General features: G+C 67.1%; 52 protein-coding genes and 1 pseudogene (1 of these 53 cut by a window edge). 19 read left to right on the plus strand and 34 right to left on the minus strand.

Annotated elements, in window-relative coordinates; translation table 11 throughout:
- Positions 1-151: 151 nt before the first annotated feature.
- Positions 152-1258 carry an LLM class flavin-dependent oxidoreductase gene (locus tag MOQ72_RS18730; protein ID WP_277954312.1) on the minus strand — a complete coding sequence of 369 codons (1107 nt, stop codon included), beginning with the start codon at positions 1256-1258 and terminating at the stop codon, positions 152-154.
- On the opposite strand from MOQ72_RS18730, the gene MOQ72_RS18735 reads away from it, so the two are divergent.
- Together MOQ72_RS18735 and MOQ72_RS18740 are read left to right on the plus strand one after the other, a co-directional pair.
- Positions 1236-2216 (plus strand): ATP-binding protein, encoded by a 981-nt coding sequence (locus MOQ72_RS18735; RefSeq protein WP_242185087.1) that lies wholly within the window; start codon positions 1236-1238, stop codon positions 2214-2216. The two genes, MOQ72_RS18730 and MOQ72_RS18735, sit on opposite strands and share 23 nt — an antisense overlap.
- Positions 2217-2396: 180 nt before the next feature.
- The gene (locus MOQ72_RS18740) at positions 2397-3137 is read left to right on the plus strand and encodes a class I SAM-dependent methyltransferase (RefSeq protein ID WP_242185088.1); all 741 of its coding nucleotides are present in this window, start codon (positions 2397-2399) and stop codon (positions 3135-3137) included.
- A gap of 99 nt (positions 3138-3236) precedes the next feature.
- Here the strand turns inward: MOQ72_RS18740 and MOQ72_RS18745 are convergent, their stop codons facing one another.
- From MOQ72_RS18745 to MOQ72_RS18755, 3 genes are all read right to left on the minus strand, one after another.
- Entirely contained in the window at positions 3237-4004 is a 768-nt protein-coding gene (locus MOQ72_RS18745) for an SDR family oxidoreductase (protein ID WP_242185089.1), read from the minus strand.
- A gap of 82 nt (positions 4005-4086) precedes the next feature.
- Positions 4087-4803 (minus strand): GNAT family N-acetyltransferase, encoded by a 717-nt coding sequence (locus tag MOQ72_RS18750; RefSeq protein ID WP_242185233.1) that lies wholly within the window; start codon positions 4801-4803, stop codon positions 4087-4089.
- Between the two features lie 13 nt (positions 4804-4816).
- Positions 4817-5368, minus strand: a complete 552-nt coding sequence (locus MOQ72_RS18755; RefSeq protein ID WP_242185090.1) for a winged helix-turn-helix transcriptional regulator — start codon at positions 5366-5368, stop codon at positions 4817-4819.
- A 164-nt stretch (positions 5369-5532) separates the two neighbouring features.
- On the opposite strand from MOQ72_RS18755, the gene MOQ72_RS18760 reads away from it, so the two are divergent.
- Entirely contained in the window at positions 5533-6471 is a 939-nt protein-coding gene (locus MOQ72_RS18760; protein ID WP_242185091.1) for an NmrA family NAD(P)-binding protein, read from the plus strand.
- A complete protein-coding gene (locus MOQ72_RS18765) occupies positions 6464-7003 on the plus strand; it encodes a PaaI family thioesterase (protein ID WP_242185092.1) in 540 nt (179 codons plus the stop codon). The genes MOQ72_RS18760 and MOQ72_RS18765 overlap by 8 nt, the downstream gene beginning before the upstream one ends.
- 137 nt (positions 7004-7140) lie before the next feature.
- Here the strand turns inward: MOQ72_RS18765 and MOQ72_RS18770 are convergent, their stop codons facing one another.
- The gene (locus MOQ72_RS18770; protein WP_242185093.1) at positions 7141-7317 is read right to left on the minus strand and encodes a hypothetical protein; all 177 of its coding nucleotides are present in this window, start codon (positions 7315-7317) and stop codon (positions 7141-7143) included.
- An 830-nt stretch (positions 7318-8147) separates the two neighbouring features.
- Complete coding sequence (locus tag MOQ72_RS18775) at positions 8148-9260, minus strand: DNA glycosylase AlkZ-like family protein (RefSeq protein WP_242185094.1); 1113 nt, start codon at positions 9258-9260, stop codon at positions 8148-8150.
- An 83-nt stretch (positions 9261-9343) separates the two neighbouring features.
- Here MOQ72_RS18775 and MOQ72_RS18780 point away from each other — a divergent pair, with 83 nt between their 5' ends.
- Positions 9344-9520, plus strand: coding sequence for a DUF664 domain-containing protein (locus MOQ72_RS18780; protein ID WP_242185095.1), 177 nt, complete (start codon positions 9344-9346; stop codon positions 9518-9520).
- A 4-nt stretch (positions 9521-9524) separates the two neighbouring features.
- Here the strand turns inward: MOQ72_RS18780 and MOQ72_RS18785 are convergent, their stop codons facing one another.
- The 14 genes from MOQ72_RS18785 to MOQ72_RS18850 all read right to left on the minus strand — a co-directional run bounded on the left by MOQ72_RS18785 (position 9525) and on the right by MOQ72_RS18850 (position 26018).
- Complete coding sequence (locus tag MOQ72_RS18785; protein ID WP_242185096.1) at positions 9525-9863, minus strand: 4Fe-4S dicluster domain-containing protein; 339 nt, start codon at positions 9861-9863, stop codon at positions 9525-9527.
- Positions 9860-11521, minus strand: coding sequence for an FAD-dependent oxidoreductase (locus MOQ72_RS18790; RefSeq protein WP_242185097.1), 1662 nt, complete (start codon positions 11519-11521; stop codon positions 9860-9862). The genes MOQ72_RS18785 and MOQ72_RS18790 overlap by 4 nt, the downstream gene beginning before the upstream one ends.
- Positions 11518-12252, minus strand: coding sequence for an ABC transporter ATP-binding protein (locus MOQ72_RS18795; RefSeq protein ID WP_242185098.1), 735 nt, complete (start codon positions 12250-12252; stop codon positions 11518-11520). The genes MOQ72_RS18790 and MOQ72_RS18795 overlap by 4 nt, the downstream gene beginning before the upstream one ends.
- A 2-nt stretch (positions 12253-12254) precedes the next feature.
- A complete protein-coding gene (locus MOQ72_RS18800; RefSeq protein ID WP_242185099.1) occupies positions 12255-13130 on the minus strand; it encodes an ABC transporter permease in 876 nt (291 codons plus the stop codon).
- Positions 13127-14104, minus strand: coding sequence for an ABC transporter substrate-binding protein (locus MOQ72_RS18805; RefSeq protein ID WP_242185100.1), 978 nt, complete (start codon positions 14102-14104; stop codon positions 13127-13129). The genes MOQ72_RS18800 and MOQ72_RS18805 overlap by 4 nt, the downstream gene beginning before the upstream one ends.
- A gap of 257 nt (positions 14105-14361) precedes the next feature.
- The gene (locus MOQ72_RS18810; protein ID WP_242185101.1) at positions 14362-14562 is read right to left on the minus strand and encodes a hypothetical protein; all 201 of its coding nucleotides are present in this window, start codon (positions 14560-14562) and stop codon (positions 14362-14364) included.
- Positions 14563-14936: 374 nt separating this feature from the next.
- Positions 14937-15578 (minus strand): hypothetical protein, encoded by a 642-nt coding sequence (locus tag MOQ72_RS18815; RefSeq protein ID WP_242185102.1) that lies wholly within the window; start codon positions 15576-15578, stop codon positions 14937-14939.
- Entirely contained in the window at positions 15575-15937 is a 363-nt protein-coding gene (locus MOQ72_RS18820; protein WP_242185103.1) for a YbaB/EbfC family nucleoid-associated protein, read from the minus strand. The genes MOQ72_RS18815 and MOQ72_RS18820 overlap by 4 nt, the downstream gene beginning before the upstream one ends.
- 29 nt (positions 15938-15966) lie before the next feature.
- The gene (locus MOQ72_RS18825) at positions 15967-16611 is read right to left on the minus strand and encodes a WXG100 family type VII secretion target (protein WP_242185104.1); all 645 of its coding nucleotides are present in this window, start codon (positions 16609-16611) and stop codon (positions 15967-15969) included.
- Between the two features lie 25 nt (positions 16612-16636).
- Positions 16637-17026 (minus strand): hypothetical protein, encoded by a 390-nt coding sequence (locus MOQ72_RS18830; protein WP_242185105.1) that lies wholly within the window; start codon positions 17024-17026, stop codon positions 16637-16639.
- 600 nt (positions 17027-17626) lie between these two features.
- Positions 17627-20572: a family 78 glycoside hydrolase catalytic domain gene (locus MOQ72_RS18835; RefSeq protein ID WP_242185106.1), complete on the minus strand. Its 2946-nt coding sequence runs from the start codon at positions 20570-20572 to the stop codon at positions 17627-17629.
- A gap of 87 nt (positions 20573-20659) precedes the next feature.
- Entirely contained in the window at positions 20660-23470 is a 2811-nt protein-coding gene (locus MOQ72_RS18840; RefSeq protein ID WP_277954313.1) for a family 78 glycoside hydrolase catalytic domain, read from the minus strand.
- Positions 23470-24780 carry an MFS transporter gene (locus tag MOQ72_RS18845; RefSeq protein WP_242185108.1) on the minus strand — a complete coding sequence of 437 codons (1311 nt, stop codon included), beginning with the start codon at positions 24778-24780 and terminating at the stop codon, positions 23470-23472. The genes MOQ72_RS18840 and MOQ72_RS18845 overlap by 1 nt, the downstream gene beginning before the upstream one ends.
- A 155-nt stretch (positions 24781-24935) precedes the next feature.
- The gene (locus tag MOQ72_RS18850; protein ID WP_277954314.1) at positions 24936-26018 is read right to left on the minus strand and encodes a LacI family DNA-binding transcriptional regulator; all 1083 of its coding nucleotides are present in this window, start codon (positions 26016-26018) and stop codon (positions 24936-24938) included.
- Positions 26019-26598: 580 nt separating this feature from the next.
- Between MOQ72_RS18850 and MOQ72_RS18855 the strand changes: the two genes are divergently transcribed.
- On the plus strand, positions 26599-28497 hold the full coding sequence (locus MOQ72_RS18855) for an alpha-L-rhamnosidase-related protein (protein WP_242185110.1): 1899 nt from the start codon (positions 26599-26601) through the stop codon (positions 28495-28497).
- A 191-nt stretch (positions 28498-28688) separates the two neighbouring features.
- On the opposite strand, the gene MOQ72_RS18860 is transcribed toward MOQ72_RS18855, so the two are convergent.
- Both MOQ72_RS18860 and MOQ72_RS18865 read right to left on the minus strand, forming a co-directional pair.
- Positions 28689-30029: an MFS transporter gene (locus tag MOQ72_RS18860; protein WP_242185111.1), complete on the minus strand. Its 1341-nt coding sequence runs from the start codon at positions 30027-30029 to the stop codon at positions 28689-28691.
- Positions 29986-30825 carry a MurR/RpiR family transcriptional regulator gene (locus MOQ72_RS18865; RefSeq protein WP_242185112.1) on the minus strand — a complete coding sequence of 280 codons (840 nt, stop codon included), beginning with the start codon at positions 30823-30825 and terminating at the stop codon, positions 29986-29988. The genes MOQ72_RS18860 and MOQ72_RS18865 overlap by 44 nt, the downstream gene beginning before the upstream one ends.
- Positions 30826-30898: 73 nt before the next feature.
- On the opposite strand from MOQ72_RS18865, the gene MOQ72_RS18870 reads away from it, so the two are divergent.
- Positions 30899-32350, plus strand: a complete 1452-nt coding sequence (locus tag MOQ72_RS18870; RefSeq protein WP_242185113.1) for an aromatic amino acid ammonia-lyase — start codon at positions 30899-30901, stop codon at positions 32348-32350.
- 85 nt (positions 32351-32435) lie between these two features.
- Here the strand turns inward: MOQ72_RS18870 and MOQ72_RS18875 are convergent, their stop codons facing one another.
- Together MOQ72_RS18875 and MOQ72_RS18880 are read right to left on the minus strand one after the other, a co-directional pair.
- Positions 32436-32714, minus strand: coding sequence for a hypothetical protein (locus MOQ72_RS18875; protein WP_242185114.1), 279 nt, complete (start codon positions 32712-32714; stop codon positions 32436-32438).
- Positions 32715-33106: 392 nt separating this feature from the next.
- The gene (locus MOQ72_RS18880) at positions 33107-34465 is read right to left on the minus strand and encodes an NAD-dependent succinate-semialdehyde dehydrogenase (RefSeq protein ID WP_242185115.1); all 1359 of its coding nucleotides are present in this window, start codon (positions 34463-34465) and stop codon (positions 33107-33109) included.
- Between the two features lie 291 nt (positions 34466-34756).
- On the opposite strand from MOQ72_RS18880, the gene MOQ72_RS18885 reads away from it, so the two are divergent.
- Together MOQ72_RS18885 and MOQ72_RS18890 are read left to right on the plus strand one after the other, a co-directional pair.
- Positions 34757-35998 carry an NUDIX hydrolase gene (locus tag MOQ72_RS18885; protein ID WP_242185116.1) on the plus strand — a complete coding sequence of 414 codons (1242 nt, stop codon included), beginning with the start codon at positions 34757-34759 and terminating at the stop codon, positions 35996-35998.
- Positions 35999-36212: 214 nt separating this feature from the next.
- Positions 36213-36647 carry a VOC family protein gene (locus MOQ72_RS18890; RefSeq protein WP_242185117.1) on the plus strand — a complete coding sequence of 145 codons (435 nt, stop codon included), beginning with the start codon at positions 36213-36215 and terminating at the stop codon, positions 36645-36647.
- A 130-nt stretch (positions 36648-36777) separates the two neighbouring features.
- On the opposite strand, the gene MOQ72_RS18895 is transcribed toward MOQ72_RS18890, so the two are convergent.
- A complete protein-coding gene (locus MOQ72_RS18895; protein ID WP_242185118.1) occupies positions 36778-37626 on the minus strand; it encodes a helix-turn-helix domain-containing GNAT family N-acetyltransferase in 849 nt (282 codons plus the stop codon).
- 290 nt (positions 37627-37916) lie between these two features.
- Between MOQ72_RS18895 and MOQ72_RS18900 the strand changes: the two genes are divergently transcribed.
- The gene (locus MOQ72_RS18900) at positions 37917-38660 is read left to right on the plus strand and encodes a MerR family transcriptional regulator (RefSeq protein WP_242185119.1); all 744 of its coding nucleotides are present in this window, start codon (positions 37917-37919) and stop codon (positions 38658-38660) included.
- 122 nt (positions 38661-38782) lie between these two features.
- On the opposite strand, the gene MOQ72_RS45620 is transcribed toward MOQ72_RS18900, so the two are convergent.
- On the minus strand, positions 38783-38965 hold the full coding sequence (locus MOQ72_RS45620) for a helix-turn-helix domain-containing protein (RefSeq protein WP_372495458.1): 183 nt from the start codon (positions 38963-38965) through the stop codon (positions 38783-38785).
- Positions 38966-39227: 262 nt separating this feature from the next.
- A pseudogene (locus tag MOQ72_RS45625) lies at positions 39228-39722 on the minus strand (cupin domain-containing protein); the annotation flags it as partial.
- Between the two features lie 73 nt (positions 39723-39795).
- On the opposite strand from MOQ72_RS45625, the gene MOQ72_RS18910 reads away from it, so the two are divergent.
- The 3 genes from MOQ72_RS18910 to MOQ72_RS18920 all read left to right on the plus strand — a co-directional run bounded on the left by MOQ72_RS18910 (position 39796) and on the right by MOQ72_RS18920 (position 42214).
- The gene (locus MOQ72_RS18910; protein ID WP_242185121.1) at positions 39796-40827 is read left to right on the plus strand and encodes an SDR family NAD(P)-dependent oxidoreductase; all 1032 of its coding nucleotides are present in this window, start codon (positions 39796-39798) and stop codon (positions 40825-40827) included.
- 230 nt (positions 40828-41057) lie between these two features.
- A complete protein-coding gene (locus MOQ72_RS18915) occupies positions 41058-41459 on the plus strand; it encodes a cupin domain-containing protein (RefSeq protein ID WP_242185122.1) in 402 nt (133 codons plus the stop codon).
- A 428-nt stretch (positions 41460-41887) separates the two neighbouring features.
- The gene (locus MOQ72_RS18920; protein WP_242185123.1) at positions 41888-42214 is read left to right on the plus strand and encodes an L-rhamnose mutarotase; all 327 of its coding nucleotides are present in this window, start codon (positions 41888-41890) and stop codon (positions 42212-42214) included.
- Between the two features lie 144 nt (positions 42215-42358).
- Here the strand turns inward: MOQ72_RS18920 and MOQ72_RS18925 are convergent, their stop codons facing one another.
- Positions 42359-43852, minus strand: a complete 1494-nt coding sequence (locus tag MOQ72_RS18925) for an FGGY family carbohydrate kinase (RefSeq protein WP_242185124.1) — start codon at positions 43850-43852, stop codon at positions 42359-42361.
- 284 nt (positions 43853-44136) lie between these two features.
- On the opposite strand from MOQ72_RS18925, the gene MOQ72_RS18930 reads away from it, so the two are divergent.
- Positions 44137-44904, plus strand: a complete 768-nt coding sequence (locus MOQ72_RS18930) for a dioxygenase family protein (protein ID WP_242185234.1) — start codon at positions 44137-44139, stop codon at positions 44902-44904.
- A 48-nt stretch (positions 44905-44952) separates the two neighbouring features.
- On the opposite strand, the gene corA is transcribed toward MOQ72_RS18930, so the two are convergent.
- Together corA and MOQ72_RS18940 are read right to left on the minus strand one after the other, a co-directional pair.
- A complete protein-coding gene (gene corA / locus MOQ72_RS18935) occupies positions 44953-46011 on the minus strand; it encodes a magnesium/cobalt transporter CorA (RefSeq protein ID WP_242185125.1) in 1059 nt (352 codons plus the stop codon).
- Positions 46012-46361: 350 nt separating this feature from the next.
- Positions 46362-46826, minus strand: a complete 465-nt coding sequence (locus MOQ72_RS18940) for a DUF2867 domain-containing protein (RefSeq protein WP_242185126.1) — start codon at positions 46824-46826, stop codon at positions 46362-46364.
- A gap of 284 nt (positions 46827-47110) precedes the next feature.
- Between MOQ72_RS18940 and MOQ72_RS18945 the strand changes: the two genes are divergently transcribed.
- From MOQ72_RS18945 to MOQ72_RS18955, 3 genes are read left to right on the plus strand one after another with little or no spacing between them, the layout of a single operon-like run.
- Positions 47111-47350, plus strand: coding sequence for a hypothetical protein (locus MOQ72_RS18945; protein ID WP_242185127.1), 240 nt, complete (start codon positions 47111-47113; stop codon positions 47348-47350).
- Positions 47347-47745 carry a hypothetical protein gene (locus tag MOQ72_RS18950; protein WP_242185128.1) on the plus strand — a complete coding sequence of 133 codons (399 nt, stop codon included), beginning with the start codon at positions 47347-47349 and terminating at the stop codon, positions 47743-47745. The genes MOQ72_RS18945 and MOQ72_RS18950 overlap by 4 nt, the downstream gene beginning before the upstream one ends.
- Positions 47742-49700, plus strand: a complete 1959-nt coding sequence (locus tag MOQ72_RS18955; protein WP_242185130.1) for a glycoside hydrolase family 84 protein — start codon at positions 47742-47744, stop codon at positions 49698-49700. Before MOQ72_RS18950 ends, MOQ72_RS18955 begins: the two co-directional genes overlap by 4 nt.
- Before the next feature lie 87 nt (positions 49701-49787).
- On the opposite strand, the gene MOQ72_RS18960 is transcribed toward MOQ72_RS18955, so the two are convergent.
- Positions 49788-50417 (minus strand): hypothetical protein, encoded by a 630-nt coding sequence (locus MOQ72_RS18960; RefSeq protein ID WP_242185132.1) that lies wholly within the window; start codon positions 50415-50417, stop codon positions 49788-49790.
- Positions 50418-51032: 615 nt separating this feature from the next.
- Between MOQ72_RS18960 and MOQ72_RS18965 the strand changes: the two genes are divergently transcribed.
- A complete protein-coding gene (locus tag MOQ72_RS18965) occupies positions 51033-53939 on the plus strand; it encodes a glycosyl hydrolase (protein WP_242185133.1) in 2907 nt (968 codons plus the stop codon).
- Between the two features lie 35 nt (positions 53940-53974).
- On the opposite strand, the gene MOQ72_RS18970 is transcribed toward MOQ72_RS18965, so the two are convergent.
- Positions 53975-54820, minus strand: a complete 846-nt coding sequence (locus tag MOQ72_RS18970; protein WP_242185142.1) for an SDR family NAD(P)-dependent oxidoreductase — start codon at positions 54818-54820, stop codon at positions 53975-53977.
- A gap of 102 nt (positions 54821-54922) precedes the next feature.
- Here MOQ72_RS18970 and MOQ72_RS18975 point away from each other — a divergent pair, with 102 nt between their 5' ends.
- Positions 54923-55495, plus strand: coding sequence for a CGNR zinc finger domain-containing protein (locus MOQ72_RS18975; protein ID WP_242185144.1), 573 nt, complete (start codon positions 54923-54925; stop codon positions 55493-55495).
- A 74-nt stretch (positions 55496-55569) separates the two neighbouring features.
- Here the strand turns inward: MOQ72_RS18975 and MOQ72_RS18980 are convergent, their stop codons facing one another.
- Both MOQ72_RS18980 and MOQ72_RS18985 read right to left on the minus strand, forming a co-directional pair.
- The gene (locus MOQ72_RS18980; RefSeq protein ID WP_242185146.1) at positions 55570-56313 is read right to left on the minus strand and encodes a C39 family peptidase; all 744 of its coding nucleotides are present in this window, start codon (positions 56311-56313) and stop codon (positions 55570-55572) included.
- Positions 56314-57064: 751 nt separating this feature from the next.
- Positions 57065-57451 carry the end of an LLM class flavin-dependent oxidoreductase gene (locus MOQ72_RS18985; protein WP_242185147.1) on the minus strand. Its footprint extends 474 nt past the window's final position, so only the last 387 of its 861 coding nucleotides appear in the window; the start codon falls outside the window, past its right edge; the stop codon is at positions 57065-57067.

A 57451-nucleotide genomic window follows, 5' to 3' on the forward strand; every position in this document is an offset into this window, starting at 1 on the left:
CGCCCCCCCCCCCCCCCCCCCCCCCACACCCCCCCCCCCCCCCCCCCCCCCCCCCCCGCCCCCCCCCCCCCGGGGGGGGGGGGGGGGGGGGGCCCCCCCCCCCCCCCCCCCCCCCCCCCCCCCCCCCCCCCCCCCACCCCGGCTTTCGCACCTACCGCAGCCGCGGGAGGACTTCGACGCCAAGGCGCGCGATGTTCTCCTGGGTTCGCCGCGCGGTGCCGCCCCCTTCGACCATCATGATCACGTGATTGATGCCAGTACGTTCAGCACTGGCAAGCAACCGATCCACGCATTCGTCCGGGCTGCCGACCGGATGCAGCGAGCACAACAGCTCGGTGTAGGCCACGGGGTCGCGCATCGACCGGAGCCGCCCGTCGATCGGCGTGTGGGCGGCGAGCCCTGCCGCAAGCCACCCCGGCATCGCCTCGTGCAATTCGCGCACCGCCTGTGCGCGGTCGTCCGCGACATGCCCGAGCACAGCCGAGACATGCTGCACGGACCCCGGATCACGTCCCGCGACAACGGCCTTTTCCGCGTATCGCGCGACCATTTCCGCCTTCTCCTGATCGCCGATGTGCATGCCCAGCAACATGGGCAACCCTCGAACCGCAGCTTCGTCCACAGTGGATCGCGAGGTGCATGCGACGGTCACGGGAGGCCCGGGGCGGGACAGCTGGGGGACGATCGGCACCTCGCGGAACGAGAACTGGTCGCCGTCGGCGCTCACGCGGCCCTCGGACAAACCGCGCAGGAGAAGATCAAGGCTTTCACCGAAGCCGCGCTCGTAGCGGTCCAGGCCGGTGCCGAAGACCTCCAGGTCGACCCACGGCCCGCCGCGGCCGACCCCGAGGCGCAACCGCCCGTCGGACATTTCGTGGACCAGCGCTGCCTGCTCGGCCAGCGCGACGGGATGCGCGGTGGACAGCACGCTGACCGCGGTCCCGAGCACGATGCGGCTCGTCTGCCCCAATGCCTGGGCCGCGAAGGTGATCGCCGACGGGCACACGCCATAGGGCATGAAATGGTGCTCGGCGATCCAGGCGTCGTCGAAACCCGCTGCCTCCGCATCCCGCACCGCCGCCATCGCCCGGTGGAGCGCTTCCCCATCACCCTGCCCCGGAAATCGGCCTGCCAGCAAGAACACCCCGAACCGCACCACAACCCCCTCGCGCACCCGCGGATCATGTTTGCAATGATTGTCAATGCCATTAAATGCCGTGCGCGAGGAGCCCATCGTGAAGATCGCCTTCGTCGGCAAGGGCGGTAGCGGCAAGACGACTCTCTCGTCGCTGTTCGCCCGCTCGCTTGCCGCCACCGGAAGTCCCGTCCTGGCCTTCGATGCCGACATCAACCAGCACCTGGGTGTCGCGCTCGGACTGTCCGAAGAAGAATGCGCGCGGATGCCGCCGCTGGGCGGACATCTGCCGCTGATCAAGGATTACCTGCGTGGCCGCAATCCCCGCATCCCGGACAGCGACGCCATGGTCAAGACGACGCCACCGGGCGCCGGGTCCCGGCTGCTGCGCGCGGTCGAGGACAACCCGATCTACGAGCGCTGCGTACGCGAAGTCGACGGTGTCCGGCTGGCGGTGACCGGGCCGTTCACCGACGTCGATCTCGGCGTGGCCTGCTACCACTCCAAGGTCGGCGCGGCGGAGCTGCTGCTCAACCACCTCGTCGACGGTCCGGGCGAATACGTCGTCGTCGACATGACCGCTGGTGCGGACGCATTCGCCTCGGGCCTGTTCACCCGGTTCGACGTGACGTTCCTGGTCTGCGAGCCCACCGTGCGCAGCATCGGCGTCTACCGGCAATACCTGGAGTACGCCAAGGACTTCGACGTCCGCATCGCCGCGGTGGGCAACAAGATCAGCGACGACGACGATCGGGACTTCCTGCGCACCCAACTCGGCAGCGACCTGCTGACCTGCCTGAGCACGTCACGCCACGTCCGCGCGGCCGAGCGCGGCGAGGTCCGACCGATCAGCGCGCTCGAAGACGACAACACCGCCGCGCTGACCGCGATGCGCGACGTCGTCGACGGCGCCGAGAAGGACTGGGCGAAGTTCCAGCGCCAAGCAGTGGAGTTCCACCTGCGCAACGCCGCCGCCTGGGCCAGCGACCGCGCCGGGCACGACCTGTCCGACCAAGTCGACCCCGACTTCCAACACGGCCCCGCTGCACTCCCCTTCTCCGGAGCAGCACCAGTGTCCTGAGATGCGAGGAGCACCCGACAACGCCGTCCCGGATTGGCCACCGAAAACGAGATTTCCCAGCTCGAACTCGCAGGCAGATCGACGAGATGGCGCCGCAAGGGTGGGAGCCGATCGGTTGATCGCGCACACCTTCCATCATAATATGATTGTCGTTTTCATTATCATGTTCGAGGAGAGCGTGTGGCTGGAGAGACGGCGAGCGCGAAGTTCTACGACCAGACCGCCGAGCACGTGGCAGTGCTGATCAACGCCGCGTGGGACGGACTTGGTCCTGCGCTCAGCAGCGCGATGACCGGACTGGACACCACCACCGGCCCGATCGTCGATGTCGGAGCGGGGACCGGCGCTGGTACAGCCGTGCTCGCGCAAGCACTACCCGGCGCCGAAATCCTCGCCGTGGAACCGCATCCCGCCCTGCGCACCGCACTCCTGGCCAGGATCGCCGCGAACAGCGACCTGACCGCCCGGGTCACCGTGCTGGACACCGACGTGCTCTCCGCCGCACTGCCCGAACGGATCGCCGCACTCGTCGCGATGAACGTCATCGGCCACCTCCCACCCCCGGACCGGCGAACTCTGTGGGCGGTGCTGGCTGACAAGCTCGCGCCCAGCGGCCGCGCCGTGCTCAATCTCTACCCGCCGACGAAGCCGGAAACCGTGCCCGCCGCGCCCATGGCCGAGGTGCGCGTCGGCCGACGGCACTACCTCGGCACGGCCGCCGCAGAACCTGCCGGTGTAGATGCGATCACCTGGCGGATGACCTACCAGGTCCGCGAGGACGATCAGACCGTCACCGAGTTCACCGCCGCCGACCACTGGTACGTGTTCACCCCCGAACAGCTCGTCGCCGAACTCGCCGAACACGGACTCCGGTGCACCGCGGGCGACCCCACTCAGGGGTTGCAGATCATCACCCGCTGACCCGCGAGGAGACGACGAGAACGGATCAGCACAGCTACCCTCCGCAGTGCCAAACGAGAAGTGGCTGAGCGGCGCCTGGACGTCTGTTTTCGTCGGGCCCTACCAATCGAGCTCGGCCAGCACGAACGGTTCGCTCTCGGGCGCTTCCTTGCGCGCCATCAGGGCTCGTTCGGCGGGGGCGCCAGCGGGCACGCGCAGCGGAGGATCAGGCTGCTCGATCGTGTCGGCTACGACGGCGGCCACCTCCTCGGCGGTGATGACCTCGCCGCGCAGCGCTCGGAGTTGCTGGTACAGCGGGGCATACGGGTCATCCTCGGTGAAGAACACCTTGGCTTGCTCGGCACCGTTCGTGGACACCGCGCCCGGCTGCACGATGCTCACCTTGATGCCGAAGTGGCGCGTCTCAATGGCCAGTGTCTCCGCAATCGCCTCCAGCGCCCACTTGCTTGCGCCGTACGGGCCAATGATCGGCAGCACCAGTCGTCCTTGGGTGCTGGAGACGAAGAGAAGGCGGCCCGATCCTCGTTCCCGCATCGCCGGCAGCACCCCCTGCGCGACTCGCAGCGCGCCCAGGGTGTTGAGCTGGTAGAGCCGTTCGACCTCCGCGAGCGGGACGCTCTCCAGCGGCGCGCGCACCGTCGCACCGGCGTTGCTGACCAAGACGTCGATCTCCCCGGCGTCAACGATGGCCTGGTCGACGCTGTCCTGATCGGTGACGTCGAGGCGCAGCCGCTGGTCCACGGGGAGGTCGGCCAAGGTTTCCGGCCGACGGGCGGTGGCGATCACCCGATGGCCACGGTTCGCCAGTTCGACGGCGATGGCGCGGCCGATTCCTTTGGACGCGCCGGTGATGAGCACGGACGACATGGCGGTTCTCCTCTCGACAACGCGGAACTGGCTCGGGTAGCCGCTGGTCTGGACGCGAAACGGGCCGCCTTCGTGGAAAAGCTCACCGGCGCTTCCGCTTGATGAGCGGCGGGATGCCGTCGACGGACGAGCGGGTGAGGACAAGGATCGTGGTGCGGAGGCGAAGTCGGAAGCCGAGGGACTCGTACAGGCGGACGGCGTTCGTATTGGACGCGAGCACATGCAGGAACGGCGTCTCGCCGCGTTCCCGGATGCTGGCTGCGACAGCCAGCAGCAGACGTGTCCCCAGACCCCGTCCGCGCTGTCCGGGATCGGTGCAGACGCCGCTGATTTCCGTCCAACCTGGAATGCGCAGTCGTTCACCGGCCATCGCGACCAGGCGATCGCCGCGGCGGATGCCCAGGTAGGTACCCATCTCGATGGTGCGCTTCAGGAATGGGCCCGGCTTGGTCAGTTCCGCCAGAGCGAGCATCTCCGGAACGTCCGCCCAGGTGAGGCGAACGGCCTCCTCGTCCGGGGCGGCGGCGATCCCGTCGTCGACGAACTGCAGCAGTGGGATGCGCGTCTCGACCTGCCAGCCCTCCGGCGGCTTGAGCGTCGAACCGGTCAGCGTGATCTCCGCACCGGGACCGGCGAGTGCTGCGATGTCCGCCCAGTCGGCTTCGCCAGGGGCGTCCGGCAGCGCCATGAACGGCGACATGTCGGCCGGGTAGCGCAGTGCGTTGCCGCGTCGCTGCGCGAAGTGGGCGTGCGGCCCCGTCAGCGCCGAGTAGATCGCGTTGTCCAACGGATGTGCCAGCAAAGCGGTGTCCTCACTTGCTTTCGTCGGCCTGGGGTGCACGCGAGGCCGGGAGCGGTTCGAGAAGCCGCCGCGGTGTGTTGAGCATGGCGGACACGGGATCGGGGTTGGAGTTCGTCGGCTCGAACCCAGGGCCGGGTTCGATGCGGATCTCCGGGACCGCGACGACCGAACCGCACTGCTCGCAACGTCCCTCGTGATCGAGCAGGCCTCCGTCCTCGTCGTGGCGCAGGGCGCGTTTGACTCCGGTCGGCGAATAGAACGCGTCGCCCCAGTTGATGAGCGAGCGCACGATCGGCCACAGTGCGAGGCCCTTGGTGGTGAGCTGGTACTCGACGGTTCCTGCGCCGCCGTCGTCGCGAGTGAGCACGCCTTCCCGAACGAGAAGCTTCAGCCGGTTGGTCAGGACGGCGCGGGGGATGCCGAGTTGGGTGGCGAAGTCCCCGAACCGACGTACCCCGTAGAACGCGTCGCGGATGATGAGCAGCGTCCACCGCTCTCCGACGACTTCCAACGCTCGCGCCAACGAGCAGTTGCGGTCCGCGTAGGTGCTGGGAAGGGACATGCTCACATCCTACCCCGTCAGTTCGCTCACTGAACTAGCCTTGTGCTAAAGTCGAGGTAGTTCACTGACTGAACCGCCCCACGATGAGCCAGGCTAGTCAGGCTGGCAGAGGGTTGAATTTCCTGAACTGTGCTCAGGAACTAGAACTGCCGAAAGGTATTCAGATGTCCCACGATGACAGGCTGTTCCTGGTCACCGGCGCGACCGGCAAGACCGGAGGCGGCGCGATCAAACTGCTCCTTGAGCGCGGTCACCGTGCTCGGGCGATGGTGCACCGCGAGGACGAACGCTCGCGTGCGCTGGCCGAGGCCGGTGCCGAGGTCGTAGTCGCGGATTTGCACGACCTCGACGGCATGACCACCGCCCTGCAGGGCGTCACCGGCGCCTACTTCTGCCACCCGATCCTCCCGGGACTGGTGGAGTCGACCGTCATCTTCGCCCAAGCCGCGACCGAGGCCGGTGTCCGGTCAGTGGTCAACATGTCGCAGATCTCCGCCCGCCGCGAGGCAGGCAGCAACGCCGCCCGACAGCACTGGCTGTGCGAGCGGCTGCTGGACCGGACCGACCTGCTCACCGTGCACATCCGTCCGACGTTCTTCACCGAGTGGCTGAAGACGTGGTGGGAACGGCGGGGCAGCGAGGGATACATCCGGCTCCCGTTCGGCGAGGGCCGACACGCCCCGATCGGCTCGGCCGACCAGGCCCGCGTGATCGCCGCCCTGCTGGCCGACCCCGAACCGCACGACCGCGCCGCCTACACCCTGCACGGCCCGGTCGAGCACAACCACCACGACATCGCCCGAGTCATGTCCAGCACGCTCGGCATCCCGGTGCACTACGAGCCGATCAGCGTCGAGGAGTTCGCCTCGGCCATGACCGAACGCGGCCTGCCCGCGCACCTCGTCCAGCACCTGAGCAACGTCGCCGTCGACTACCAGAACGGCGTCTTCGCCGGGACCAACGACAACGTCGAGAAGATCGGCGGGCGCCCCCCGCTGTCCGTCGAACAGTTCGTCACCGAGAACCGCTCCTACTTCGACACCAGCGGCCCCAACTTCGTCCCCGCCCCTGGCTCGCACACGCAGAGGACCGCACATGAGTGAATCGCCCGACGCGATGCCGAACACGCACACCCCACCCGCGCCGGATCCAGCGCGGATGCGGGTGGTGAGCTGGGACGACCCTGAGGCGACCGCGACCATGGCGGGTGAACGCGACGGTCTGGAGTTCATCCAGGCGCTCGCCGCCGGTGATGTACCACCCCCGCCCATCGTGCAGCTGATCGGTGCGCGGCTGGAATCCGCCGTGCAGGGGGAGGTGGTGTTCGCCCTGGAACCAGCGGAGTTTCACTACAACCCGATCGGTTCGGTGCACGGCGGCATCTACGCGACGCTGCTGGACTCGGCAGCGGGCTGTGCCGTGCACACGATGCTTCCGGCTGGGACCGGATACACCAGCCTGGATTTGTCCGTCCGGTTTCTCCGTCCAATGCGCATCGCCACCGGGACGGTCACCTGTACCGGGACGGTCACCCATCTCGGACGCTGGATCGCGCTCGCCGAAGCGCGCCTCGAAGACGGCGCGGGCAGGCTGCTGGCCACCGCAACCAGCAACTGCCTGTTGATTCACGCATGAATCGCATCGTTGCGGCGCGGGCTCGCTCGAAGGGACAGAAATGACCACCTCGTCACCAGCGCCACGGCGGCACCGGCGCTCCTCTCGTGCCGGATCGAGACGCGCTAACGTCGTGCCGAGCACGCGCGCAGGCGGTGTCAGCGGATGTCGATTCCGCGGCGGAGTGCACGTGTGATACCTGCGGCGACGGTGGTGGCCAGTACCCAGCCAGCGATGATGAGGATGACGGTCGCCCACTTCGATGCGCCGTGGGCTTGCCACATGACCTCGTGGCCGAGGTTGATGATGGGCATCAGCTGGTCCACTGTGTTCACGCAGGCGCCGATGGTCGGTGGCGTTTAACGGCGGGACGAGCTTGGCGTACGACAGGCCGTCGATATCGACGCCGCCAGTAGCAGCCCACATCTGTTGGGAATCGCTGAGGTACTCGCATTGGCCTTGCATGAGCAGGATCCGGCCATGTGGGGCGCTGTCGGGCTTTAGCGTGAGCTCCTGGGTAACCAGTCCGATCGCGTTGAGGGCGTTGTCGCTGCCACCGAGTCGGCAGTCGCCGGAGAAAAGAGTTTGGCGACGGACCTCGGCTCGCCTCAGTTGCATCTCGCCCTCGGCGACGAACGGACGCTCACCAGAGGAGCACACCAGGTCGCGGGCAACGCGCGCGCCGCGCAAGTCCACAGACGGCTTGTAGGTCCCCTGGTGGCGATGCCATGCGGGTTTGGTCAGCTGCGCCGAACGCAGGTCGACGCTGGCACCAATCTGCGCTTCCTGCAGATGCAGCGAACCAACCATATCCGAATCCCGGCATTCGAAGCTGCCCCCACGACTATACGGGCGGCCAGCACGACATCCGCGTGTGGAGCAATCACCGTGGCCTGTCCGAGGTTGCAGCGGCGAGCGAATTCTGGCCACCTGGCTCGCCCAGCCGCTCACCCCGCTTTCCGCCCTCCCGTCCGCAAAGCACGGAACGGGTCGTTCGCCGGCCTGGCCCAGCACTCGGTCTGGACGCCTCCGAGACGGTGCGGGCGCTCGGATCAGGTGCGGAGGCCGAGGCCGTCCGCGCGGCAGCTGCGAAAGTCCGTGCGTGCACGCAAGCGAGCTCGTGCCCGCACGTGCGGCTGTCCCAGTTCGAGCTCTGAGCCCGCCGTTATCCGAACCGCACCTTCGGAGCGTTGATCCCGGCGGCTTGAGCGACCTGCGCCGCCTCGGCCGCCACGTCCTTCAGCGACGGCTTCTTGACCCCTTGGAACAACGACACGACCAGTTCCGCGCCGGAGAGCTCCCACACACCGACGATCCGGCCACCCACGACCACGATCGGCGAGATCCACCCGGCGGACCTGCTCACCTTCGCACGGTGCTCCTGCGGAAGCAGCTGCGCGTCCTTGGTGCCCGGACCGAGGACGTACTGGTCGAAGGCTCCGAGGAGCCGCACGTCGCGGTTCGGCTCGGCGGCGGCCAACTCGTCGGCGTGTTCAGCCAGGATCACGGCTTTCTGGCCTTCGACGTCGACCTCGGTCAGCTTGTCCCCGAGGTCCGCGAACCACTTGCGCAGCGTCGTCTTCCGCAGACTGTTGCGGGACAGCCAGGCGTCGAACACCTCGGGCGTCGCCGGACCGTAGGCGCCCAGGTAGGCCGTGATCGCGACCGGCGCGGCCTCGTCCGGTGCTGGCAGTCCCTTCCAGTCGGAGATCAGGTTCGCGGGTCGGGTGAACATGATCTTGCCCGCGTCGCTCGGCCCGTGGCACAACGTGCCCTGCCACGCCAGCGGTTTGAGCAGCGTGCCCCAGCCCGAGCGCAGCTGCTCCGCCATACCGCGGAAGCGCTTGTCGACCACGATCTCCGCGACGAGTTCGTCCCGAGTCAGCACCGAGCCGTCCAGGATCGACGAGACCGCCTCGGCCAGCTCGGCGATCTCCTTCGGCGACGCGCCGAACGCGCGCTGCCACGAAGGCTTCTCCCAGGTCCGAGCCGAGGCCATCAACGACAGGTAGGCGCCGACCTCGGAGGAGTGGAACACGTGCAGTGTGCCGCGCATGCCCCAGGTCTTGATCAACAAGTGCCGGGACAGGCCACGCCGCACCCCGTCCGTCTTCGGCTTGGCCTGCCGGATCCCCACCGCCATCTCGGCGGCCGACGCCACCTGCGCCTGGATCCCGCACAACCTGCTGGCGACCTCACCCGCGCTCACATCCCGCCGCAGGGCGACGAACTGCCGCCGCAACCGCCACGCGAAGACCTGGTCCCAGGTGATCTTCACACCCGCCTCTTTCCCCCGACACCCGAAAAGGGCACGTGGTCCGCAGTTTCGACCAAACTACATCGTCGGCAACACGACATCCGGTGACACCGTCCGAGACCCACCGGCACACCGGGCATTCCGACATCGTCCGGGAGCTCATCGACGGAACCGTCGGGATGCGGGCGGACATCGACAACATGGCACCAGGTGACCAGGTATGGTGGCAGAGCTATCGGACCAGGCTGGGGCAGGTGGCACGAGAAGGCGACCACCGCTGAGTGGTCACAAGCGTTGGCGGAACAGGTGGTTCTCGTCGCGGCGGCTGCCCGGCGTGCGGCCGCGTCCCCAGCCCACCACCTCGCGGTAGGCGCCGAAGGCGCCTCCGGCCAGCAACGCCTGCTCGTCCGCGTGCGGGCTGCCCTCGGGTGCCGGGCCCGCCAGCGGGGAGACGTACAGCGCGTCGGTCGGGCAGTAGACCTCGCACATGAAGCAGGTCTGGCAGTCGGTCTGCCGGGCGATCACCGGAACCCCGTCGGCGCCGCGCTCGAAGACGTCGGTCGGGCAGACCTTGATGCACACATCGCAGGCCACACAACGATCCTTGCTCACCACTTCGATCACGACGCCAGCTCCTCGGTGGAGTCGTCCGACAACAGCGGCCCGACCGGGTCTGGACGGGTCCGGATCTCCGCCAACCCTCCGACCAGCAGCCGATGCGCCAAACTCGGATCGGCCGTCGGCCGGTCGCTGCGCCGGTGCATGCCACGGGTTTCGGTCCTGGCCAGCGCGGCGGCGGTGATCCAGCGGGCACAGGCCAGCAGCGCGGCGGCCTGCCTGGAGCGCAGCAGATCCCGTCCGCTTCCGTGCAGGTGCCGTCCAGCGTCTTGCCAGGCGTCTTGCAGCGCCGCGGCGCTGGCCTGCAACTGCTCACCGGTGCGCACGAAGGTCCGCTGCGGCGGCAAGACGTGCTGCTGGGCAACGTCGATCACCTCCGGAGCCAAGCCGGGCCGGACCGCACCGGAGGGGCGAATGCCCACTCGCCCGCGCGGTGCCAACGACGCCGCGACCGCGCCACGGCGTGGCAGCGCGAACCGCGCGGCGCCCCGGCCTGCGTAGGTGCCCGAGGAGATCGCCCAGGCTCCGTTGTGGCTGCCGCCGCCGCTGATCGCGCCGGTGATCAGTTCGCGGGTCGCGGCGTCTCCGGCCGCGAACAACCCAGGGGCGGTGGTGGCGCAGGCGTGGTCGACGACGCGCAACCCGCCGGTGCCCCGAACCGTTCCCTCGTAGACCATCCGGATCGGGTACATGTCGGAGAAGACGTTCACCCCCGCCTTCTCAAGTGGCAGGAAGAAGTTGGGTTGGCTGTTGCGCATCGACTCGCGCAAGTGCGGGGGCGCCTTGTCGAGCCTGGCCAACACCCGCCGACCCTCGGCCAGCAACTGCGCGGCCGCGAACCTCGGCGGCACACCGTCGGCCAACCGCAGCGGGGTACCGCTCTCGTCGTAGTAGGTGGCGAACTGCATCATCAGGCCCTTGGTGTGCACGCCCCACTCCGGGGAGAGGGCATAGGCGGTGGAGAACTCCATCCCGGACAGTTCCGCGCCCACCTCCGCGGCCATCAACAGCCCGTCCCCGGTGTCGACGTTGGTGCCGAACCCACCCGAAAGCAGTGCACAACCACCGGTCGCCACCACCACCGCACCGGCGCGCACCTCCCAACGGCGCTGGCCCTGCTGGCGCGCGATGCCCGCCGCACCCGAGACCACCCCGTCGCCATCCACCAGCAGCTCAACGGCGGGATGGTGATCGAGGATGCGCACTCCGGACCGGTGGACCCGCCGCCGCATCCGCCGCATGTACTCCGGGCCCTGCAGACTCGCGCGCAACTGGGTTGCATCGCGGTCCAGGGGGAACGGATACCCCCACTCGGCGAGCAGATTGACCTTCTCCCAGGTGGTTTCGAGCACCCGCCGCATCCAGGTCACGTCGGTCAACCCGCCCGCCTGGGCCTGCCGAGCGCGGATGGAGCGCTCCCGCACCGGACCGTCGGGCAGGTACCACAGGTTGTTGCCGCCCGAGGCGGTTGCCCCGCTGCTGCCGCAGAACCCCTTGTCCGCCAACACGACCGAGACTCCCGCCGCAGCGGCGGCCAAGGCCGCCCAGGTGCCCGCCGGGCCGCCACCGAGCACCAGCACGTCCGCTTCGTAACGCACCGCGTCGTTCACCCGTGCACCATCCTCGTGTCGATCGCAGCCGAGGTGCCGATCGGGGCTGTTCATGTCGGCTCCTGGGCGGTATCGATCTGCTCGTCGACTCCGAGTTCGGCCAGCAACCGCCGCCGCAGCCGGGAGAACTCGGCGCTATCGCGGGAACGGGGCGCGGGAAGTTCGATCGGCAGCTCAAGCGAGATGCTCCCGCTGGAGAGCACCAACACCCGGTCGGCCAGCAGCACCGCCTCGTCCACGTCGTGGGTCACGTGCAGCACGGTGGGCCGGTGCCGCCGCCACAACTGCCGCAACAACTCGTACATCCGCAGCCTGGTCAACGCGTCCAGCGCGCCGAAGGGCTCGTCCAGCAGCAGCAGTTCGGGTTCGCGCACCAGCGCTCGGGCCAGCGACACCCGTTGCGCCTCACCACCGGAAAGTGTCAACGGCCAGGCCCGCTGCTTGTCCGCCAGACCGACCTCGGCCAAGGCCGCCTCGGCCCGTGCGATGCGGCCCGCGCCGCGCAGCGCGAAGGTGACGTTGGCCAGGACCCGTTTCCACGGCAACAACCGCGGGTTCTGGAACACCATCGCCCTGGCACCGGGCACCCGCAGGCTGCCCTCGATGTGCGCGTCCAACCCGGCCAGGCCGCGCAGCAGCGTGCTCTTGCCCGAACCGCTGTGGCCCAGCAGCGCCACGAACTCGCCGCGTCGGATGGTCAGGTCCACCCCGGCCAGCACCTGTTGATCGCCGAAGGCCCGGCGCACCTCGCGGGCCGCCACCGCCGTGGCTTGCGTTCCGGTCATCGTCAGACCCCCTGGAAACCGCGTCGCCACACCAGAAGCCGCCGCTCCAGGAACCGCACCAGGGCGTAGCTGAGCAGACCGGCCACCGCGTAGATGATGATGATCAGGATCGAGACGTCGAACTGCAGCAAGGTCTGCGCGCGCGACATCAGGAAACCGATGCCCTGCGTGGTGTTGATGGTCTCGGCGAAGATCAGGCTCAACCAGGCGCTGGACAGTCCCAGCCGCAGCCCGACCAGGAAACCCGGCGTGGCACCCGGCAGGATCACGTGCCAGATCAGCTCACCCCGCCGTGCCCCGAGGGTTTGCGCGACCTCGACCAGTTGCCCGTCCACACTCCGAATGCCGCTGTAGGTGTTGATGTAGATGGCGATGGCGACGCCCATGGTGATCAGCAAGACCTTGGGGCCTTCCCCGATGCCCATCCAGATGATCAGCAGCGGGGTCAGCGCGAAGTTGGGGACCGCTTTGAACACCTGCATCGTGGAGTCCAGCAGGTCCTCGCCGAAGCGGGTCAGCCCGGCGAGCACGGCGATGACCAGGCCGGCCACGATGCCCAGCACGGTGCCCTGCAGCACGCGCAGCACCGATCGCCCGACATGGGTGGACAGCTGCCCGCTGGACAGCAGTTCCCACGCCGAGGCCAGTACCTGCGCCGGTGGCGGGAACAGCTGCGGGTTGAGCCAGCCCAGCTGCGAGCACACCGCCCAGGCGAGCAGCAGCGCGAGCGGTCCCACTGAACGCCGCAACCAACGCGGCACCCGCTGGCGCCGGGCGGCGGAGGTCAGCGGCTTCGCGGCGACGTCGATCAGTTCCCCGCCGGTCCTGGCCGGGGTTGCCGAGGGCGGTCGTGCGGTAGCGGTTCGGGGTGCCGTCATGACCGCCTCGCCCATGCCGCCACGTCGAAGCCGACCGGGAAAGCCCTGTCGGCGAGCAGGAAGTCGTGCGCCTGCCGCAGTTGCGCGAGGCCCTGCTCGGGGAACGGTTCGGTGTTGAAAGTGTTGGCCTTGGTCGCCTCGCGCACCAGGTCGACTGCGATGCCGTCGGTCTGGGCGACCCATTCGGTGTAGGCATCCAGGTTGTTCACGATGTGCCGGTTGGTGTTGCCGATCGCCGCCTGCCACGCCTGCAGGAAGCCGGGATGCTCGGCCACGAACGAGTTCAGCGCAACGGTGGTCCCGACGCTGCCCTGGCCGTGGTTGGAAGTCTTGTCGATGACCGGGAATCCGCGCCGTTGCAGCTCGACGGCGCTGGCCTCGGTGACGATGGTGGCATCGATCTGACCGGAGGACAGGCCCGCGATGGACTCCGGGGTGGGCACGTCCTTGACCTCGATCTTGCCGGTAAGTCCGGCCGTCTCGATGAGCTGCCGCGCCGCGCGGTCGCGGATCGTGCCTTGCGGAGCGGTGACGGTCTTGCCGACGAGTCCGTCGATGGACGTCGGGCCGCCCTGGGCGCCGATCAGCCACGAATCGCCGTTGATGGAATCCAGCGCCAGCAAGGCGATATCCGCACCGTTTCCCCTGGCGGTCAAGGACGGGTTGTCGCCGACGGCGGCCACATCGATCGCTCCGCTGAGCAGGGCCGCGACCACGTCCTTGCCCGACTGGAAGAACGAGTACTCGATCCCGGTGACACCAGCGGGTGCGAGGTTTTCCAGCAGGATTCCCTGCTTGTCGCCCCAGCCCAGGCTGCCCGCTGGCGTTCCGGTGACTGAAGTGGCGCCGACGCGCAGCACGAACTCGCCGGACCCGGCCTGGGACCTGTCGGCACAGCCGGTGGCCGGTAACAACAAGAGGAATACGGCCAGCGCGGCAAGGAGTTTCAACGTCGAGCGGACGCGGAAGGGCACGGTTGCTCCGAGGAGTCAGCGCACCACGAGCACCTCGACAACAGCGGAAACGTGGCGCGAAAGAGTAAGGGAGAGTCCAGAAAAAAGCGGCGCGTTGCTTTCGAGGGATAGTCGCTCGACTCAACGACAGCGCGCCGCACACATCGACATGTGATCGATGTAGCGGCGGGAAACCAACGCGGTCCCGGTACTCATAACCCCACTATCACGTAGTTCACCATGCTGTGGAAGAGCATTTCGGTATGTGGACGGCAGGATCACGACGCGACCGCCTGCGGCGCTCCGGACGCCATGGCACGCAGTTCGGCGACCGCGTCCACCAGCAGCGCGACTCCGTTTGACTCCAGCAACCACCTGTCGTACATGAAACATCCGGGTAGCACCGTGCCCGCCGCCCCGGCCGGGACGCCGACACAAGCCACCGTGGACGCGGCAGCGCCGATCACGGCTGTCCGCAACAGGGTTCGCCGGTCAGTCGGTGAGACACACGTGCTCCTTCGTCAGTGACGGATTGCTTCGTGCAGCACCACCGGGCACGCGCGGTCACACCGGCGAGCACGTATGCCGTCGAGCGAAAAGGGAACGGCCGGGCCAGCTCAGACCAACGGCCGCGGGTGGCGCGTCAACAGATCGCGCTGCACACCCGCAACAGATCGATGTGGTTGCGCACCACGAGATCGATCAGACTCCGCATGCGGTGCATCTTGACAGCGGAATCCCGCGCTGTAAATGATCGCCATCCGCCATCTCAACCACTGGGCACCTGGACCCGACCGTGTTTCTACCAGCAGCGAGGACCGAACCTTTGCGCAGTGGGATGCGCACCATCCGGTTACCTCGGCTCGCCGAGATTGGCCGCAGCCTGCCGCGCGAGGTTCCGGGTAGTCGCCTCGTGCTCGGCTTGTGGAAGGTAGTCGTTGCTGAAGCCGCGACTTCCCCATCCGCGGTATTCGACTGTGATGTGGGCGTTCGCACGGCGGAAATCGACGGTGGCGACCTGGCTACCGGATGCCGGGTCCGGTCTGCCCGGTCGGAAGCCGTGCCGGGACTCATCACCGATCACATCCGACGGCTCGTCTGAAACATCGTCGGCGTGCCTCTTCGTCCGGTACCCGTCCTCCGCGCCGTGGATGTCCGGGTCGCCGTCCTCGCTCACCGACACGAGGACGGTCACGCGGATCAACGCGTTCGCCGGAGGACTTCCCCATCGGGGCGGGTGGAACGACTCCCATTCGCAGGTGCTGGACCGGGTCGTGTCCGTGTCGCCTGTCTTGGCGGTGTTCGGAAACTGGACGGCCTCCGGACCGAGCTGCTCGACGATGCTGTGCTCCGGCAGCAGCGAGCAGGCACCCGGGTCTTCGCGGTATCCCTTCGCAGGCGGCGAGCACGACGCGAGGAGCACGGCCATCCCCGCGAACAGCACGCCGAACCGGATGCCGCGCCGACCGACTGCGGGTGCCCTCAGCGTGCTCATCGGAGCCATGTCAGGGGCCCGTCGCCCGCGTCGTCCTCGTCCGGAAAGCCGCGCCGGGCAGCGCCGTGTTCGCGGTGGTCTTCCGACTCGTCCTCGAATTCCAGGTTCTCGGCCTTCCGACGCGCCTTCCTGGTCGCCTCCTGGAACGCCTGGATCAACTGCGCCTCGTCGCCTTCCAGAACACTGCCGGGCGTGATCCGGCAGCGTTCCGTCCTCCCGAGCGCATCCACCCACACCGTGACGTTCCGCGACGTCCCGGAATAGCTGCCCTGCAACACGGCTTCCGGATTGCGACGAGCCTTTTCGATGTTGCTGTCCAGCTGCCGCATCGCCTGGGCGACCCGATCTTCGATATCCATTGCCGTGACCCTCAACTCAAGTAGCACCGTCAGTTCTTGATCGTCCGCATGACGACCGTGCACTCGTTGACGACTGCCTCAGCAGCCTTCTGGCGATCCTCGACCGCTTTGATCTGCGCTCCGGCGTAAGCCACCAAGGCCACCAGCGCACCGACGATTGCGACGATGATGCCGATCACTTTTGTCACAACCGGCTCCGGAGCGACGAGCAACGCGGTCAAGATTCCACCGATCGCGGTAAGAATCCCACCTATCCCGGCAATCGTGGTCATCACATCGCCAACGGACTGCTCGAACTTGTCCGCCATGTCCGTCAGCGCTTTGCTGAGCTCGGCCAACGGTTCAGAGACGTCGTCCAAGGCGTTCTTCGCCTTGTCCGCCGCCGAGTTGAAGGCGATGAACGCTTCACCTTTCCAGCCGTTTTCGATGTAGCTCTTCGCATCGGCGACGCTGCTGTGGCTGGTAGCTATGTCGGTGCGCACCCCTCCCGTGGTCTCAGACTCTCCCCACACGTTCTTCGCGACGTCCTTGATCTTTCCGGTGTCGACCTTCCCGATCAGCTCGAACTGAGGTAACAGCTTCCGTACCTTGACACCGGTCTCGTCCACGATCTTGTCGAAGTTCCTGACCGCTTCCCAGAATCCCGGCGTGGCCATCTCCATCGGATTCGCCATGGCGCCCCTCTCCCCGCTGGATGACTTAGCGGGGGTGATCCACGTTCGGCATCCCGGACGCAGCCTGCTCGTCCCGCATGCGGTACTCCCGAATGGAGTCGGACATGTCGCGCGAGAGTTGGTCCAACTGCCGATGAGTCTCCTCGAGGAAACCGTCGACCGCATCGACCGTCGCCTTGTAGGCAACCCGGACGGCCTGCGCGATCACCGTTTCGATCTGGTCGATGTCCGGTCCCATGAGCCCGGGTGTCGGGACCAGAATCTTGTCACCGGAAAGGGACGGGATCGCACTGTCCAGTGCCGCACGGTCTCGAAAATCCGAAAGGTGCGCCCCTAGCGAATCCCTGGCATCTGCTATCTTGTTCCCGGCGATCTTCATGGTCCCGTAGTCGCCGTAGAACCCCGGCTCGGTCATGGTCCTCCCCGGTATCCCATGCCCCCGCAGGACGATCATCCTGCCAGCAGCAAGAACGTGGCTGTATCCACTTCTCGGAAATCACCGCTATGGAGCAACGTTTTTCCACGCGACTACACCACCCGGTGGATTCACTGACGTCCCGTTGTCCCACCCGACGAGGCTGCCCGCGCAGTTTGATCCGGCTCCCGGACCGATCGCAATCGAGCTTCGCCGCACAATGACCGCAGCCGGTCGCACCGTGATCCCTACCGCGATCCGCACGGGTTTCCCGACACCAGTGCGGGCCTAGCGCTACAGAACACGAACGCCCTCGCAGCGAAAAGGTCCTGAGATCATAGGTTCACGTCGAGAACAGAACACTGCCCACTCTGAACCTGCTTTCTTCTTCACAAACCTGTCCATTGGCCGTCGTGCAGCTCGTGGTCGAGAATCTCGCTCTCGCGCCGTCGTCCATTGTTGGTCGGTGCCGATTACGTCGCGAGAGCCGTCCAAATAGGTCACTTGCAGCTGAGCCAACAAAGCCAGCATCACGTCGAGCTCATGCCAGCGGGCGCTCCGATTCGATCTGCTCCAGCGACACGGGTTCACCTGCAACGATCATTCTTGTGCCGTGCCCGCCCCCGGCGACGTGTTTGGGATCTTGTCGAAGACATGGCGTCCGCTCGGTAGGCGGATCATGGCGGCACCCGGCAGCCGGAGCGCTGCGGTGGCTCCGTTCGGAACTTCCACGTCGATGTCCCAGACCGCACCACTGCGCCGCCACTCGACAGCCGCCCTTCCCCGGACCGTGGTGTGGGCGATTCTGGCCCACCTGACGCGGTCATCGACGATTGGCGCGATGTCGATGGATTCCCACCCCGGACTGGTCGCCCGGAGGCCGCCGACAGTCTGGTGGATCCAGGCTGACACGGATCCGAGGAAGTAGTGGTTGCGCGAGCGGGCCGACTCATCCCATGACTCGCGCAGTGTCGAGGCACCCTTCTGCCGCCACACGCCCCAGCTCGGCCGATCGCTTCGGGTAGCCACCGTGACGGCCAAATCGCTGCGTCCGTTGTCGGACAAGACCGGCAGAAGGTGCTTCACCGCGACTGCGCCGCAATCGAGATGCCCCCTCGTACGGTGCTCTATGTCGCTGAACAGGCCAGCCGCGACTTCTCCGACATGGCCACGCGGTACCGCACCGAACGCGAGGGGGAGGACATTCATCGCCTGGCGGTACCCGATGTGCGAAGCACGGTACGTGCCGGTGACCGCGTCGAAGAACTTTCGGTGGTACGCGGTGGCGATGGCCCGCGCCGCTTCGTCGTAGCGTTCGTGTTCTCCGCCCAGGCCGAGTTCCCGGCAGATGTCGGCGGTGCGCGTGATGACCCGGTAGAGCATCATCGTCGCGGTCGGCATCGGCCCTTCCGGCGCGAACTTGTGGCCGGGCGCGAGCCAGTCCCCCCAGCTGTGCTGCGGCCACAGGCCGTCTTCGGTGAGCTCAAGGAGCCGATCCGCATAGGCCCGGATCGCATCCGCGTAACGTTCGAGGATGGCCCGCTCGCCGTACTCCCAGTACAGGTTCCACGGGATCAGCACCATCGAGGCGCTCCAAGCCGGATCGGCCGCCCTCCCCCAGTCCGGCGTCGGAACGATCTGCGGAACCATGCCGTGGTCGTCACGTGCGTCGACGTGGTCGTCCAGCCATTTCCCGAATGTCGTGCGGAGATCGAAGTGGTGCAGCACGGCCTCCGTCGCGAGATGAGCGTCGGCCGTCCACCCGTTCTTCTCGTAGACGGGAGTATCGGTCGGAATGCCGTGCAGGTTGTTGAGGAAAGTCCCGCCTGTCGCGGCGTCGATCCAAGTGATCGTCTCGTCGTCGCACTCGAACTCGCCCACGGTGTCGACGGCCGCTTGCAGGCGGACCGCGTTGACCTCCGTCACGCTCGCACGACCGGAGATCTGCACGCTCACGTATTGGAATCCTTTGTAGCTGAACTTCGGCTCCCAGCTCCTTTCCCCCTGGGAGTCCGTGATCACGAGTCGGTCGACCTGCGCTTCGCCCGCGGTGAGGGGGTTGTCGCACAAGACAGATCCATCCTGCGCGAGCTGCTCTCCGTACCGGATGACGATTTCGGCGCCTGTCTCCCCGGCGACGGTGCAGCGGACTCGGCCAGCGAGCACGGTGCCGAAGTCGTAGACAGTGGTGTCCAGTCCCAACTGATGTGTCGCGACCGGTGCGATGAGCTCGCGGCGACGGATCGGCGGAGCTTCCGCGGGGACCAGACGGCCTCCGGGCGGGGCGACGAGCGCGGCGGGTTCCCAGTGCTCACCAGCCTGCCCTGTCGTTTCGCCGGTGTAGAGGAGATCGCTCGTTACGGCGCTGTCAGCCGTCTCCCAGCCGTTCCCCGTCCCGACGACCTGACGCCGCCCGTCGCCGTCGAGGTACTCAAGCTGGGCGATGAGGACCGGCTCGCGATGCCACGGCGCGAGATTCCACGCCCAGGTGTTCGCGCCGCGCGCCGCGAAGAAGCCGCGTCCGAGTTCGGCTACCAGTGTGTTCTTCCCTGGACGAAGCAGGTGCGCAACGTCGTAGGTGCGATGGAGAATCGTGCGGCCGTAGTTCGTCTGTGGTGGCTCCAGAACGTCGCTCGTCACCGGTTGCCCGTTGATGCTGAACTCGCCATACCCAAGACCGACGGCGTACAGCCTCGCCTCTCGCGCGGCGTCCACAGTGAACTCTGCGCGGAACATCGGGTTGGGCGCGGGGATGGTCTCGATACCAACGGCCCGCACTCCCGGCACTTCGACACCGTCCCGCAGGGCCTGTCCGCGCACCGGTAGCGGGGAGATCCCGTCGTCGACGACCGGCTGCTCGGGCGTGGAGAGCGTCCGCCAGCCGATACGACCTTTTTGGACGCTGACCCGCACGAGGTACTCACCGGCAGCCGTTCCTGCTGGCGCTTCGAGGAAATGGGCGAACCGGTCCCAGCGGAAGGCGCCTTTTTCGACCACCTGGGAAGCGAGCACATCTCCGCGGAGAGTGCACAATTCGAGCCGACCGGCGACCGCGTCGCCCGGCGCACTGGTCAGATCCACGCTCACCGCGGTGATTTCGCCCGCGATGGCAACGGTCTGCCCGAGCCACTGACCCGGCTCGATCCACGCAACGTGGTCCGTACCGAGGGAGCGCACGACGCGCCGTGCCGGATCCGTCCGGCGGCCGATCCAGGAGGCGGACCAGTCGCCTGGGTCGAGCAGGCCCGTCTCCCACCGCGCCCAGTCGCTCCACTCCGAAACCCGGCCGTCCTCCCCCGTGACCCGCACGCGCCACCGGCTGACCGCCCGGCTCCGCTGCGCCGGACCGTCGAATCGCATCCGCGGCAGCGATGTCGTGACCATTCCGGAGTCCCAGATGACGTCCCCTGCACCGTCGGCGACCTGGACCTGCGCGGCACGCTGCGCACTCGGTCGCCAGGTGAGGACGGGATTGCTTCCGGTGCCGATCGGGTCATGTCGGCCGTCTGTCAGGAGGTCCTGGGGACGCTGGGCTTCCGGGGTCACGTCGTCTCCGTTCAGAAAGGTCCGGCACCGTGAAGTCACGGCATCTGGCTGTCACAGCACGTCAGGGTTGCACGGTAGACACCGTCCCTAGTGGACCTCCACCTCTCGAACAGGAAGGGCCACCAGTGCCTTTTCGATCGCATCGATCACTTCGAGCGGGGTGTGGCTGAGCGGGTCGCGCAACTCGCGGCCGGGGGTCCACCGGGTGGTGCGGCGGAAGGCAGCGGCTCGTGCGGGATCGATCGAGCTCATCGCTGCCATCACGGCCTGGTACGCCTCGACGTCGTCGACGATGGTGGCGAGATCGCTTCCGAGGCCCAGTTCGGTGCGGGTGCGGCGTCGCCGGGGGTGGCGCTCGGTCCAGATGTGGGTTCCACTGCCCACCTCGTGTTCCACCCCGGAGGGCAACCGCACCAGCGCACGGGTGTTGGGCGGCACCTCGACGTGGAACCGCACCAGGTCGTTGTCCCGCGACCACCCGGACGAAGCCCGCCCGTACGGTGTCTCGTGCCAGGCCGACGCGTCGTCCAGCGCGTCGAGCAGCGTCGGGACGACACGGATGCGACGGTAGCCCGCTTCCAGCGGCGCGAGACCAGCGACGGCCCGGTGCAGCCAGTCCGCGACCGCGCCGAGCGCGTAGTGGTTGAACGACGTCATCTGACCGGGGTTGATCGAGCCGTCCTCCAGCATCGAGTCCCACCGTTCCCAGACGGTGGTAGCGCCCATCGTCACGGGGTAGAGCCACGAGGGGCACTCGGTCTGGACCAGCAATCGCGACGCCGCATCTGCATGTCCGGTCGCCGTCAGCGCTTCACAGATGATCGGAGTGCCGACGAAACCGGTGGCGATGTGGTAGCCATAGGCCCGGACTAGGTGTCGCAGCCGCTCCCCCATCGCCTCCTGCTGGTCGCCCGCCACGAGACCGAAGACGATCGCGAGGGCATAAGCCGTCGGTGCGTCCGACATCATGCGGCCCCGGGCCGTGATGTACGTGCTGCGGAACGCATCGGCGATCTTCGCCGCGAGATCGCCGTACCGAAGCGCCTCGTCCTCGCGGCCCAGCAACCTCGCGGCCTTCGCGGTGAGGTCGGCAGAGCGGTAGTAGTAAGCCGTCGCAACCAGCCCGGCGTCCGCTTTGGCCTGACCGGGCTGGTCAGGGGGAGCGTCCGGGTCGAGCCAGTCGCCGAACTGGAAGCCGCCCTCCCAAAGCGAGCTGCCACCCGTCCGATCGGTCACCGTGTCCACCCACGCCGCCATGGCCTCGAAACAGGCTGGTAGCGCATCCCGGTCGCCGAAGCGTTCGCGCAGCACGGTGGGTACCACGGTGATCGCATCGCCCCAGGCCGCGACCGGCTGGAGCTGTCCCGGCACCTGAGGGATGACCGCCGGAACCACCATCGGGACGACCCCGTTCGCCGCTCGCTGCTCGGCAACGACGTCCTCCAACCACGAGCGAAGGAATGCGTCGCAGTCGTACAGGAACGAAGCGGTTGGCGCGAACACCTGGATGTCGCCGGTCCATCCGAGGCGCTCGTCGCGCTGCGGGCAGTCCGTCGGGATCGACAGGAAGTTCCCGCGCATCCCCCAAACGACGTTGTCGTGAAAACGCTGCAGCAACGCGTGCGAGGTGGAAAAGCCTCCGGTACGCGGCATGTCCGTGTGGACGACCGCGGCCGAAACAGCCGACGGCGAGAAATCGCCTGGCCAGTTCTGGATTTCGACGTACCGGAAGCCGTGAAACGTCCAACGCGGCTCCCACGTCTCCTCCCCAGCACCGCTGAGGATGTAGTGGTCCGTGGCGGCGGCGTTGCGCAGCGGACGCGTTCCCAGTTCGCCGTCCTCCAGCACCTCGGCGTGGCGCAACGTGATCTTGTGCCCGCGTGGCCCCGAGACGGTAAATCTGACCCAGCCGACCAAGTTCTGCCCGAAGTCGAGCACGGTCTTGCCGGACGGTGTCGTGAGCACCTGTGCCACCGCTCGACGTTCGATCACGCGAACAGGTGGGGCCGAACGGGGCTCGGGCCGCACGTCCGGGACATCGACGAGCACCGCTGGGCGCCAGGTGTCCTCGCCTGGACGCGCCCAGTCCGGATCGTGCAGCCGCGCGTCGTAGGTCTCGCCCTGGTAGATGCTTGCCGCCACGACAGGCCCGCGCGCCCAGCGCCAATCCTCGCCAGTGGCCACTGTGGCTGTGGTGCCGTCGTCGTACTCGATCACCAGCTGCGCCGCAGCTGCCGGGCTGCCCTCGTAGAACCTCCGCGCACGGTCGCGAAACCCGAACGCCTCGGTGTACCAGCCACCGGCCAGCTCGATCCCAATGGTGTTGGTCCCCTGCCTGAGGTGCTTGGTCACGTCGTTGACGTCGAGCAGGAGCCGCCACTGATAGCTCGTCCAGCCGGGCTTCAGCACCGCCTCATCGAAGGCATCGCCGTTGAGGCGAACGTCGTAGGCTCCGAACGCGGTCGCGTACAGGAAAGCCCGACGGACACCACCGCGCACCTCGAACGCAGTGCGCAGCAGGTGCGGTTCGGCCGAACCGGACCCGACGAACCGCGCGCACCACTCCGACTCGTCGAGGAAACCTGCCGTCACCTCGGACGGTTCACTCCACGGCGAGAGCGATCCGTCCGTTCCATGGACCCGCACCCGGACGGTGGCTGTCTCCCGTGGTCGCAGCGGACGGAACGGCCACTCGACGGAAACCGATTCATCCCCATCGATCGACACGGTCGTGCGCGTATTCGCAGTGACGAGCTCGACCTCGGCCCTCGCTTGAAGCCAGGCATCCCTGCGCGACAACGTCTTCCACGACAGCCTCGGACACGAGGTCGGCACGAATGGTTCATCGGACAAACCGACGCGCGGGGGATGGACGGTGACGAGGGGGGCGCTCGTCATCAGAGAACCTCCTTTGTGGCCGCAGCAGCGGCCTTGGGCGAGCTCGCGGGCACGCGATCGGAGCCCGCGCGCAGTCGGCGGATGATCATCATGCCGACGAACCCGGACACCACTGCGAATACTGTCAGCAGGTAGTAGAGGCCAGCCGGACTCCACGCGATCAGCGCGGGCGTGACGAGGGCGAAGGCGGCGGCGATGAACCGGGCGACGGCGATCGTGAAGCCCTGCACCGTCGCGCGAGCGTTCACCGGGAACGACTCCTGGGTCCAGATCTTGTACAGCGCCTCGCCGACGAAGGGAAAGGCGATGTTGTAGAGAACCAGGGCGGCGATCATCACCGGAAGCAGGACACCGCCTGTGATGGCGATGAGCAGATGGCAGAACGCGAAGATCAGCACTCCGGCCGCGAAGAACCGGCTGCGCCACTTCGTGTCCGCGATGCGGGTGAAGACGATCGTGCCTGCCAGACCGATCAGAGTGGTTCCGAACGACAGCCCCGTCGCCACGGTCTGCGTCGTGCCGCCGACCGTGACGAGGAAGTAGGTCTTGAACGAACCGAACGTGTTGGCCACGAGCGTGAAGAACAGGTAGAAGAGCGCGGTGAGCACGATCAGGAGGAGCGAAGTCCGGTTCCGCAGCAGAGCCCCGAGCGGCAACGCCTTGGCCGGATCCACTCCGGCCGTCGTGTACCGGGCCATCGCCTCGTTCTCAAGCTGGTGGAATGGCGGGTAGAAGGCGCGGAAGAAGAACGTCGCGACCGCGAGCACTGCCAGCAGACCGAAGATCAGGCTGATACCGGACACGCCCATCCCCGAGACCACGAATCCCAGCAGCGTCGCCAGCACCACGCCGACGGTCCACATCACGTGCGTGAAGGCAACGAGTCGCCCCTGCGTCCCCTCCGGAGCACGTTCGGACAGCACCGCGATCGAGGTCGGCAGATCGGCTCCGGCGGCAACGCCGAGCACGATCACACCGGCCACCAACACCGGCGCGCCAGGAGCCAGGGCAACTGCCACGGCCGCTGCCGCGAACAGCAAGATCGTCAGCGAGAACATCCGCCCCCGGCCGAGCAGATCGGCCAACCGGCCACCGGTCAGCGATCCGACCGCGATGAACAGCGTCAGGGCCGATCCGAGGACCCCGATCGTCCACACGTCGAGGTCATATGCCTCCTTCCACACCGCCAGGCCCAAGCCCACGGAGATGATCGCGCCAGCATCCAGCAGCGACGCCATCCCCGCGGCGACTGCGAGGATCCAGTGCCTGGGTTCAAGCCCAGCAGGTGCCTCGGCGGTGTTCTCGGCCATGAGGTCTCCTTCTTCGTCGAAGCAGCTCGGTGACACGTTTTACCTCGGTTGCGGAAGGCATCACACCATGCGACCTCACTAGACCGTCAAGAGAGCGATGCGAAATTGGTAAAACGTTTCAATACGAGCCAACCTAGCGCACTCCGCAGCAAGTGTCACTGCTGGACTGAGGACGCCCGCACGACCAGTTCCGGAGAGAACTCGATCTGCGGGCGTGACAGACCGCTGCCGTCGTGGACGCCACCCGCGGTGAGCGCGTCGATCTCGGTGAAGAGCAGGTCCGCGACGGCGGTGCCCAGCTCGGCATGGGGAGTCCGGACGGTGGTCAGGGGCACGATCGTGGACCGGGCGAACTCGATGTCGTCGTAACCGACGATGGCGATGTCGGCAGGCACGCGTATGACGTTGGCCGACACGAACGCCTGGATGACACCGATGGCCAGCAGGTCGTTGGCGCAGAACAACGCGTCAGGACGCTCGGTCGACGGTCGGTGCGCCAGCGCGTCCGCACAGGCGACACCTGCCTCGACGGTGCGCTCGGGCACCGGAAGGACCTCGAGTTTGACACCGGGAGCCGAGTGGACCGCCGACAGGGCGCCGTTGAGCCGGTCGGCCACCTGTTTCAGCTGTAGCGACGAGGAGACGAAGCCGATGTGCTTTCGCCCCTGCTCGATGAGGTGTTCCGCCGCCAGCTTGCCACCGGCGACGTGGTCGATCGACACGGACGCCTGTGCGGGCGACTCGGCGCGCCGGGCGCTGAGCACGCTCGCGATGCCGAAAGCCCGCATGCGGGCCAGCTCGTCCTCGACGTTGCCGACCGGAGCGATGATGACGCCGCTGACCTGCTGCTTGGCGAACAGCTGCAGATAGGTTCGTTCCCGCTGCTCAGACCCGGTGTCATTGGCCATCAGCATGTACATGCCCTCGGCGGACACCCGCTTCTCGATCGCCGCGGCGATCTCGGGAGTAGTGGCACCTGCGAGCTCGAAGGCGATGTAGCCGATGACCGGATTCACTCCGGTTCGGAGGGTTCGCGCAGCATCGTTGGGCACGAACCCGAGCGTGTCCACCGCCTGCTGGATCCGCTGCCTCGTCTCCTCGGACAACTTCCGCGGCTTGTGGAAGTAGTTCGACACCGACGCCGGGGAGACCCTCGCCAACTCTGCGACGTCGCGAATGGTGACCCTGTTCAGCCGACTCTTCCTCTCACCACACGTGCCGCTGCCCTCCACTTCCATCCTAGTGCAGAGATCGCGAACCACGGTCCGCTCATCGAGCGCGACCGCAGCCGCGCACGCTTCCGGTTTTGGACAAACGCTTGCCCTTCGGCCCAGCGTGTCCCTTAAGATCTCGCTTCTGCCGCCACGGCACAGCTCGCCCGCGCGATTCCGGGCACCCCCGACAGCAGACCTCCGCTCAAAGTAGAGAGAGGCCGCAAAATTGAAACGATTTACTCATGCGAGAGCCCCTTGGCTCCGCCGCTGGGCAACGGTCGCGGTTCTCGCGGCCATCACCCCGACGATCGCCGCTACGCCTGGTCAGGCGTTCACGCACCCGATCAGTGCGCCGGGCCTGGACACGTCAGCCTGGAAGTCCTACGTTCTCGGACCGTCGACGCCCGACGTGCACCCGGTCCGAGCGGAAGGACGAGGCGACGTCACGCACCCCCAGTCCCTGACGGGGACCCCTGGTCCGGCAACGACCCTCACGACCACAGCGGGTGGCACGCCAGCGTCCGTCCTCCTCGACTTCGGCCAGGAGATCGGAGGTACGCCGTACCTCGATCTCAGCCGGGTCACCGGCTCCCCGACCCTCACGTTGGTCACCGCCGAAGCGCGGCAGTACATCCGCACGCCCGCCTCGACGACGAGCTCTGCCGCGGCGCCGGCCGGTTCGACGCAAATCCCGCTGACGTCCACGGAGAACATCGAGGCCGGTAATACGATCACGTTCACGCCCGAAGCGGACGAACCAGTCACTCGGACCATCACAGGCTTCGACGCGTCAGCGCGGACCGTGACTGTCCAGCCCGCGCTGACGTCCGATCTCGCCGCGGGCACGATGGTTTCGACGTCGCCGGGGGCACCGAGTTCGGATGAGTCTCGTGGCCTGGCTGGCGTCGGCGGGCCCGATACCTTCCAGCCGTCCGGCCCAGGACGGCAGACCGGCGGATTCCACGGCGGTTTCAGATTCGCACTGCTCACCGTCTCGTCCCCCGGAAGCATCACGCTGTCCTCGGCAGGCGTGAACTTCCAGGCATTCCGCGCGACGTCGGCCGACTACCGCGGTTGGTTCCTCTCCAGCGACGACCAGCTCAACCGGATGTGGTACTCCGGCGCCTACACGGTGCAGATGAATCTCAAGGCGCCCGGCCTCAACGGTCTCCCTGACTCGCGCATCTACGACGGCGCCAAACGCGACCGCAGCATCTGGACCGGCGACCTGCTCGTCCAGATCCCCACACTCCTCACCAGCCTCGGGGATGCCGGGGCACCGTACGTGAAATCGTCACTGGACGCGTTGCTGGCGACCCAACGGGCAGACGGCGCGTTCCCCGGGTCACCGGACTTCTCAAAACGCACCTCCCCCACCGGTTCTCCCCTGTTCTATTCGAACAACTACTCCGGGTACGGGGCTCGTGCGTTCATCGACTACTTCCGCTACACCGGGGACAGGGCCTACATCACCGCCGCACTTCCCGCGCTGCGCAAGGAACTGGCGTACAACGACAGCTTCCTCAACGCCGACAACCTCGTGGTCTCCAACGACCGCGACTACTGGCAGTCGACGCAGACCGGTGAAGTCACCAAGTACAGCATCGACTACTACATTCTCCTGCGAGAGATGTCCTGGCTTGAACGCACCGTCGGCTCCAGCACCCTGGCCGATGGCTACGACGCCAAGGCCGACTCCATCAAAGCCGCGGTCACCAGCAAACTCTGGAACCCGAAGCTGGGAGCCTACGGGCAAAGCAGCACCAACCCGGACGTCCTCGTCGAGGACGCGAACTCCCTGGCGCTCCAGTACGGTTTCGTGCCACCCGAGAAGCAAGCGAGTGTCCTCGCAGCACTGGAGAAGCTTTGGAATCCGCACGGCGCCATCATGGGCCCCGGTCTGCAGGACCCCACCGGTCACACCATCGAGCCCTTCGCCAACGGAATGGAGACAGCCAGCCGTTTCTCCGCCGGTGACACCAATGGCGCGCTGGATCTCATGCGACGCACCTGGGGGCCGATGATCGACGAGAAGAACCCGCTCTACACGGGCACTTTCTGGGAATTCAAGAACAGCACCGGCGGCGTCAACCGCGCGACAGCCAGCCTCGCGCACGGGTGGTCGGCCGCTCCGAGCGTGCAGCTGACCGAGCAGCTTCTCGGAATTGCACCCGTCGGCCCCGGCTACCAGTCCTGGAGCATCACGCCGCGGCCCGGCGCTGTTCGCTGGACAGCCGGTGCCGTCCCGACCGCCTATGGAACCATCAAGGCGCAGTGGACTTCCGACCCGCGATCCGGACAGTTCACGCTCACCGCGCAGACACCCGCGCACACCACAGGAACGATCGCGGTCCCGGCTGACCGCGATTCGACGATCACCGTCAACGGTCACACCGAATGGCAAGGCGGCAAGGCGCTCGGATCCCGAGCGAAATCGTCCGATGACTACGTGATCCTGACCGTGCCCGGCGGCACATATGAGATCACTGCAACCCAGCGCTGACGCAGAACCCCCTCTCCAAAACGATGTGGGCCGCTGCCGACAACACCTTCCGCGACGGCCCACATCGCAAGCGTCGCCCCAGCATTCCGCTCGACCTCACCGGTGGTGCCGCGGGTTCCGTCACACCCCAATCGTCGCTTGGCGGACCGTTTTTCCGACGGGTGAACTCCGGCTTTTCCTCGGCCGCCAGCTCAGTCGAGGGCGAGTCCGCTGGTTTCCGGTGCCCAGGCCAGTGACACGACCGCGCCCACGGCCAGGATCGCGGTCAGGGCCACCATCGTGGGAGAGAAGCCGAGGGAATCGAAGCTGATGGGCAGCAGGAAGGTGCCGATCGCGGAGCCGATCCGGCTCAGCCCGTTGAGCAACCCGACGCCGGAACTGCGCAGTTCGGTGGGGAACAACTCGGGCGGGTACACCTGGTCGAGGTTGGACGACGCCGACATCGTGAAGGTGAACACGAGGAACAGCGGGAACAAGAGCGCAGTAGGTGCGTCCGGCCAGATGCCGATCGGCGCCAGGGACAACGCCATCACGACAAACGAGCCGATGGTCAGTCCGCGCCGGGAGAGCTTCGCGACGAGCCACAGCCCACCGATGCCGCCCAGCAGCAGGAAGAGGTTGAGCAGCGCATCGCCCAGGAACTCGTCGCCGTCCAGGTTGATCTTCGCCAGCACCAGCGGCAGGAACGTGTAGATCGCGAAGTACGGGATGACCTGGCAGTTGTAGAACAGGACACCGAAGGCGGTGTTGCGCCAATGGCGCGAACCGAACAGCTCCCGGTAGCTCTCGCGGCGCTCGTGCACGTGCTGAGCGGCGAACGCGTCGAAGTCGACCTGCGCTCCGATGAAGCGGGTTACCACGGCCCTGGCCTCGTGCAGCCGCCCCTTGCTGACCAACCAGCGCGGCGACTCGGGAGTGCCGATCCGCACCAGCAGGACCACGATCGCGGGTAGCGCGCTGCTCAGCAGCAGCCACCGCCAGGCGTCGCCGCCGAACCCGGCGAGGTAGTTACCGAAGAAGAAGGCCGCGATGTAACCGACCGTCCACATCGCCGTGAGCGAGGCCAGCAGCCCACCGCGATACCGGCGCGGCACGAACTCGGCGACCAGCGTTGGGCCGAGCGCGTAGTCGGCACCGATCCCGAATCCGATCAGCAGCCGCAGCACGAACAACTCCATCGCCCCGGTGACGAAGAACTGCAGCACCGATGCGACGGCGATGAGCAGGAAGTCCAGCATGTAGAGGCGCTGGCGGCCCATCCGGTCCGCCGCCCAACCGACCGCCGTGCTGCCGAGGAAGATGCCGATCAGTGCGGAGGCGCCGAGCAGGCCCTGCCAGGCCGAGCCCAGGGCGAGTTGCGGGGCGATCAGGGTCAGCGCGATCCCGATGATCCCCAACTGGTAGCCGTCGGAGAAGTTCGCGCCGAAGGTCAACGCGGTGATCTTGAGGTGGAAGCGGTTCAGCGCGACGTCGTCGAACGCCGCTGCCTCAGTCGTCGAGGAAGAGTTGCTGGTCTGCCGCGTACTGCTCAAAGTTCTCCAATCGTCGCCGCGCGGAGGCTCCCGCGGCATCGGCCATCGCTTCGAGCAATGAGGTCGACAGCGACATCACTGCCGCGTGCGAATCGAAGACGAGTCCCTCCCCCACTGCGGCGGCGAGCACGTCATCGGCATCGGGGGTCAGCGCGGAGACGGTCTTGTCCGTCACCAGCACGGTGCGCAGCCCCAAGTCGCGGGCCTGCACCATGGCGCGTTGCGTCTCACGCGGATACCTCGGCATCGCGAACACGATCGCGGCATCGGCACCGCACTGGCGCGCATGGCGCAGTTGGTCGCCGATGATGCTCCCGCCCGAGGTCAGCAGGCGCACATCGGGATGGATCTTCGCGGCGAGGTAGCCGAACAGAGCAGCCAGCGGGGCGGAGACCCGCAAACCCAGCACCACCAAGGGAGTGGACGCCGCCAGCAACGCGCCAGCCGCGCGCAGGCCGCTCTCGTCGGCGAGTTCGGCGCGCAACCTGGCGAGGTTGTTCACGTCCTCGTCGATGCCCGACTGGAGCTTGGAGCCCCGCACGTGTTGGTCCGCGGCGGGCTCGGAGCCCGCTTGGCGCAGGTACCGCCGGAAGTGCCCGTAACCGTCGAAGCCGAGCAGCGCGACGAACCTCGTCACGGACGGCTGGCTCACCGCCGCGGCTTCGGCGAGCTCGACGCTGGTCAGGTAGGCGGCGGTCGCAGCGTTCGCCAACAGGTACGCGGCGATTCGGCGCTGGGCCGGGGTCAGCCGGTGCTCGGTGAACAGCTCTTGCAGCCGACCGTGCAATCCGGGCACCGCCCTTGCCAACGCGATGAATGGGGAGTTTCATGCAGCATCAGATCTGAATGAATGATTGTCAAGAGGGGCCATGTCAGATACCAGCAGGGTTCGCATCGACGGCGAGGGGTTGCGCTGCGCGGACGTCGTGCGGGTAGCTCGACGCAGCGCATCGGTGAAGTTGAACCCGGACGCCGTGCGCCGCGCCGAGAGCACCTACCGCCTCGCGCTGGACATCGGAGCCAAGCGGGCGGTCTACGGGAGGACCACCGGCGTCGGTGCCAACCGGCACGCCATCGTCGACGCCGACTCCGCCGACGAACACGGGCTCCGATTGCTTCGCAGCCACGCCGGAGGTACCGGAGAACAGCTTCCCGACGCGATCGTGCGCGCCACGCTGGTGATCCGGCTCAACCAGCTCGCCGCGGCTGGCAGCGGCGTGCACCCGCGGCTGCTGCGCGCGCTGGAGACCGCGCTGCGCGTCGGTGCCGTGCCGCTGGTGCACTCCCGTGGCGCTATCGGGACCGGCGACCTCAGCGCGCTCGCCGAGATCGGGTTGACCATCGCTGGCCAACGCCCGTGGCACGTCGGATCGCTCGACCCGGTGCCGATCAGTCCCGGTGACGCACTCGCTTTCATCTCCAGCAATGCCGCGACGCTGGCCGAATCGGTACTCGCCTGGCACGACCTGAGACGACTGCTGCACGCCAGCCACGTGATCGCCGCGTTGTCCTTCTGCGCCCTCGGCGGCTCCCCGGAAGCGTTCTCCGAGCAGGTGCACGAGGCGCGACCACATCCGGGCTCGGTGCGCTGCGCGTCCGAGGTGCGTCGAATCCTGGGCCTGGACGTGGATCCGCCGGAAGGACGGCGGTTGCAGGATCCGTTCGGGCTGCGCGCCTACCCGCAAGTGCACGGTCCAGCACTGGACGCCGCGGATGCCCTTGACCGGGTGCTGTCCATCGATCTCAACGCCGCCGCCGAGAACCCGCTCATCCACGTCGACAGCGAGCGGGTGTACCACCACGGCCAGTTCTCCACCGCATACCTGGCGCTGTCGCTGGACAGCCTGCGCGCCGCGCTGCACCACGTCGCCGAGCTGTCCGCGGCGCGGTTGAGCGACCTCGTGGAACCGGAACTAACCGGCCTCACGCCGTTCCTGTCCTCCGGCCCGCCGGGCAGCTCGGGGATCATGATCCTGGAGTACGTCGCGCACGACGCGCTCGGCCAACTCCGCCACGCGGCAGCTCCGGTGACGCTGGGGACCGCGGTGATCTCGCGCGGGCTCGAAGACCACGCGAGCTTTTCCACCCAAGCCGCACGCAGCACCTCGGCGGCCATCACCGCCTATCGCACGGTGCTCGGCTGCGAACTGCTCGGGGCTGTTCGCGCGTTGCGGCTCGCTGGCACCGAGTTGCCGGACGCCCCGGTCGCCCGAGCCTTCGCGCGCGCGTCCCGCCAACTACCCATGATCGAGGAGGACCACCCGCTGAGCGGCGAAATCGCGCAGGCGGAGCAGATCATCGACGAATTCGCCGACTACTGACCGGAATTCAGCGCCGCAGCGCCGCACCCGCCAGCGCGATCGCGGCGGTGCGCAACCGGCCTCGGTCGCGCCGGGCTGGCTGACGTCAGTTGAGCACTTGATCAACGAAGCTGTGCAAGGCTTGGAAGAAGACGATAGGCGCATGCAGGACAGCCTTGGCCCCGTCGTCGAGAGCGGAAAGAACCCCGTTGACCCCGTTGGCGGCACGGGACGGGTCCTGCGCGATGACCACCGCGACCACGACCACGGCGACGAGGAACGCAGCGAACACCAACCCGACTACGCGCAGCCAGAAACGCAACCGCTTGACGAGCTTCTTCGCTCTAGCTTGAACGTTCTTCGCGGTATCTTGAACCTTCGCCATGAGACCTCCCGCTCAGTACGTGCTCACTGTCGGCTTCGCGATCCAGAAGGTTGGGCCAGCTAGTCGTCAAGTTGACCACTCCGCGGGAAGCTGTCGCCGGGACCAGGCACGCATTCCGAATGGAAGGACTCATTGCCACGCAACGAACATCCAGCTTGTTCTGCTGCCGGAAGGCAATGCGATATGCAAGTGTGCCCGGAGGGGTGCGCCTCGATACTCCTGCACCAGGAGCTCCGGCGCCGCACGGCGCCGGAGCTACCCGACCGAGTTGCGCTACTACGCGGTGCCGCATTCCACTGGCAACTCAGCCATTCGAAAGCCCGGCTACATGATCAACGTAGCTTGACGATCCACCAGTGCACACCATCCGCAGCAGACCTCGTCGAGGCTGACTACAAGCGGATGGCTTTCTTGTTCATGAATTCTTCGATGCCGAGCGGACCGAGTTCCCGGCCCATACCGGAGCGCTTGATGCCTCCGAACGGCAGGTCGGCCACGGATCCACCTGACTTGTTCAGGTACACCATGCCCGCCTCGATCCGGTCGGCGACGCGGCGCCCCCGGTCCGGGTCGGTGCCGAACACGCTGGCGCCCAACCCGAACGGCGAATCGTTGGCGATCGCGATCGCCTCATCCTCGGTCTCCGCGCGGAAAACCATGACGACCGGACCGAAGATCTCCTCGTAGTAGGCGTTCATCTCCGGTGTCACATCGGTCAGGACGGTGGCTTCCAGGTAGGCGCCAGGCCCGATTCGGTTTCCACCGGTGCGCAGCGTCGCGCCCTGCCGCACCGCGGTCTCGACTTGAGCGGCTACCTCGTCGGCCGCTGCGATGGACGCCAGCGGCGGCAACGTCGTCGCGGGGTCCGCAGGGTCGCCGGGCACGTAGTACTCCGCGACGCGTTTGGTCAGCCGATCGACGAATTCCTCGTAGATGTCGGCCATCACGATCATCCGCTTCGGCGCGTTGCACGACTGGCCGCAGTTGCGCATCCGGGCCGTGGCGGTGGCCTTGACGGTCTCATCCATGTCGTCGGTGTCCAGCACGATCAGCGGGTCGGATCCGCCCAACTCCAGGACACATCTCTTCAGGTTCTTCCCCGCCTCGGCGGCGACGGAGATGCCTGCTTGCTCGCTGCCGGTCAGCGACACACCCTTGATGCGCGGGTCCGCGAGCACCCACGGGATTTGCTTGCTGGACGCGAAGACGTTCACGTACGCGTCCTCGGGCACTCCAGCGTCGTGCAGTATCTCCTCGATCGCGGCCGCCGACCGCGGGCAGATCGAGGCGTGCTTGAGCAGGATCGTGTTGCCGAGCACGAGGTTCGGCGCCACGAATCTGGCGACCTGGTAGCACGGGAAGTTCCACGGCATGACGCCGAGCAGCGCGCCGATCGGCTCCTTGGCGATGGCCGCCTTGCCGCTCTTGAGCGCCAGTGGCTCGTCCGCCAGCAGCGCCGGACCGTTGTTCGCGTAGTACTCGAAGATGTCGACGACGACGCCGACCTCGCCGAGGCCTTCGTTGATCCGCTTGCCCATCTCCAACGTCATGATCGCGGCAAGGTCTTCAGCCCGTTCGGAGAACAACTCCGCCGCGCGCAACACGATCTCCGCGCGTTCAGCGACCGGCCGACGCCGCCACGATGAGTACCCGCGGTGGACGCGATCGATCGCTGCCCGAACCTCCTCGTCGGTCGTGTTCGCCAGCTCCTCGATCAGTTCACCCGTGGCTGGGTCAGTGACTGAGTACATGAGTGCGTGAGCCTCCGTCCCTTCGGTACGGCGCCTGAGGCAACACCATCAGCCGCGAGTGTATACTGCATACACTCGCCGCGTCGAGATCAAGCACCAGCCCGACCGGCAACCGCACGAGACCGGAAGTCGCAGCGAGCCCGGCACCTCAATGGTCTGGACCACAAAGAACGCTGGCGGCGAAGGTCTCGTAGCGCTGCGAGCAGGACGATTCCGCTCGAACCAGTCCGCGATGAGCGCGGCTGTCGTACTGTGGTCGGCGTTCCGAAAATCGATCTTCGGGAGCGGTGGTTGCGCAAGCTGATACGCCGGGCGCGATCCAGGGCCGACTACACGTGGTTCATGGCCGTCCGCGAATGGCCCGTTCTGGTGTCGGCCCTCGGCGTACTGCTCGGCGCGATCACCATCCTGCCCAGCGCCGTGGGCATCGTGGTGTCGATCATCGCCTTGGTGCTCGGCACCGCCACCTTCATACGTGACCTGCACAACCTGCGGAAGCGGTGGTCCTCCTACGAGTTCTCGCTGATCGCCGCGCCGTTCCCGCACCAGGAGATCCCCGCTCCAGCCGCCTACCCAAAGGCGGAGTACAGCTACCTGCCCAACCGCGGCACCGCGCTGCACGGCGACGAGATCGACCGGACCTTGCAGGAGCGGACCTTCACCGTGCGGCTGGCCGACGAGCCCTACCGGTTACCGCCGGTCCTGCGCGCCACCGCCCCGCACGTACTTCCCATCCGCGCTCGGGGACGGCTGCTGTTCAACGGCCCCGTGGTGGGCATGCACTCCGACCCGCTGCCCGGCGTCGGAAGCGCCGAGATCCATCTGCACCGCACCCGTTTCTTCGACTTCCAGTGCTCCAACGAGCTGTGCGCGATGCGCATCACCAACCGCGAGACAGGTGAGGACTTCGACCCGCGTCGGCGGCTCCTAGCCGACGCCTCCGGCCGGATCCGCACCCTGGCCGCCAGCGAACTCGCAGATGTGGTGGGAATTTCCACGTTGGCGATCACGACCGATGGTCGGCTGTTGCTGGTGAGCCAGTCCGATCGCAACACGGCCAGCCCGCTGCTGCTGGCGCCGTCCGGAAGCGGCTCGCTGGAACCGCGCGACCTCGTTCAGCCCAGCGGTGGCGTTCGCAGCACGCTGGACGACGTCCTGCGAACGGGCATGGAACGCGAACTTCGCGAGGAAACCGGTCTGAGCCCGGATTCCGTTGCGGGCACCAGGATAACGGGGTTCGCACGCTGGCTGGAGCGCGGCGCCAAACCGGAGTTCTTCGGTCTGACCGCGCTTTCGGTGTCGAGCGACGAAGCCCGCCACACGGCACCACGAGGCGCGGAACGCCTGTACAGCTCCGATGTCACCGCTCTGGAAATTGACTTCAGTGCGCTGGGCGGAGAACTCCGCGCCGGTGCCCACATCCTCGACGCCCCGAGCCTCCCGGACACGGCACGAGACGTCGGTTCGCTCCCGCTCATGCTCGCCATCCGCGCCGCAGCGCTCCACCAACTCCACGAATCACCTGCGACCTAACTCGCGTTGCGTTAGGGCGTGTCTCCCACATCGGGTAGGCCACGCGGTGTCCCGTCTCATCGAAGGCGGCGCAGCCTCACTGAATCTGGCGAGATTCAACGACCGGATGCGAACCGGCCCAGCGCGTCACCAACTCATGTCACGCGAGACCTCGACCCGCGCGGCGATGACATCCGGGGTCTCGGTGAACAGCACGCGCCACTATGGTGGACCGATGGCGTCGGTCAAGCAGTTCCAAGTCACCTTCGACTGCGCAGAACCTGAGCGCGTCGCTCGTTTCTGGTGCGAGGTGTTGGGGTACGTCGTACCGCCGCCACCGGAGGGGTTTGCTACTTGGGACGATTTCGATCGCTCGCTGCCGCCTGAGCGTCAGGGTTCAGCGTTCGCCTGCATTGATCCCTCAGGTGTGGGCCCGCGACTGTTCTTCCAGCGCGTCCCCGAAGGCAAGGGCGTCAAGAATCGGCTGCATCTTGACGTGCGGGTCGGCACCGGGCTCGTGGGTGAACAGCGCCTCGCCACACTCGAGGCCGAGTGCGCACGACTGGTCGCGCTCGGCGCGGTACGCGTGCGACTACTGCGTGCCGATGGGGTCAACGAGTCGTGCATCGTGATGCAGGACATCGAAGGCAACGAGTTCTGCCTCGACTGAGGGGCCGCGAACGTGTCTTCGTTCTGTCCCCATGGACCAGGACGAAGAACCGCCCCCGACCTGTCAGGGCGCTGTGGCGCAGACGCCGGATCACGCAGCGCGCCTCACCGCGCACATGGGAGGATACGCCCTAGTTGTCGTCGCGGGCGCGGCGGCGTTCCAGGAAGACTGTGTCGCGCCAGGCGCTTTGGTGTTGGGCGATGCGTTCGCGGAGGCCGACGGTGCGGTATCCGGCGGAGTAGTGCAGGGCGAGGCTGGCGCGGTTCTCCGGGAAAATCGAGGTTTGCAGGGTCCACAGACCGCCGGTGTCAGCCGCGGTGACCTGCTTGTGCAGCAGCGCTTTGCCCACGCCGCGGCCGCGGAAGCCTTCGCCGACGTAGACCGAGGTTTCGCCGACTCCGGCGTAGCATTCCCGGTTGGACACCGGGGCGACGGCGGCCCAACCGGCGATCTCGCCGTCGATTTCGGCGACCCAGCGGTGCTTCGGAATCCACTTGGCTTCCAGGCTTTTCCGGGTTGGTACCTCGGTTTCGAAGGTGGCGTTGCCGGTGGCGATGCCCTCGGCGTAGATCCGCCGCACCGCAGACCAGTCCTCGGAGCGCAGTGCGCGGACGGTGACGTCATCGGGCAGGTCGGTCGGGCAGCGGGGGCGGGCCAACATGCCCATCACGGCCTCCGCGGCGTGCGGCAGCCCGGTGCAGCAGGCGGTGTTCACCGAGACTCTGGTGGCGGTTCCCCGCTTGGACAGCACCATGAACCCGACGTCGGCGAGCTTGCGCAGGTGGTGGGAGCAGGTGGACTGGCTGATGCCCAACTGCTCGGTCAAGGCCCCCACGGTGGTCGAGCCCGCGGCGGCCACGGCGTGCAGGAGTCGGACGCGCATGGGTTCGGCGAGGCAGGCGAACCATTCGGCGTAGGTCGCCGCGGTCTCGGCCGACAGCAGCTGCGTTTCGGGCGTCTCGGGAGCCGTCGTCGTCATGCCACGAGTATCGACACGAATCGATGGTTGCGTCAATCGATCCGCGTCGATACATTCACGTCGTCTTGATCGAGCCTCATCGAAGCCGAGGTCATCCGGTCATGACCGCGGCCCACACCCGGCGCCGATACCAAGCAGGTCTCCTCAGAGGGCGCAGCAGGTGTTTTCGGGTGGGGTGTGCAGGTTGGTCAGGGTGATCCACACCACTTTCGCGGCTGCTGGCGCGACTGCGCTTGACCATGCCGCTGCGGCACAGTTTCGACTGGTATCCATCGACGGAGGTGACGGTTGTGGCGTGGAGTACTCGTGAGATCGCCGAGCTCGCTGGCACGAGCCTGCGGGCGGTGCGGCACTACCACGAGGTCGGGCTGCTCGACGAGCCCGAGCGGCGCGCCAACGGCTACAAGCAGTACGGGGTCGCCCACCTCGTCCGCCTGCTGCGCATCAAGCGCCTGACCGACCTCGGGTTCTCCCTGTCCCAGATCGCCGCCATGGGCGACGCCGACGACCACCCGGAGGAAGCCCTGCGCACCCTCGACGCCGAACTCGCCGCCACCATCGAACGACTTCAACGGGTCCGCGTCGAACTCGGCCTCATCCTGCGCCAATCCGCGCCAACCGACCTCCCACCCGAATTCGCCCCAGCCGCCGCCAAAGCGGAACTGTCCGACGCCGACCGCTCATTCGTCGTCGTCCTGACCAGAGTCCTCGGCCCCCGAGGACTGCAGGCATACGCCGACATGCTGCAGAACTTCCCCGCCCACCCCGCGGCGTCCGAGTTCGACGACCTGCCCGCCGACGCCGACGAACAGACCCGCCAGGACGTGGCCGAGCGCTTGGCCGACTACGTCCGCGCGCTCTACGCACAGCACCCCGGGCTGCGGGACATCGACGCCGACGCTCCGGGAGGCTCGCACTTCGCCTCGCGAACGCTCAGCAAGGCCCTCCAGGACCTCTACAGCCCCGCCCAGATCGACGTCCTGCGCCGCCTGCCGCCACTCCTCCGCGAAACACCACGCGCCAACCCCGCCTGACCGCAAGGAAACGACATGAATCAACCACTGCCGCCAGCGCCTCGCACGCCGACGCGGACGGCTTCCTCGACATGGCTGCCATTGCGCGCAGCGTGCGACGTCAGCCTTCATGAGCAGGGAGGTCAGACCCCGACCCGGAAGCTTCGTTGTTCCTCGCGCACCCGGTATCGGTAGCGCAACGGGGACTCTCCCACCTCGCGTTTGAACGCATTGCTGAAAGCACTTTCCGAGGAGTACCCCAGTTCCACCGCAAGTGATCCGACGCCCACGTCGCCGTCCCGGAGAGCGCGCTGCGCCAGCAGCATCCGCCAGGTTGAGGTAGGCCAGCGGCGGCATGCCTGCCACCATCCGGAAGCGTTCGGCGAACGACGTCCGCGACATCGCCGCGGCACGCGCCAACTCCTCCAGCCGCCAGGCTCTTCCCGGTTCGGTGTGCATCAGGGTCAGCGCCGGACGCAGTCGTTCGTCGGTCAGCACCCGTAGCCATCCCGAGGGCAGTTGTGCCTGCTCGACATAGGCCCGCAGCACTTCGAGCAGCAGGAGCTGGCCATGCTGCCGGATCGCGAACGCCGAGCCGATCCGGTTACCGGCCACCTCGTCTAACAGCCGGTCAAGACTGCCGCGCAGGTTGGTCGCGGTGGCGGCCGAGGCCCGGACGTGTCCGACCGGCGGGAGCGCCTGCAGCAGCAGTGCCTGACCGGCCGGGTTGAGGTCGACGCGGCCGCCGATGACGACGTCGTCGGTACCGCTGTCGGCTCCGATGAGGCGAGTGGCGGGATCGTTCTCCTCGGGGATGATCTCGCGGGGCGGGCCGTCGCCGGTGCCGCCACCGAGCTCCAGCCACGACCGGTTGTTCAGGATCGCGACGTCGCCCGCCTCAAGCTCGATCGGACCGTCGATGCCGTCGGTGGTCAGCCGGGCCCGGCCGCACACCACCGCGATGAGCTTCAGCGGGTCCTGCACGACGGCACTCGACACCCACGGGCCCCGCACCGCGAACCCGCCGGTCAGGAGTCCGCGGATCTCAACGAGGTCGAACACCTCGGACAGTTGATCGACCATGTTCGTACTATCGCGCAAGAAATGCGGACTCACAACTATTCAGAGTACGGACGGCTGGCCGCAGTCTGACACCATGACTCAGAACACGGCGCACCAGCAACGCCCCATCGGATCCGGCTTCACCGCCGCATCGACCGCCGACGAGGTGCTCCAGGGCATCGACCTGTCCTGCACCAACGTCGTCATCACCGGGGGCCACCACGGGATCGGCCTGGAGACCACCCGTGCACTCAGCAAGGCTGGCGCATCCGTCACCGTGGCCGCGCGCAACCCGGACCGCGCCGCTTCCGCGCTGGCCGGGATCGAGCGTGTCGAGACCAGTCAGCTGGACCTCCTCGACCCGGCCTCGATCGACGCCTTCGCGGCCCGCTACCTCGACTCCGGCCGCCCGCTCCACATCCTCATCAACAACGCTGGCATCATGGGCGGCGACTTGGTCCGGGACGCTCGCGGCTACGAAGCGCAATTCGCGACCAACCATCTCGGCCACTTCCAGCTGACCCTGGGCTTGCTGCCCGCGCTGCGCGCCGCGCACGGTGCCAGAGTCGTCAACTTGACCTCCGGTGGCAACCGCCTGTCCGACATCCGCTGGGACGACCCGCACTTCACCACCGGCTACGACGCCATGGGCTTGCTCGGATACGGCCAATCCAAGACCGCCAACGTCCTGTTCGCGGTCGAGCTGGACCGTCGATGGGCCGAAGACGGAATCCGCGGCTACGCCGTGCACCCAGGCATCGTGCAAGGCACGAACCTCGGGCCCTGGCTGGCCGAGGGCGAGGAGCGGACGCCTTGGCTGAGCGACGACGAACTGCGGGCCATGGGACTGATCGACGATTCCGGTCGGCAGATCATCGATCCCGACCGCGAGATGAAGACGCCGCAACAAGGGGCCAGCACCAGCGTGTTCGCCGCGACCAGCCCGCTGCTCGCCGAGATCGGCGGTGTCTACCTGAAGGACAACGACATCTCACCGCTGGACACCCCGAAACCCATCAACTTCGGTGCCGAGCAAGACATCCCGTCCGACGTCGTACCGCACGCGATCGACCCGGAATCGGCAAAACAGCTCTGGGAGCTGAGCGAGCGACTGCTCAATGCGTAAAACCTCGCCGCCATCACGACGCGAAGCGCTGAGCGAGTCAGCAGGTCGTCGAACGGGGCGTATCCGGATGCATCGCACTCGGATACGCCCGAACCTTTTCGACGCCGGATGAATTGTCAAGTCCCGTAGATCGCATCGATGTTTGCTGGCGTATTCCTCCGGGTACGCCGCGCCCGACCCGAAAGGGCCCAAACCTCCGGTCGGCTGTCTCCCGACGAGAAACCGCAGTCGTGTTGGATGCCACCAAGGAGCAGAAGATGACCACACAGCACGCGCAGAGCGTTGAATGCCGATCATTCGACGAACCAGACGAGGTCCGCGAGTTCGAACACGGGCGCATCGAGGTGCTGAACATGGCGGGCGGCGCCATCGGACGCTTGGTGCTGCACCCCGGCTGGCAATGGAGCCAGCACGTCAAGCCCATCGTCGGCACCGAATGGTGCGAAGCCCCGCACTTCCAATATCACGTCGGCGGAACGATCCATGTCCAGATGTCCGACGGCACCGAATTCGACGCGGGACCTGGCTCGGTCAGCTCCCTGCCGCAAGGCCACGACGCCTGGGTTGTCGGCAACGACGATGTGATCCTCATCGACTGGTATGCCGCCAGCGACTACGCGAAACAGGCTTGACGCTCCCGCGCAAGGCCGATCTGGCAACGAAAAATCTTCTGCGGACACGCCACCGAGGAAGTGCCTTCTGCTCAGCGGGAAATCTGGGGACATCATTGGCGTCCGAAAGAACTGCGCGGGCCGCATGGGGAAAGCGTCGGCCGACTGGATCGAGGGGCGTTCAGCGTCTTGAACGGACGGAGTGAAACGATATAAACCGCACCTTGGGAATCGTTGTGCCAAAGCGAAGAAGCGAAAACTTCGCGGAGGGCGGGCAAAACCCACGTTCCAGCAGTTCACGAGGTTCGGCCAGTTTCAGCCAGTCGTCTTGACGTCGGCGAAGCGTTCGCCATACGGTATGTTATTGAAACGATTCATCGAGTCGAATTGTCGCCCTTCTCGTGTCGACACCGTGATCGCTTCCCGCATCGACCGAACCAGGAGACCTGATGCCCCGAATCTGCTTCGTCCTGCAGGTCAAGCCGGATCGAATCGACGAGTACCGGGAACGGCACCGCCACGTGTGGTCGGAGATGCGCCGCGCGCTGTCCGAGGCCGGGTGGCAGAACTACTCGTTGTTCCTCCGCCCGGACGGGATGTTGATCGGCTACCTGGAATGCGAGGACTTCGAGGCTTGCCGGGCGGCGATGGCCGCCACGGAGGTCAACGCCCGCTGGCAGACCGAGATGAGCGAGTTCTTCACCGGGAACGGCGATTCCGCGCCGGACGCCGCCATGCAGCCGATCGAGGAGATCTTCCACCTCGACGGACGCTGACAGGCACCAGCCGACCCGATCGCTCGACCAGACCCGGCGGTGACCCCTGCCGCTGCTCGCGACCGTTCGCTGAGCTCCTGCAAATTCCACATCGGACGGGATCGCGATCGCTGCGTTGGGACGTCCGGCACATCAGTCGTGCCATCAGGCCGAAGGAGGAGCAGCAGGTCGATCGCGCCAGTCGGCCAACTGCCGGTGCGCTTCCTCGAGCGCGCGATAAACCTCCTGGTAAACGGCATACAGCGGCTGGAGACGGCTATGCGCCGTCTCGTGTGGCGTGAAAACGCGTTCAACCCGGACCGCAGTGGTAGCGGTCTCGATGTCGGGATACACGCCCGCGCTCACCGCACCCAACAGGGCGGCACCGAAACCGGCCGCGTCGGATACCCGTAGGCGGCGGATGGGACGGCCGAGCACGTCGGCGTGGATCTGGGCCCACAGGTCGCTGCGCGCTCCGCCGCCGACGAACGCGAGTGAATCGAATTCCCAGCCGACCGCGCTTTCCACGGCATCGAGCACCTGCCGGGCCGACATCGCGACGCCCTCCAGCACAGCCCTGGACATCTCCGCGCCGGACGTCGCGGAACTCAGACCGAGGAAGCTGCCCCGCACTTCGGAGTCCCACAGCGGTGCGCGCTGTCCCATCAGGTGGGGCGTGAAAACCACACCCGAAGATCCAGCCTCGACATGTTGTGCCTCCCGCAACACGGCTTCGATGCTGTCCCCGCGAACCTGGCTCCACCAGCGCAACGCGTCACCTGCGGCCCGGGTCGGCCCCGCGTGCACGTGCGCCCCCCAGAGCGGGGGAAGGCTGAGGATCCGACTGCTCTGCGCCGGACCCGAGGACACACCGGCGACAACCAGCGAAGTCCCGCAGGAGACCATCGCACGACCGGGCACCGCGGATCCGGACCCGACGATGTCACCGACGCTGTCGGTTGCTCCAGCCGATACCGTCGCCGCACCCGTGGTGACAGTTGTATCCGTCACTTCGCCCAAAGGTGCCGTGAGATCGTGGATGGGAGGGAGTCGGTCCGCTAGTCCGTCGACCAATCCGACGGCCTGCGGTACATACGAATTCCCGTCACGGTTGGTCAGCCGGACGACGGAAAGCTGGTCTGTCGCGATCTTTCCGGTCAGCTTCGCCACGACGAAGTCCTTCGGGCCGAGCATCCACCGCGTGCGTTGCCACTTCTCCGGCTGGTTTCGGTCAAACCATGCGGCACGCGCCGGTGCGAAGGACGCGTCGAAGGTCATCGGCCGACCCCAAGCGCGGATCTTCTCATCGACCGTGAATCCGGCGTCCTGCTCGATCGCGATTTCCCGGCACCGCTGATCCTGCCAGAGGATCGCTGGCGCGAGCGGCTGCAGGTGCTCGTCAACGAAGAGGTGGGTGTTGACCTGTCCGACGACACCGATCGAACGGACCTGGACCCCTGGCAGGTCCGAAATGACGGCTTCGATCCCGCGCACGCACCCGCGCCACCAGTCGAGCGCATCCTGTTCGGCCCAGCCCGAACGGGGGCGGGATACGGCGATGCCGGTCCGCTCGACTCGAATCAGTTGCCCCTGCGGGGAAAAAGCGGCGACCTTGACTGATGTCGTTCCTACGTCGACCCCGATGATCACGGCCGTCATGATCGATAGGCCTTCCGGACGAACTTACCGACCATCATCTGCCTCCAAGAACCAGTTGGACGCCGCCGTGGAGCCCGATGTCGGTGACCGGCCAGGTGCGAATCTCGCAGCGTGCACTGCGTGATCCTCCGCAAGGGAACTCCCCCAGGCCAGCCTTGCAGGTGGCCGTGTTGGGTGTTCCCCGCGGCCACTGACGCGTGCGCGAAAGGCCGGGGAATATCCCGTGGCGTGGCAGCGTCGTCACTTTTATTGAAGCCTCAACTATGGAGGGCGACGTGACCAGCATGCCCGTTGTCTACCTCAGCCACGGCTCCCCAAGACTGGCGGATGACCAGCGCTGGAAGGGCGAACTCACCGACTGGTCGGCAGAACTGCCGAGGCCAACGGCAATCCTGATCATCTCGGCCCACTGGGAGGAGGCACCGCTGACGCTCGGCGCGACCACCACCGCGCCGCTGGTGTACGACTTCTGGGGCTTCCCCGAGCGGTTCTACCAGGTCACCTACGAAGCACCCGGCGCGCCGCAGCTCGCCGCGAAGGTGCGCGGGCTGCTGCGGTCGACCGGTACGCCACTGCGCGACGACCCGGTGCGCGGACTGGACCACGGCGCGTACGTGCCGTTGGCCGAGATGTACCCGGACGCCGACATCCCGGTGCTGCAGATCTCCATGCCGACCCTCGCCCCCGAGGAGTTGCTGCGCCTGGGCGGTAAGCTCGCGCCGCTGCGCGACGAGGGCGTGTTGATCATCGGCAGCGGTTTCTTCACGCACAACCTGTCCGGCATGGACCGGTCGGACCGGGATGCCGCTGCCCAGGCGTGGTCGAGCGAGTTCGACGACTGGGGCCGCCGGGTAATTGCCGAGCGCGACGTCGACTCGCTGATCGACTTCGAGAACAAGGCCCCAGCCGCCCGGCTGGCACACCCGACGAGCGACCACCTCGTTCCGCTGTTCGTGTCCCTCGGCGCGAGCCTTGATCGAGGTGATCAACCCCGAGCGGTGATCGAAGGCTACTGGCACGGACTCGCGAAGCGGTCGGTCCAATTCGGCTGATGCACTGACTCGGGACGATCCGCTGTGGTGGTGTGGCTCTGGACCGGGTCACAGCCAGTTGCGGCGTTTGAAGACCGCGTACAGGCCGAGGCAGACCGCCAGCATCAGGACGAGGGCGAAGGGGTAGCCGATGCCCCAGTGCAGTTCGGGCATGAAATCGAAGTTCATCCCGTACACGGTGCCGATCAGGGTCGGGGCGAACAGGATCGCCGCCCACGCGGAGATCTTCTTGATCTCCTCGTTCTGCGCCAAGCTGGCCTCGGTCATCTTCTTCATTTCCTCGTTCTGCGCCTGGGTGACCAGCGTGGCGTTGACCGTGAGGATGTTGTCCAGCAATTGCCGGAACCCGTCCGCCCGCTCCGCGACAGTGGTGGCGTGGTCGGCCACGTCCCGCAGGTACCGCTGCAGCTCCTCGTCGATGCCGTACTTCTCGAAACCCGCCTCCAAGCTGCGCAGGATCCCCAGCAGCGGACGAGTCGCCCGCTGGAACTCGATGACCTCCCGCGACAACTCGTAGATCCGCCGCGACACGTGCGGATCAGCACCGAAGACCTCGGTCTCGATCTCGTCGATGTCGTTCTGCAGACCCGCGATCACCGGCGCGTAGCCGTCCACGACGTTGTCCAGCAGCGCATACAGCACCGCCTCCGGGCCGCGCCGAAGCAGTTCCGGGTCGGCTTCCATCCGCCGCCGCACCGCCGCCAGGTCCGGCGCCTGGCCGTGCCGGACGGTGAGCACGAAGTTCGGGCCGATGAACAGGTGCAGCTCGCTGAAGCTGACCTCCTCGGCCTCGTCCAGGTACCGGGCCGCGCGCAGCACCACGAACAGCGTCTCGCCGTAGCGCTCGATCTTGGGACGCTGGTGGGCGACGATCGCGTCCTCCACTGCGAGCTTGTGCAGGCCGAACTCCTCGGCGGCGGCCAGCAGCTCCTCCTCGGCTGGCCGGTAAAGCCCGATCCAAGCCATGGTGCCCTCCGCACCGGGCAGGTACCGGTAGGTCTCGGCGAGGCTGGACGGGGTCGCCACCCGGCGACCGTCGCGATAGATCCCGGTATCGACCAGCGGCCGGTCCGCCAACGGCACCTCGGAATCGGAGCGCGGCTCCATCGACTTCTCGGGCGAGGCAGCACGCTGATCATCAACCGACCGAGCACGCTTGGACGGACGCAGCACACGCGGACGCCACTCAGGCACAAGACACCTCCGAACGAGGACGACGGACACGAGCATCAGCCACCAGAACGGCCGGGACGAGCACGATCAGCAATAACTAGGAGGTTGGCTGCTCATCGCGGCCCCACCCCCTTTGCGCCCAGCCTCGTACGGAACCCATCCAGACTACCTCCGACCGCGGGCCCCGCCAGGATCACGGCAACCGCTGCCCCAAGAGCAACGAACACCCGGTGGCGCGAACGTCCCCAGCACCGCCCACCGAGCGGTACCGCAGGCGTCGGGATTCATGCGCGGACAGCCGTTCGCGACAACAGGAAACGTACGATCCGCAGGTGGATCGGGCGCACGGAAAACCACATGACTCGGCCCGCGGGGCGGCGGTATTCGAGGAGAGTGGCGAACGTGAGCACCGCGGCATCGGTACGCAGCACGAGATTTGCTCGGACACCAATCCATCCCGCAGTCCCGAGGCGGGCGCTGGAGGTCTCGCTGTCCTCGATCTCCCAGCCGAGCACGTACTCGGTCGATGGGAACGGGCCGAGTCGGACACTGATCGCCCGCCATGCGAGCCGCAAGCCCATCCGCGCGGGTACGGGCAGCGACTCGAAGATCTCCCGCAACCATTCCTCGGCACTTCGATGATCCGCGCTGGGGACCGCCATCTGAAAGGCGTCCGCATAATCGACGCTGTTCAGTGACGAATAGGAACGGATTTCGTCGCTGACGGGAACCAAACTGACGATGCCCACGGCGGTTGACGGTAGCGGATTCGCGCAGAGCCCGAGGAGCTGCCGCGCTTCTTTCGGCTCAGCAAGCCGCCATTCCGATGTGCCGCTTCCGTTCCGCATTCAGACGCAGCAGGTTTCGCGCTTCGGCGAGGTTCGCGATGAGCGTGCACGACGGGTGGCGGATCGCGTGGCTCCGCCGAATTGCGTGCTCGCGGTTCCCGTCCAGGCGGGTTGGCAGGTGCCCGCGGGCGGCGGTGGAGCATTCGATCGAATAGGTCTAGACGACGCACCCTCGTCGACCTACGGTGCACAAGGTCATCGCTGGTGGCACGCGTGTGGCCGGAAAACTGCATCAGGAGGACCAGGTGCCGATCTTCGCACGGCGGGGACTTCTGCTCGCCGGAACGCTGGTGATGGGGCTCGGCAGCATCGCCGCGCCGCCGAGCGAGACAGGCGCGATCGGGGGCACGACCCGCCGGCTTTCTGGCAGGTCCGCGACGTCGCCTGCGGCAATCCTCGCGGTGACATCCTGCGGGACTACGTGACCTCCGCGCGGGAAGCGGGGCTGAAGGTCGGCGTGTACCTCTCGCCCGCCGATGGTGCCGAGTTGCCAGCCGAGTTCTTCGCCCAGGAGGTCCAGCGGATCGAGGACAAGATCGCAGCGGGCGAGCCGCTCACGATCGAGGAGCAGGCGACCTACGAAGACCGGGCGCTCTCCCCGTCTGGTCAGGGCCGGTACGGCTCGGGCAGCGCGGTCACCGAACGCACCATCCCCACCCTGGTACCGAACGATGATCGGGTGGCCGCGCTCGCATCCGGGGAGTTCCCCCGGTTCACCGTCCGCGAGGACGACTACAACGCCTACTACCTCAACCAGCTCTACGAGCTGTTCACCGAGTACGGACCGATCGACGAGCTGACGACAGGAAGATTCCGATGATCTCGTCCGTCCAGACCCGGCTCCGCCGGTTGGCCACTGTCGTCGCGGCCGGAGCCGTTCTAACCGCCCTGGTGACCATCCCGCCCGCGACCGCAACCACGCCGCTGCCGCCGGTTGCCCCGACGCCGCAGTCCATCAATCGCGTCTCGTCGGACGTGCCCTTGCCCGACCAGGTGGTGGTCGTGACCGACGAGCACACCGATGCGGCGGCATCGGACCTGCTCACATCGCTGCTGCGGCAGCATGGTGCGGACGCGGTGACCACGGTCGCGCCGGGCGAGGAAGCGGGTCTCGGCCACCGGCTGATCGTCCGGCTCGGCGACCCCGAGCGCGCCGACGTCACCCGCGTCCTCGGTGAGCTGACCGTTCCCGACCAGGCCGAGGGGTACGTCCTGCGCACCGCGCTCTCCCCGCAGGCGGCCGAGCTGGCTATTGGCGGCCGTGACGCGGCTGGCCAGTACTACGGGGTGCAAACCCTGCGCCAGCTGTTCGTGCGGTCCGGTCAACGCTGGGCCATCGGCGGCGCGGGAGTGCGGGACTGGCCGAACATGGGTCTGCGCGGCTCGATCGAAGGCTTCTACGGTCCACCGTGGACAACCGCCGATCGGCTGCGGCAGCTCGCGTTCCTCGGCGAGGTGAAGGCCAACGCCTACATCTACAGCGCCAAGGACGACGTGTACCTGCGGGACCAGTGGCGTGATCCGTATCCGCCGGAGGAGCTGGCCACACTCGGCGACCTCGTCCGAACCGCGGGCGCCCACCACGTCGAGTTCACCTACGCGCTTTCGCCCGGTGTGTCGATCTGCTTCTCCTCCCCGGCAGATGTGGCCGCCGTGATCGCGAAGTTCCAGGCGGTTTACGACCTCGGCGTCCGGTCGTTCTCGCTGCCGTTCGACGACATCTCGTACACGAAGTGGAACTGCGACGGCGACCAGGCCGCCTTCGGTGATCCCGGCCAGGCCGCGGCCGGTCGCGCTCAGGTGTCGCTGCTCAACACGATCACCGAGAACTTCGTCAAGACCCACGAGGGCGCGCGGCCGCTGCAGACGGTGCCGACCGAGTACAGCGACCTGTCGGATTCGCCGTACAAGACCGAACTGCGCGAGCACTTGGACCCCTCGGTGGTCGTGCAGTGGACCGGCACGGACGTCGTGCCGCCCAGCATCACGACCGACGAGGCGAAGCAGGTCTCGGCCGTCTACGGCCGCAAGGTCTTCCTGTGGGACAACTACCCCGTGAACGACTACGAGCAGTCCGCCGGTCGGCTGCTTCTCGCGCCGTACGACAAGCGGGAAGCGGGGCTTTCCGAGCACCTGAGCGGAATCGTCGCCAACCCGATGAACCAGGAGACCGCCAGCGAGGTCGCCGAGTTCGGCGCGGCGGACTTCGCCTGGAACGACGCGGGGTACGCAGCGCAACGCTCCTGGCCGCTGGCGCTGGCTCGGCTGGCGGGCGGTGATCCTCAGGCCAGCGCGGCACTGGAGGTGTTCGCCGACCTCGAACACCTGGCCCCGACATTCGGTTCGACACCGTGGCAGCCGCAAGCTCCGGTGCTCGCGGCGAAGGCGGCGGAGTTCTGGCACGAATGGCAAGCGGGCGACCGCTTCCGCGCCGCACAAGAACTGCGCGCGTACGCCGTGCGCATCCGCGACGCGGCCGCCGTGATCCGCGACGGCCGGGTAACCGACTCGTTCGTCGCCGAAGCGGGACCCTGGCTGGACGCCACCACGCTGTGGGGCAGCGCCATGGTCGACCAGCTCGACGCCCTGGTGGCCGCGGCACACGGCGACAGCCTGGCGGCGCAGCGGTTGACCGCCTCGGCCGACGCCTTCACCAGCAAGGCGAAGGCGGTGCGGACCGGCAACACCAACCGCTGGGGAATCCGCCAACCTCTGATCGGCGACGGCGTCCTCGACACTTTCATCGCACAGGCGCGGGCGGCCACCGTCGGCTGAGCACCAGCTCGACGATCGGGTTCGCCCGCCAACCCGATCGTCGAGCGCAGCGTCGAGATTTCTTCAGCCGCACCTGGACGAGACCGACTACTGCTGCCGCTGCGCGATGCCCTTCATGCACCATTCGCCGTTGGTCACGCCGAGCACGACGTCGACCGGAATGGTCTGCGTTTGGCCCTGCGCGCTGAGTGTGAGGTCCACGGGTGTCAGCGCCTCGCTGTCCAGCGACTGGTGCGGTGGACCGGACTGCTTGGCGGACTGGATGAGCTGCAACGCCTCCGGCGGAAGCTGCGGGGAAAGCTTTCCATCGGGACTGCGACAGGAGGCCTGTTCCAGGCCACCGGCGTTCTTGCTGGCCAGGGCTGCGGTGACCTCCGACGCCTTGCCGTCCGGTTTGCCCGGTCCGACGAGGAAGTCCGGCTTGACGAACCCGACAAACGCAAGGCCGACGACGATGCCCGCGAGCGCACCGCTGCCGAGACCGACGAGCAAGCCCTTCTTGCCCCCGCGCCGCTGGGCAGCTGAGGTGTCCGCGGCCTCGGTGTCGACGACTTCGGTGTCCGTGGGCTCCGCAGGCTGCTCCTCTGCAGACGGTGCATGTTTTATGGCCTCGCCCTGGCTTTTGGCCAGGGCCGTGTCCGTGTCCTGCTGCTCAGGGCTGTCCCCAACCGCTGACTCTCCGCCTGTCGACTCTTCAGCCCGGCCCGGTTCGGTCATCGCAGATACCTCCCCACTGCGCCCCTACGAGCGCTAACGCCGCAAACGTGATGCCACCTCATGATGGCCCACGGTGTCAGCTAGCTAATGCCTGGGCGGTAACGCCGCCCCAGGGACGTGCCAGCGAGAGTGGTACGCCTCACATGACGGCGCCGACTGCAACTCGCCAACTCCTCTCAGGAGAATGGCGATTTCGCGCGAAATCGGCACCGGTCCGCAACCCGATCCACGCAGGGCAGCTCTTGAACGTTTCAACCGGTTGCGTTGCTCGGCCTGATCGATAGCAGTCCGAGCAACGCGGGCCTTTTCGTCGTCGCCGCGCTCGCCCGATGGATGCAGCACGGCCTGCCGGAGCCCGAGATCTGGCGCAACCGCAACGCCAAACGGGCGAAGTCCCGTCTCCTCCCCCGACAGGTTGCGGGAGCACGGTGCTGGCCCGCCGCAAGTTCGGCCGCCGCAGGCGTTGACGACGCGCTCGGCGACCGACTAGATTTCATGAAACGTTTCATAAATTCACATCGCCGAAACGCATGCGGCCGGGTCCGGTGGGTTCGGACGCGTTCGACGTCCCCGCTTCCACGTGCGCAGTTCTGCCAATCACGGAGGTGCGAAGTCATGCTCAACCGCAGGCGATTCATCTACGGCGGAGCACTCGCAGGTGTGGCGCTCGCGAACAGCTCCTTGCTCGCGTCGGCCACGGCGGTTCCCGGCCCGGACGTCCTCGGCGATTCACCCGACTTGCGATGGCCTGCTTTCGACCAGGAGACGCGACCGTGGACCCGTTGGTGGTGGCACGGCAGCGCGGTGACCGAGCAAGGGTTGCGGGCCGAGCTCGACGAACTCGCCAGGAGCGGTTTCGGTGGCGTCGAAGTGCAACCCATCTATGAAGCCCAAGGCTACGAAGACCGCATTCGCCCATACCTGAGCCAGGAATGGCTCGATGCGCTGGACACCACGATCCGGCACGCCGACCTCCGGGGCCTGGGAGTCGATCTGACAACGGGGTCGGGCTGGACGTTCGGGGGTCCGTGGATCAGCCCGAACCAGAGCGCCGGACGCGTCCTGGTCGAACGCTGGGAGCTTCGAACCGGCGAACGGCTCGACGCCGAGGTCAAGACCGTCCACCCGCCGCACCCGGGCCTCGTGGACGAGGAACGCCTGTCCCGCCCGGACCTTCGGCCGCCGATGGAACCGATCCCCGAACCGCCGCTGGCCGCGCTCGTGGCCCGCGAGGTCGGCACGGGGAACACCGTTGACCTGACGGCTCGGGTGGGCGCGGACCGGAAGCTGGACTGGACGGCGCCGCCGGGGACCTGGCAGCTGACCGGCCTGTTCAGCGGCTGGGTCCTGAAGCGGGTGGAGCGGGCGGGGCCGGGCGGCAAGGGGCTGATGGCGGACTACTTCGACGCCGACGCGATCCACCGCCACCTGGCCCACTTCGGCGATGCGCTCGGGCGATCACGGCGCGGCATCCGGGCCCTGTTCCACGACTCCTTCGAGCTGGAGCGGATGAACTGGACCCACCGGATCGTCGATGAGTTCCCGCGCCTGCGGGGTTATCCGTTGACGCCGCACCTGGCCGAGGTGTTCGACGCGCAGAACAGCTCCGACACTCGCGCTCGCGTCTTGTCGGACATCCGGGAGAGCTTCTCGGACCTGTTCCTCGAAAAATTCGCGCGGCAGTGGGCCGATTGGAGCGCCGACCGGGGATGGCTCACCCGCAACCAGGCGCACGGCTCGCCCGCCAATCTTCTCGACGTGTACGCGGCGGCCGACATCCCCGAGACCGAGTTCACCGGCGGCAAGATCATCCCCATCCCAGGGCTGCGGGCCGGCGCGGAGCCCCGCCACCCACCGAAGTCCCTGGTGTGGCGCATGGCGGCGTCGGCGGCGCACTTGTACGACCGGAAGCTGGTCGGAGCCGAGACCATGACGTGGCGTGATGAGCACTACCACGTGTCGTTGTCCCAGGCGAAGCCCGAAGTCGACGTGCTGTTCGCGGCGGGGATCAACCACGTGGTGTTCCACGGCACGACATATTCCCCCGAGGACGCCCCGTGGCCGGGACTGTCGTTCTACGCCAGCACCCAGTTCCGCCCGGCCAACACCTGGTGGCGTCACATGCCGGAGCTGACCGCCTACATCACCCGGTGCCAGTCAATCCTGCAGAACGGCAAGCACGGCAACGACGTGCTCGTGTACTGGCCGCAGCACGACCTGTGGGCTAGTCCTGACGGCGGTGGTGGCGCCGAGGAAGAAGTGGAACTGACACCGGATTACACCTGGGACGGAAACTCGTGGATGTACCCGCATCCCACCGGGGCCGACGCTGTCGCGAGCGCGCTGGAAACCAGCGGCTGGCAGTTCGACTGGGTGTCCGACCGGCAGCTCAGCGAGTTCTCCGCGAGAAGTGCCGAGGTTTCGAACGAGCACTGCTCGTACTCGGCCGTCGTGGTCCCCGGTGCGAAGCTGATTCCGCTGGAAACCCTTGAGCACCTTCACGAACTGGCGTCCGCGGGTGCGACGATCATCTTCGCCAGCGGTTTGCCCACCGACGTCCCTGGTTTGGCAGACCTGGACAGCCGTCGGGCGCGCTTGCGCGAACTTCTGTCGAAGTTCACCGCGCAGCCGCGCGGCAACGGTGGCGTCCACCAGGTCGGTGCGGGCAGTGTCGTGATCGCCACCCGTGATGGTGAACTCGATCAGGGCTTGGCCGGGGCCGGTGCGGTCCGCGAGCCATTGGCCGACTCGGGGCTCAACGTGCTGCGCCGAAGCCATGACGGCGGGGACTACCTCTTCTTGGCGAACCTGACCAGCGCCGCCGTGGATGGGTGGTGGGCCATCGGGAACGAAGCCGCCTCGGTCATCGCCCTCGATCCGTTGCGGGACGAGCGTGGCGCGGCGGAATCCCAGCCGCGAAACGGGGAAACCCACGTCCGAGTCTTGCTCGCTCCTGGAGAAAGCCTCTTCCTGAAGACGTTCCGGCGACAGCGACTGGACGTTCCCGACTATCGGATGCTGGTTCCGACCGGACAGCAGCACGACGTGGCGGGGTCCTGGTCGGTGGAATTCCTCGAAGGTGGGCCGAGCATCCCGCAGCCGCGCACCCTCGAATCGCTCGTCTCCTGGACCGAGCTCGACGCCGAGGAATCGGAGTTCTCCGGCACCGCCCGCTACACCGTGCGGTTCCAGGCGCCGCCGGGAGCCGAAGGGCGAAGCTGGGTGCTCGACCTCGGCGACGTGCGGGAAACCGCGCGTGTCCGGCTGAACGGACGTGATCTCGGGACCGCCTGGGCGATCCCGTTCCGGCTCCCGGTGAATGGCGCTGTCGAGCCCGGCGAGAACGTGCTGCAGATCGAGGTTACGAACCTGGCGGCGAATCGGGTGCTCGCACTCGCGCGGCGCGGCGAGCTCCCGAACCCCGCCTACATGCAGTGGCGGACGAAGCAGCCGCCGCAGGAATGGGCCCCGCAACCGTCCGGACTGCTCGGCCCTGTCCGCCTTGTCGAAGTGCAGGGCTGACCAAGCGGTTGGCGTGTTCTCCGCGAGACGGGTCGTCAGCGGTCGACAGCGTTGGAGACGTCGGCCCAGCGGTCGAGCTCCGCGAGGCGTGCGTGCAAGGCCGTGCGCATGTCGGCGGCGCTGGAGGTTCCCAGGGCCAAGCGCAGTGGCGGAGTTTCGGCGTCCACGGCGGCCAAGATGCCTTCGGCCACGCGCACCGGCGTTGAGAAGGCCGTCGGCGGCAGTTCGCTGATGGCTTTCTGGGTGGTGCGCACGGTCTCGTCGTAGCTGGGGATCGCGTCGGCCAGGTCCAAGTTGGACAGAAACGCGGTCGAGGTCGGACCGGGCTGGATCAGGGTGACCTTGATACCCAGCGGGGCGAGTTCGGCGACCAGCGCGTCGGTGAGTCCTTCGACCGCGTACTTGCTGGCGGCGAGCAATCCCACGCCGGGATGGGCGGTCTGTCCGTACAACGAGGAACCCTGCAGAACGTGTCCCGAGCTCTGTTGGCGCAGCACGGGCAGGGTGGCTCGCAGGACGTTCAGGACGCCGAAGACGTTGGTGTCGAAGAGTGCACGGGCCTGGACGTCGCTGGCCTCTTCGACGGCGCCGAACAGGCCGTAGCCCGCGTTGTTGGCAACCACATCGATGCGGCCGAAGGCAGCGGCAGCCCGGTCGACGGCCGCACGCACGGAGGCTTCGTCGCGCACATCGGTGTCGATGGCGATCAGCTTGCCAGGGTGTCGTTCGGCGAGGTCGCGGATTTGATCGGCCTTGCGGGCTGCTGCGGCGACGTTGTCGCCTCGCCCCAGAGCCAGTGCGGTGAGTTCGCGACCGATACCGGAGGTGGCGCCGGTAATGAACCACGTGCGGACGGCGGCGGTGTTTGCTGAGTTCGTCATGGTTGCCACCGTAGTCTTATAGACGACAACATCACAAACTATTTGCTTGCATATGTTGCTTGTCACCTTGTTTTGATGATATCGAAGCAGTAGGCTTCGGTCATGCCGGACATCGCAGGGAACCCGACTGGACGCGCGCCAGTGGACCTGCTGTTGAGGTTCGTGAACACACGGGCGGACGCCGGTGGGCGGACGGAGCAGTTCGGCGACGCTGCGGGATTCAACGCCTGGCTGGCGCAGTCGGGCCTGGAGGCGGGAGAGCCGATCGCCTCGGCGGCCGATGCCGCCAGCGCCCGCGAACTCCGCGACGCGCTGGTCACGGTGATGCTGGCGCATTCCGGAGACGAATCCCTGCCCGCAGCCGCGGTCGACGCCGCAGAGCAGCACCTGCGCCGCATCGCGGCGCGATATCCGCTGGTGCCGGTCATCACCGTCGACGGAGCCGAGCTGATCTCGGAACAGACCGGAGTGCCTGGGGTGTTCGGCACGGTTCTCGCGGCCGTGACCGAATTCGCCCAGCGCGGCGACTGGGGACGGGTCAAGGCGTGCCGCAACCCACCGTGCCACTTCGGTTTCTTCGACCGCACCCGCAACGCCTCGGGCGCCTTCTGCAGCTCCGGATGCCGTTCCCAAGCGTCGATGCGCGCCTACCGCCAACGACGCAAGCAGTCCTGACCAACGCGCCCGAAAATAGTGCAGGCCCGCCGGAGATCGGCGGGCCTGCACTATTCGGGGCGGGTACTGGCCGGTCAGGCGGCGTAGCCCTTGGGTTGGATCAACGAAGCGATCTGGTCGAGGCTCAGCCAGTAGTCCTCGATCCCGCTGAACTGGGCCGAGTCGGAGATGTGCACCGTCTTGTCCGCCGCGTTGTATCCGACGATCGCCACGTAGTGGTAGATCGTCTGGCTCGACGGGTAGCCGGGTGGCTGGTTGCCGGGTGCCGCGACGATGTTGGCCACCATCGCCTTGCCGTCGTCGATGTTGCGGACGGTGTCCGACCACAACTGGTCGGTCATCTCCGCAGTCAGCGGACGGCCGCCCCAGTCCCTGGCGACGTACTGGGTGCCGGTTCCCGCCAGCTCCTTGTTGAGCCCGTCAACGACCTGGCTGATGCTGTCCGTGCCGTTCTCGGTGGTGCCGAGTTCGCTCGCGAGCGCACTCTGGTCCGGCAGCTTGTCGGCCTTGCTGGACAGCGCGATGCGGGCCGCCGCGGGGCCGCACCAGTAGCCGGTCTGCTGCGCCTGGTAGTCGACGGTGACCGATTTGGCGACTGGCTGCGGAGCGCTCTGCGCCTCCGGCGCTGGAGCCGGAGGTGCCGCCGGAGCTGGAGGTGCCGCTGGAGCCGGAGGTGCTGCCGGGGCTGGCACCGCGTTGTCGACGGCCCGGACCTGAGCGGGTGCCGGGACGGACGCCGGGGTCGGACCCGCGGCGGCCATTAGCGGCTGACCGATCGCCACGATCGCGCCACCGGCGACAACCACCGAGAGGACCATGCGAGTCCGGGTGCTGCCGCCCGAAGTCGGGTGGAACCTGCGAACGAATGCGCGGACCGCGGCCTTCGGGGTATGGCCGCCCGCGTTGCGATGTTTGTACACGTGCGCCTTTCCATGTCGGGGAAGATCCGGTCACCGCCGCCGGGGGGTCGCGGTGGCCTTTCGAGGCAAGGCGTCGTGACCGGATCGTGATGCACTGCTGCCGGACAACGTAACTAAGAGTCACGGATGCTTCAAACTCTTCACCCGATCAGAGCAATGCATGCATCCGTCCAGCTCCGTTCCGTAGCCGCCAATGCTGATCTACGGAAACCCACCCAACACAGCCGAGCAGCTCTGGAGAGCAAGCCCACCAAACCCGCCAACACGCCCTCGCCGTGAGCGACGTTTGCACTGGTAGCGGGCATGCATACGGGCTGGGGACAGCAACGGCGCCCCGCGCGGAACGGGCACCCGGCAACGATCGACGGCACCCGCGCTCGGCCCATCCGGACCGAGATCGACTTCCCGTGAATCCACTCGCACAGATCAGCTACAACGCGACCGTGAGCCTGAGCACAGAGATCTCAAATGATCGTCCAAACCGACGAGCGACGAACCGGTGGTGCGGTTGTCGCTCATGGTCGTTCGTTGCCGGAGAGGCTGGAGTGAACCCTGTGCACAACCACCATGTTGGGTGCCTACGGCAGCAAAAGTCCTTGCTCAATCCAGAAGATCGTGAACGGCTTCCGATGTGGTGGAGTGCGCCGACTCAGCCAGCCAGGCGTTCGATCAGCCGACAGATCTCCTCCGGGGACAGTCCGACCGGGTACACAGCTGGCACGTCCACGCCGATGCCGCGGTATTCGGCGATCGCGTCCAGCATCGACTCCCGATCGCTGGGCAGGCAGGTGCCCGCGGTGACTTCGTCGATCGTGATCAGGTCCTGCCGGTCGAAATGGCGGGCGTAGTTGTCGAACCGGAGGTACTGCTCGGCCTCCGCCCGCAGCTCATCGGGTGCGCCGGTGCGCAGGTAGAGGACTGTGGTCGCGGGCTTGGCGTGCGGGCGCGACGCGTGGAACGTCTCGATGGCGGACTTGGCCGTCGCGCTGGTCATCCAGTTGAGCATGACGCCGTCGGAACAGGTCGCGGCGAGCTC

Origin of the sequence: Saccharopolyspora soli, assembly GCF_022678645.1 — a bacterium.
Classification (GTDB): domain Bacteria; phylum Actinomycetota; class Actinomycetes; order Mycobacteriales; family Pseudonocardiaceae; genus Saccharopolyspora; species Saccharopolyspora soli.

What these genes read in the sequence shown, in the direction of transcription:
- MOQ72_RS45620 (WP_372495458.1), bottom strand. Translation starts at nt 38,965, where the DNA reads ATGCTGCTGGCGCAGCGCGCTCTCCGGGACGGCGACGTGGGCGTCGGA.
- MOQ72_RS18895 (WP_242185118.1), bottom strand. Translation starts at nt 37,626, where the DNA reads ATGACGACGACGGCTCCCGAGACGCCCGAAACGCAGCTGCTGTCGGCC.
- MOQ72_RS18820 (WP_242185103.1), bottom strand. Translation starts at nt 15,937, where the DNA reads ATGGATATCGAAGATCGGGTCGCCCAGGCGATGCGGCAGCTGGACAGC.
- MOQ72_RS18870 (WP_242185113.1), top strand. Translation starts at nt 30,899, where the DNA reads ATGTCAGATACCAGCAGGGTTCGCATCGACGGCGAGGGGTTGCGCTGC.
- MOQ72_RS18790 (WP_242185097.1), bottom strand. Translation starts at nt 11,521, where the DNA reads ATGAACAGCCCCGATCGGCACCTCGGCTGCGATCGACACGAGGATGGT.
- MOQ72_RS18925 (WP_242185124.1), bottom strand. Translation starts at nt 43,852, where the DNA reads ATGACGGCCGTGATCATCGGGGTCGACGTAGGAACGACATCAGTCAAG.
- MOQ72_RS18745 (WP_242185089.1), bottom strand. Translation starts at nt 4,004, where the DNA reads ATGTCGTCCGTGCTCATCACCGGCGCGTCCAAAGGAATCGGCCGCGCC.
- MOQ72_RS18890 (WP_242185117.1), top strand. Translation starts at nt 36,213, where the DNA reads ATGGCGTCGGTCAAGCAGTTCCAAGTCACCTTCGACTGCGCAGAACCT.
- MOQ72_RS18815 (WP_242185102.1), bottom strand. Translation starts at nt 15,578, where the DNA reads ATGAGCACGCTGAGGGCACCCGCAGTCGGTCGGCGCGGCATCCGGTTC.
- MOQ72_RS18955 (WP_242185130.1), top strand. Translation starts at nt 47,742, where the DNA reads ATGATCTCGTCCGTCCAGACCCGGCTCCGCCGGTTGGCCACTGTCGTC.
- MOQ72_RS18850 (WP_277954314.1), bottom strand. Translation starts at nt 26,018, where the DNA reads ATGGAAGTGGAGGGCAGCGGCACGTGTGGTGAGAGGAAGAGTCGGCTG.
- MOQ72_RS18880 (WP_242185115.1), bottom strand. Translation starts at nt 34,465, where the DNA reads ATGTACTCAGTCACTGACCCAGCCACGGGTGAACTGATCGAGGAGCTG.
- MOQ72_RS18975 (WP_242185144.1), top strand. Translation starts at nt 54,923, where the DNA reads ATGCCGGACATCGCAGGGAACCCGACTGGACGCGCGCCAGTGGACCTG.
- MOQ72_RS18795 (WP_242185098.1), bottom strand. Translation starts at nt 12,252, where the DNA reads ATGACCGGAACGCAAGCCACGGCGGTGGCGGCCCGCGAGGTGCGCCGG.
- MOQ72_RS18830 (WP_242185105.1), bottom strand. Translation starts at nt 17,026, where the DNA reads ATGACCGAGCCGGGGTTCTACGGCGACTACGGGACCATGAAGATCGCC.
- MOQ72_RS18970 (WP_242185142.1), bottom strand. Translation starts at nt 54,820, where the DNA reads ATGACGAACTCAGCAAACACCGCCGCCGTCCGCACGTGGTTCATTACC.
- MOQ72_RS18760 (WP_242185091.1), top strand. Translation starts at nt 5,533, where the DNA reads ATGTCCCACGATGACAGGCTGTTCCTGGTCACCGGCGCGACCGGCAAG.
- MOQ72_RS18960 (WP_242185132.1), bottom strand. Translation starts at nt 50,417, where the DNA reads ATGACCGAACCGGGCCGGGCTGAAGAGTCGACAGGCGGAGAGTCAGCG.
- MOQ72_RS18755 (WP_242185090.1), bottom strand. Translation starts at nt 5,368, where the DNA reads ATGTCCCTTCCCAGCACCTACGCGGACCGCAACTGCTCGTTGGCGCGA.
- MOQ72_RS18825 (WP_242185104.1), bottom strand. Translation starts at nt 16,611, where the DNA reads ATGGCGAATCCGATGGAGATGGCCACGCCGGGATTCTGGGAAGCGGTC.
- corA (WP_242185125.1), bottom strand. Translation starts at nt 46,011, where the DNA reads ATGGAGCCGCGCTCCGATTCCGAGGTGCCGTTGGCGGACCGGCCGCTG.
- MOQ72_RS18965 (WP_242185133.1), top strand. Translation starts at nt 51,033, where the DNA reads ATGCTCAACCGCAGGCGATTCATCTACGGCGGAGCACTCGCAGGTGTG.
- MOQ72_RS18930 (WP_242185234.1), top strand. Translation starts at nt 44,137, where the DNA reads ATGCCCGTTGTCTACCTCAGCCACGGCTCCCCAAGACTGGCGGATGAC.
- MOQ72_RS18840 (WP_277954313.1), bottom strand. Translation starts at nt 23,470, where the DNA reads ATGACGAGCGCCCCCCTCGTCACCGTCCATCCCCCGCGCGTCGGTTTG.
- MOQ72_RS18910 (WP_242185121.1), top strand. Translation starts at nt 39,796, where the DNA reads ATGACTCAGAACACGGCGCACCAGCAACGCCCCATCGGATCCGGCTTC.
- MOQ72_RS18980 (WP_242185146.1), bottom strand. Translation starts at nt 56,313, where the DNA reads ATGGTCCTCTCGGTGGTTGTCGCCGGTGGCGCGATCGTGGCGATCGGT.
- MOQ72_RS18845 (WP_242185108.1), bottom strand. Translation starts at nt 24,780, where the DNA reads ATGGCCGAGAACACCGCCGAGGCACCTGCTGGGCTTGAACCCAGGCAC.
- MOQ72_RS18875 (WP_242185114.1), bottom strand. Translation starts at nt 32,714, where the DNA reads ATGGCGAAGGTTCAAGATACCGCGAAGAACGTTCAAGCTAGAGCGAAG.
- MOQ72_RS18800 (WP_242185099.1), bottom strand. Translation starts at nt 13,130, where the DNA reads ATGACGGCACCCCGAACCGCTACCGCACGACCGCCCTCGGCAACCCCG.
- MOQ72_RS18765 (WP_242185092.1), top strand. Translation starts at nt 6,464, where the DNA reads ATGAGTGAATCGCCCGACGCGATGCCGAACACGCACACCCCACCCGCG.
- MOQ72_RS18920 (WP_242185123.1), top strand. Translation starts at nt 41,888, where the DNA reads ATGCCCCGAATCTGCTTCGTCCTGCAGGTCAAGCCGGATCGAATCGAC.